Origin of the sequence: Mesorhizobium sp. M0904 (assembly GCF_040319475.1) — a bacterium.
Classification (GTDB): Bacteria; Pseudomonadota; Alphaproteobacteria; order Rhizobiales; family Rhizobiaceae; genus Mesorhizobium.
In genome coordinates, this window is the sequence record NZ_JAMYOC010000003.1 from 226,260 (window position 1) to 282,219 (window position 55,960).

Below are 55,960 nucleotides of genomic sequence, written 5' to 3' on the forward strand. Positions count from 1 at the left end.
CGGGCATCACCCAGCCGGCAGTCGCCGGCTTTGCCGTGCGCCGTCTGTTCGATCAGGCCAAGGACAAGAAACTGGCGGCCGAGCGCGCCCGTGCGCTGCTGCCGAAAATCGATGCCTGGCATCGCTGGTTCTACGAAAATCGCGACCCGAACGGCGAAGGGCTGGTCGCCATAATTCACCCATGGGAGTCCGGCCGCGACAACTCGATCGACTGGGACGAGGCGTTCGAGCGCGTGCCGACCGAAGGCGTCGAGCCCTACACCCGCCGCGACATCCTGCACGCCGACCCTGCGCATCGACCGACCAGGGCCCAGTACGATCGCTATATCTGGCTGCTGCAGCATTTCCGCGAACTTGGTTGGGACAACACCCGGCTGCACGATGCCTCGCCCTTCCAGGTCGTCGATCCCGGCTTCAACGCCATCCTCATCCGTTCCGCCGCCGACCTTGCCGATCTCGCCGATACACTTGGCGAAACCGAAATCGCAGAAGCCAATCGCGCCCGTGCCGAAAAGGGGCTTTCGACGATGGAACGGCTGTGGAGCGACACACATGGCCAGTACATTTGTTTCGACCGAGTGGCCGGAAAGCTCGTGGACAGCGCGTCGGTCGGCGGCATTCTGCCGGTGTTTTCGGCCATTCCGGAAAGCCGGGCAGCGGCCATCGCTGCAACGATCGAGCGCATCGCCGGCAAAGCGCGTTACATCGTCCCCTCGCACGATCCTGGCGATGGACGCTTCGACCCAAAGCGCTACTGGCGCGGCCCGGTCTGGCTGGTGGTCAACTACATGATCGCCGACGGCCTTGCCGCCGCCGGCCACAGCCAAATCGCACAACGGATCACGCAATCCAGTCTCGACCTGATCGCCGAGAGCGGTTTTGCCGAATATTACGGTCCCCTCAGCGGCGAGCCGCTCGGCGGCAATCGGTTCACCTGGACCGCGGCGATGGTGATCGAGTTCCTGAAGGGCAGAGCCTGAACGCCTCCGCCTGGGCCGCCGGCTACCAAAGCCCGTTCTGTCTGCCGAATAATAGTCGACCCATCTTCGTCTGAGGCATGTCCTGGCCCATCAAACAGGGCCAAGGCATGCCCAATCTTCACCATGCCAGAGCTATAATAATTCTTCACAAACCGCTATCTATACTGCGTCGGGGCGGGGAGAAGCGCGGCTTGGAATTCGATCTGAAGACCATTGAGGCGCTTGCTCCCGATCAGGCGTCGCTGAGCGCCGCCTCCAAGCTCACCAAACGAACGAACTGGCCGCGGCTCGAGCGGAATGAGCAGCAGGCGCTCATCTGGGGTGAGTGCCAGGGCTCCGGCTCCAATCCTTATCGAGTGGTGGTCGACACGGGTGATCACGGCTACAAATGCACCTGCCCTTCGCGCAAATTCCCATGCAAGCACACGCTGGCCCTGATGTGGATCGCTGCCACCGCGCCAGCCAGTTTTGCCGCTGCCGATACGACGCCTGAATGGGTGAATGACTGGCTTGGCCGGCGCCGGAAGACGGCGTCACAGCCGGTGCAGCAACCGGCACCGGGCGCGGAAGCCAAGAGCATTGGCGAAGCCGCACGGGCGGACGAGAGCGCCGCCGTTGAAGATAACGCAACGGTCGAGCGTCGCGAGGCGGCGCAGCGCAAGCGGGCGGAAAGCACACGAGAAGCAGTGTCCGCTGGGCTCGATGAGCTTGACCAGTGGATTGCCGACCAGTTACGGCTCGGTCTGTCCGGATTTGTCGACGCCAGCAGCGACCGTTGCCGGCGGATTGCTGCGCGGCTGGTTGATCTGAAGGCAGCGGCGCTCGCCGGCCGTATCGACGAGATTCCGTCGCGGCTGATGGCGCTGCGCAGCGAAGAACGACCGGATGCGGCGATCCGCGAACTCGGCAAGCTCGTGCTGCTGGCCAAGGCCTGGCGGTCGGCGCCCGACGATCCCGAGCTGAAGCGGCTTGTATCGACATCCGAAACCCGCGAACAGGTGCTGGCCAATCCCGATGCAATGCAAGTCGAAAGTCTCTGGGAGGTTGTCGGCGAGAAGATCGAGACCCGGCGCGATGGTTTGGTCAGCCATTCGACATGGCTGCTCGATCTGAAAAGCTCCACACCACAATTTGCCCTGCTGCTCGATTATTTTCCCGCATCGGCCGGACGCCGATCCAACGCCTTCTCGCCAGGCGATCGCTTCAATGCCCGGTTGGTCTTTTATCCATCACGCCGGCCACTCCGGGCGCTGGTGGCAGAACGCATGGGCGACGTGGCATCGGGCCCGTGGCCCGATTTTACCCCGGGCGTCGCCAAGGATCCGCTGGCTGCGCATGTGTGCCATCAGGATGCCGCTCCTGGCTCACAGATAGCCCTCTCATGCTGCCGCCTGGTGCGATCCTGGTCGACGATCGGGGCGCAGCCTGGTGGCAGGCCGCCGATGATCCGCAAGGTCTCGCCTTGCCGATCAGTGGCGCCGTCAATCAGACATTGCTCGGCCTCGACCTTGCCGCCACGGCAGCGCTCTGGGACGGCGCTCGGCTTGACCTTCTGGCGGCTCAAAGCGGGTTCGGGAGGCTTGACCTGTCGTGAATGAGGGCGAGCAAACAGGCCTGGCGACCATGCGCGATTGTTGGATCACCGGCGGAGCCACCTTCGATCTGGCTCCGGCCGCCTGGAAGGCAATCGCAGGCGGCGCAAGTCCCGACGAGCAGGAGCGCCGGCTCCTGGCAATTGCAGCGCAAGCGCTCGACGTCGCCTTGCGGCCGGCGGCGCCGAAGACGCTCAAGCGGCGGCCGCCGCTGCCCGGGCTTGCCTTGCCAATGCTGCCGGAGCGGTTGCGGCCGCTTTTGCGCGCCGCCCTGAAACAAGCCGCCGACGCAAGGCGCAAGACGCGCGTGGTGACGCTTGTCGCCAGCCGCGGCTTCGTGCTCCACCCAATGGACCGGATGCCCTCGCCGGACCAGAACAGCCCGGATGTCTACGCTCCATGGATCGACTGGCAAGCCAGCGTGGATGGAGAAAGACATACCCCGCAAGAGAAACTCACGGCGGAAAATCGGGATGAGTTCTACCCCGCCGCGCGCCGCATCGCGCTGGCCGATATGCGCCGGCGCGAACCGGCCGCGGCGCGAATGCTGATCGAGGCCAAGGCCTCGGGCGAACCTGCGGAGGTCAGGCTTGCGCTCATCGAACTTATGCGCTTCGGCCTCAATGCCGAGGACGCGCCGTTCCTGAAAAGCCTTGCCACCGACCGTTCCGGCAAGGTGCAGGATCTGGCTGGCCGGTTGCTGGCAAGGTTGGGCGAGCACGGCCATTCGAGCGAAGGCGGGGCGGAGGATCCAGCAGTCGAACTCGCCGTCTTCATCGGCGAAGGCAAATCCGGCTTCATCCGCCGCCGAACCACCTACACGCCGGCGAAACTCAAATCCCCGGCGCAGGAAAAGCGCCGCGCCGAATTGTTCGAGACCTGCAATCTGGTCGACCTCGCCAGACGGTTCGGCATCACGGAACCCGAATTCATCGGAGCCTGGCAGTTCGGCGCCGACAACAACGCTGATATCCTGATCGCCCGAATGGTCGCCGCTTCTGGGAGCGACGCGGCGGTGACGCATATGGCGGACACGCTTGTCACCGAAGGCGGCAAACCGGCGCTGTTCGTGTTGCACCTTGTGCCGCGTCTGGACAGCCGCAGGAAACGGGCTCTCGTCCGGCTGATCCTCAAGCAAGCAAATTACCTCAGCGCGATCAATCTGGCGGAAGGCATTGATGCTGGCTGGCTGGAATGGGACGATCTTTCGAACGGGTCAGCTCTTCCCGCTTTGCGTTCCGCCGTTGCGGGAAACGACGAAGCCGTGCGGCGGGGCGCTGACGATATACTGGAAACGATCGGCTACCTTGCCACAGCGACCACAGCGGCCAAATTGATCGACGAGGTCGTCGCTGCCGGTATGCCGCCCGCCGCCCCATCACTCAGTGTCCTGCGTCTCAACGCGGCGCTGGCCGAACATCAGTCTCGAACCGACACATGATCAATCCGGAGAATTCATATGAACGCTGCCATCCGTCTCCCGGTCGAGCAGGCCTATGCCTCTGAATTGCAGGCGCTGGCGCGCGGTGACGACAGGCAAAAACCTGCCGGCTGGAGCCTGTCGCCACAGGCTGTGCTGACCTATCTGCTCGGCGGCAAGGCTAGCGACGGCACACTGATAACCCCGAAATATGTCGGTCGCCGCCGGTTGATGGAAACCGCGGTAGCGACGCTCGCCACCGACCGTGCACTCTTGCTGCTCGGCGTTCCCGGAACCGCCAAGTCCTGGGTATCTGAACATCTTGCCGCCGCCATCATGGGCGACTCGACGCTGATCGTGCAGTGCACGGCCGGCACCGACGAGAACCAGATCCGCTATGGCTGGAACTATGCGCAGCTGCTGGCAAAAGGCCCGAGCCAGGAAGCGTTGGTGCCGACGCCGCTCTACCGAGCCATGCAGAACGGCAAGCTCTGCCGGCTGGAGGAACTGACCCGCATGGGCTCGGACGTGCAGGACACGCTGATCACCGTGCTTTCCGAAAAGATGATGCCGATCCCGGAATTGAACACCTCGATCTACGCCCAGCGCGGCTTCAACATTATCGCCACGGCAAACAACCGCGACAAAGGTGTCAACGAGCTCTCCTCGGCGCTCAAGCGTCGCTTCAATGTCGTGGTGCTGCCATTGCCGGAAGACATGGCCGAAGAGGTGGCGATCGTCGCCAAACGGGTCGATGAGATGGCTGGCGGACTCGACCTGCCGGTGCCAAAAAATGTCGGCGAGGAGATCGCCCGTGTGCTGACCATCTTTCGCGAATTGCGCTCCGGCGCGACTGCCGACGGCAAGGTGACGCTGAAGACTCCTTCCGGCTCGCTGTCGACCGCAGAAGCGATCGCCACGATGGTTGGCGGGCTCAGCCAGGCGGCGTGGTTCGACAGTGGCAAGCTCGGCGCCGAAGGTCTCGCCGCCAGCCTTGTCGGCGCGATCGTGAAGGATCCGGTGCAGGATAAGGTGGTGCTCGAGGAATATCTGGAAACGGTGCTCAAGAAGCGCCCCGACTATGCCGGCTATTACGCGGCGCTGAACGCAGCGATCTGACGCCATGAGCCACGGCGACATTGCCTATTTCGGGATACGCCATCACGGGCCGGGTTCCGCCGACAGCCTGCTGCAGGCACTGCAGGATTTGAACCCGGTCGCCGTGCTGATCGAGGGGCCGATCGACGCCTCTGAGCTTCTGCCCATGCTGGCCCGCCCCGAAATGCAGCCGCCGGTGGCGCTCCTTTGCTATCCGGAAGACGATCCGGCTTCGACAAGCTTCTGGCCTTTTGCCGAGTTCTCGCCCGAATACCAGGCGGCGCTTTGGGCTGTGGGCAATAAGGCGACGTTGCAGTTTATCGACCTGCCATCGTCGGCACGGTTCACCACTGCTGCGATCGGTGGCGCGGAGGACACCGATGCGACCGAAACTACCCAAGCCCCCGAGGATGGTGACGCGGCTCCGCTTCCGCGTGATCCGATTGCCATGCTGGCGCACGCCGCCGGTTATGAGGACGGCGAAAGCTGGTGGTCGGACATCATTGAACAGAACCCGGAACCCGGCCCGATATTTGCGGCCATCGCCGATGCGATGACGACACTGCGGAATGGTGAGGGTCCGATCGCGCAGTTCGAAGCCAAGCGCGAGGCGCATATGCGGCTCGAAATCGCCAAGGCGCGTAAGCAGTTCGAGGGGCCGATCGCCGTCGTCTGCGGAGCATGGCATGTGCCGGCGCTGCAGGCCACCCACACTCAGAAAAACGATCAGGTCCTGATCAAGGGAATTGCCCGGCGCAACAGCACAATGACATGGGCACCGTGGACCGGACCGCGCCTGGCGCTGGGATACGGCTATGGCGCGGGCGTCGTCGCGCCCGGCTGGTGCAAGCATCTTTGGCGCACGCGCGGTCGGCGCGATGCGGCAACCCTGTGGCTTGCCATGATCGCGGCGCTGCTGCGGGCGAAGGGCCATCTGGTCTCGACCGCTTCGCTGATCGAAGCGGAGCGGCTCGCCCGCGCTCTCGCCGCCATTCGCGAACGGCCGAAGCCCGGGTTCGAGGAATTGCGCGACGCCGCGATCGCGGCCCTGTTCAATGGCGAAGCGTTGCTGTGGGGGCTGGTCGAGGCCGAGTTGCTTCTGGGTGCGGACGTCGGTGAAATTCCGCCCGACACGCCGCTGGCGCCATTGATCGAGGATCTGCAGCGCAACCAGAAGGCGGCGCGGCTGAAGCCCGAGGCGCTGGAGCGCGAACTGTCCGTCGACCTGCGCAGCGAAAGCGGGCTGTTTCGCTCGACATTGCTGCATCGGCTGAGCGTGCTTGGTGTGCATTGGGGCAGACTGACCGATGCCGGTCGCAGCCGTGGCACCTTCCGTGAGCGGTGGACCCTGGCGTGGGAACCGGAATATGCCGTTCGTCTGGTCGAGAACCTGATCTACGGGCCGACCATCGAAAAGGCTGCCAATGCCCGCCTGATCCAGATGATCGAAACGGCGGCGACGCTCGATACGCTTGCGGCATTGGTGCAGAACGCGATCACGGCAAGCCTGTCGGAAGCATCGACTGCCGGCCTTGCGGCGTTGGAGGCGCGAGCGGCGCGCAGCAGCGAATGCCTGGAGATCCTGGCGTCTGTGCCGCCCCTCGCCGACATTATCCGTTACGGCGAGGCCCGCAAAACGGAGACGAACGGGCTGTCCGGTCTCATGGAGCGGCTGATCGTCGAAGGTGCGATCGCGCTTCCGTATGCTGTACGCGATCTGGATGAGCAAGCCGCCGCGACGCTGGTCGGTGCGATGCGCAAGGCCGATGAGGCGATCAGACTGGTCGAGCCCGGGCAAGACGTGCTGGACGGATGGCGTAACGGACTGGCTGCCGTGCTGGAGGGATCGCGGTCGACGGCGCTGCCGGCAGGATGCGCCGCGCACCTGCTCTACGAAGCTGGCCGGCTTTCCGCCGAGGACGCTGCCGGACTGCTCGAGCGACGCTTGTCACCGGGGACTCCTGTCATTGAAGCGGCCGGGTTCTTCGAAGGCTTCTTCAGCACTGCCGGTCAGCGGCTGATCTATGACGAAGGTCTGCGCGGTGCGGTTGATGCGTGGCTGAAGTCCCTCGACGAGGACGCTTTCATCGCGCATCTACCGCTGCTGCGCCGCGTCTTCTCCAATATGGACAGCATGGAGCGCCGGCGGTTGATTGAAGCGGTGCTCGGCCGCGCCGCTCGGCTGCCGGCCGGCCTGATACCGGCGCCCGATGGCGGCGAGGCCTGGCGTCGGCACCTGGAGCGGCTTGGACCTTTGCTCAAGAGCGGGACATAACGATGGACGACGAGGCAGAGGCGACCCAAACCGGCGCACCATCGCCCGATGGCGGAAGAGAGCGCCGCTGGCGTCTGGCGATCGGCGCCGACGATGAGACATCTGCGGCACTTTCCAGCGACGACAAACGGCTTTCGGCGGCTCTTGACGCGTTATACGGCGACGGCGCCAATGCCGCTGCCGACCCGCGCAAACGGCGCGGCGGGCTAGGCCGTTCGGCGCCGCGCGTTGCGCAATGGATGGGCGACATCCGCTCTTTCTTTCCCGCGCAGGTCGTCCAGATCGTCCAGAAAGATGCCTTCGAACGGCTGAACCTGAAGCAGATGCTGATAGAGCCGGAGTTCCTGAAGGCGATCGAGGCGGACGTCAATCTGGTCGCCGACCTGGTTTCGCTCCGCTCGGTGATGCCTGCCAAGACCAAGGACATCGCCCGCGCGATCATCGCCGATATCGTGGCCAAGCTGATGCAGAGGCTGGAGCAGAAGACAGTCGAGGCAATCCGAGGCGCGCTCGACCGGTCGAGGCGCACCAACCGCCCGCGTTCGCGCGATATCGACTGGCAGCGCACCATCTCGGCGAACCTTCGCCACTACCAACCCGAACACAAGACTATCGTGCCGGAGAAGCTGGTTGGTTTCATACGCAAGCAGCGACGGCTGGTCGATCTCGACGAGGTGGTTCTGTGCGTCGACCAGTCCGGCTCGATGGCAAGTTCGGTGATCTATGCCTCGATCTTCGCAGCGGTGATGGCCTCGCTGCCGGTTGTGCGCACCAAGCTCGTCTGTTTCGATACCGCCATCGTTGACCTTACCGAAGAACTCAGCGATCCTGTTGAAGTGCTGTTCGGCGTGCAACTCGGCGGCGGCACCGACATCAACCAGGCGGTCGCCTATTGCGCCGACCGTATCGAGCGGCCCACCAAGTCGCATCTGGTGCTGATCACCGACCTCTATGAAGGCGGCAATGGCCAGGAACTGCTGCGGCGGCTGGCGGCGCTGGTTCGATCCGGCGTCAATGCCGTCGTGCTTCTGGCGTTGACCGATCAGGGACAGCCCGGCTATGATCCAGCGATGGCAGGTTCGGTCGCGGCACTTGGCATTCCGGTCTTCGCCTGCACGCCGGATCTGTTTCCGGACATGATGGCGGCGGCACTGCGGCGGGAGGATATCGGCGCCTGGGCGGCGGGAGCCGACATCAAGCTCATTCGCGCCGGGGCTGAGGCGCCTGGGATGCATGAGTGAGCGTTTGCCTCGGTCCAGAATACTGGGCAGCCCGCAGGCAAGCGCTTGCGGTCAAAGGTTTGACAAATAGCCAGCCGCGCCTATGGTCGACCTGTTACAGGAGCGACGCATGGCGAAGACAACCGGCTGTATTCCTGGCGGGTTTTCCCCACATTTGCTGAACAGTAGAAATCAGCCACGGCCGCTTTCACAGCCCTCGCCCTTCCCTCTCCCGGCCGCGTCGATGCGCCCGGGCCGTTCATGTCCTTGAGCCACATGTCGCAGAAAATTGCCGAGCTTCTGTCGCGGCTGGAAAAGCGGCTGGACAGGTCAGCGATTGTCTCGGCTGAGGAGGCCGGACCACGCTACCGGGAAGATCCCGACGGCAAGGACGGCGCGCCGCCAGCGATCGTCTTGCGTCCACGCACGACCGGCGAGGTGTCGGACATTCTGCGCCTGTGCAACGAGGCCGGGCAGAGGCTCGTCATCCAGGGTGGCCGCACCGGTCTTGCGGGCGCGGCGCGCATCCAGCCCGGCGAGGCGGTGCTGTCGCTGGAGCGCATGACGGCGGTCGCGGCGCCCCACCGCGAGGCGGCGACGATCGTCGCCGAGGCCGGCGCGCCGCTGCAAATGGTGCAGGACGCGGCCGATGCGGCCGGCTTGCTTTTCGGCGTCGACATCGGCGCGCGCGGCACGGCCACCGTCGGCGGCAATGTCGCCACCAATGCCGGCGGCATTCGCGTGCTGCGCTACGGCATGTACCGCGCGCAGGTGCTCGGTCTGGAGGCGGTGCTTGCCGACGGCAGTGTGCTCACGTCGCTCAAGGGCTTGCCAAAGGACAATTCCGGCTATGACCTCAACCAGCTCTTCATCGGCAGCGAAGGCACGCTCGGCGTGGTCACGCGCGCCTGCCTGCGGCTGCATCCCAAACCTGCCACCGAGGTAAATGCCTTCTGCGCACTTCCATCGCTCGATGCGGCGATTGCGCTGCTTGCGCAGCTCCGGCAGAAGCTTGGGCCGTTGCTCTCGGCCTATGATGTGAATTTCGCACCGCTCTATGGCGCCATGATCGCCGGCATGGAGGCGCCGGCGCCGCTGCCGGCCGGCTCGCCCGTCTATGTGCTGGCCGAGATACGGGGCAATGAGCCGGACCGCGACGGCGACCGCTTCGCCGCGGTGCTGATGCAGGCGGTCGAGGACGACGTGATCGACGACGTCGTCGTCTCGCAATCGCCGCGCGAATTCCGGGCGCTCTGGGCGGTGCGCGAGGAGGCCAACCGTTTCCTGTTTTCGATGGCAGGACTGATCGGCGTCGATATCAGCATCCCGCTGGCGAAAATGGCGACTTTCCTGCGCGAGACGGAAGCCGCTATCAAAGCCGTCGACCCGAGCGCCGACATCTACGTCTTCGGCCATCTCGGCGACGGCAATCTGCACTACCAGGTCCGCACCGTGGATCCGGCGGCTGCATACGGGATCATCTACCGGGGTGTGGCCGCGGCTGGCGGCGGCGTCTCGGCCGAGCATGGCATCGGCCTCGACAAGAAGGAATGGCTGCATCTGGTGCGTAGCGACGCCGAGATCGCGGCCATGCGCCGCCTGAAAGCGGCCTTCGACCCGAACAACATCCTCAATGCCGGGCGCATCTTCGACCTCGTGCCGGGCTGAAAAAGGCACGTAGCGCTGGCCGGACGCTGTCTCTATCTGGTCGCGCCCTTCAATTCCGCATGCGCAACTGCGATGCGGGCAGCAAGCGCGGCGTTGTTGCGGACAAGCGCGATGTTGGCCTTCAGGCTGCGGCCTTGTGAAAGCTCGTTGATGCGGGCGAGGAGAAACGGCGTCAGTTCCTTGCGCCCGATGCCGCGCTTCTCGGCCTCAGCCACGGCCGCTACGATCGTGCCGTCGATGAACGCCGGATCGAGCGCGTCCGCTTCGGGAATCGGGTTGGCGACGAGAATGCCGGTGCCGGATTCCATCTCGTCATGCAGCAGCATGGCTCGCGCGACCTCGTCGGGGGTATCGAGGCGATGGTCTGCCTTGAGCCCGCTGGAGCGGGTGTAGAAAGCCGGAAAATCATCGCTCCCATAGGCGATCACCGGCACGCGCTGAGTTTCCAGATATTCCAGCGTCTTCGCAATATCGAGTATCGACTTAACCCCGGCGCAGACGACGGTCGTGCCGGTCTGGCCGAGTTCGGTCAGGTCAGCGGAGATATCGAAAGTGGCTTCGGCGCCGCGATGCACGCCACCGACGCCGCCGGTCGCGAAAATACCGATCCCGGCTAAAGCGGCAATCCGCATCGTCGCCGAGACGGTGGTTCCGGCCGAGCCGCCGCGCACCATGATTGCGGCGAGATCGCGCCCGGAAGCCTTGAACACGCCCTTTGCCGCTGCCAGCTCTTCCAGTTCACGGTCGTCGAGGCCAACCTTGATCTTGCCGGCGACCACTGCGATCGTGGCGGGCACGGCGCCGTTTTGACGCACGACGGTCTCGACACCACGAGCGGTTTCCAGATTGGCCGGATATGGCATGCCGTGGGTGATAATCGTCGATTCCAATGCCACCACCGCGCGGCCTTTATCAAGCGCAGCAGCGACTTCATCGTTCAAATGGACAAGGGAAGGTTTCATATCATCTCGCTTTCAGGCAGGAAGGCGGTACATGCCGGCGGCAAGGAAGCGCGGCGACAGATCGGGGTGGACGCTGGATTCGCTCTCGGTGGTCAGTGTGGCAAGCAGCGCGCCGGTGCGCACGGCATGAGCCACCGGCTCACCCGAAAGCACCTTGTACAGGGTGCCGGCGATCATCGCGTCACCGGCGCCGGTGATGTCGACGGGCTGGGCCGGGACGGAGTGCATGGTCGTCACACCGCTCTCGGTCGCAACGGCAAATCCATGCGCGCCTGCGGTCACGATCACTTCGGCAGCGCCGGCCGCGCGCAGCCCTGCTGCTGCTCCCTCCGGCGTCAGCCGCTTGTCGGCATCCGTGACGCCGAGCATCGCATTGGCTTCGTCATGATTGGTGAACAGAAGATCGATGCCGGCCAGGTCCTTCGGCAGACGCGCTGACTTCGGCGACGATACCGTGTCGACTGCGAGCTTGAAGCGCGCACCGTGCTTGCGCGAGATCAGCGCTGCGATGGTCGCGGCCGGCAGGTTGCAGTCGATGAACACCCATGTCGCCGAAGCCAGATGCGGCCAGAAACGGTCGAGATAGGACGGCAAAAACAGATCGAAGATCTCCATGTCGGCGATGCCGAGCACGAGATCGTTGTTGCGGTCGAGGATGGCCGCGTATTCGGCCGTGGGCCGCTCCGTGGTGGTGATGACCTGGCTGGCATCGGCGCCGAAGTCACGCAAATGCCGCACCAGCGCGCGGCCGGTTTCATCCTCGCCGACGATCGAGACGAAGCTTATGTCGACACCGAGACGGGCAAGGTTTTCGGCGACGTTGCGGGCAACCCCGCCGAAGCTGCGATGGCCGTCGACCGGGTTCGATGTCTCGAAGATCAGATCCTTCTTGGCGTGGTATTTGCGGTCGAGCACCGCGCCGCCGATGCAGACCATACGTTTGGACGCCGGCAAGACATAGCCGCGGCCGAGAATGTAGCCTTTGTTAATGAGTTGCACGATGTGGGCGGCGACCGTCGAGCGGGCAATGCCGAGCGCGGTTGCAATATCCTGCTGGCCGGCAAACGGATTCGCCGCAATGAGGTCGAGAACCGCTTGTTCTTGTGCTCCAAGGTCGTCCATCGTCTCACCTGGCCCGCCAAATTCGACGCTGAACTCGATGTATGAAACAACAGATGATCTTGTCAACATTGGTTTGCCATGGCGGCGTTTGACCAATCGGCGCTCCCGCGGCTCTGCCGGCCGGAGAACGTGTGAGCGCATTGAAGAAAGGTACTTCGGAGGACGAAACTTGCTCTTGTCGACGTGCAGCATCAGGGAGGAACAGAGGCCTTAACGCCACGCTGAAGACTGCTAAGCCTTCAGCACCGAGACGGCCAATTCGCTGTTGTGGACATATTCGTTGGCGTCAGGCTGCTTCTGCACAAGCAGGATGAACAGCAGGTCGGTTAGCGTCAGTTGTGCATCACGCGCGGTTATCGATGAAGAGCGCGCGCGCTCTTCATCGGCCATCGTGTGGAGGCGAATGTCGGCAACCCGGCTCAGCGGATTGTCGCGAAGCCCGGTGACGGCGATAACGGTGGTGCCGCGTTTATGTGCGAGTTCAGCTATCCGCAGGGTTTCGATGCTCGCCCCGGAATAGGAGAGCGCGAATAACGCGTCGCCTCGTCCAAGCGTCGAGACATTGGCCATTTGCACATGGCTGTCGCTGTCGTGCAGCACGTTGCGGCCGAGCTTCATCAGCTTGTATGAGAAATCGCGCGCCACCAGAGAGGATGCGCCGACGCCTGCCAAATGAATGCGGCGCGCACCGTTCAATGCTTCGAGGGCCTTGCCGATTTCATGCTCGGTGTTGGCCGCGACCGTCTGTTGCATCGACAAAAGCTTGCTGCCGATCAGCTTGCGCAGGATGACCAGATAGCTGTCGCCGACCTCGATCGAACCGTGGATCATGCCGGCCGGCACGTGCCATTCCTGCGACTTGGCCTCGCTGACGGCGAGCTTGAGCTCCTGATAGCTGGAATAGCCGAGCTTCTGGCTGAACTTGACGACGCTCGACTGGCTGCGGCCGATCTCGGCGGCAAGCGCCGCCGTCGACAGGCGCAGCATCTGGTCGGGATTATCGACGATATACCGACCGATCTCGCGGTCACCGGGCGCCATGATTTCGAGCTTGGCCTCGATTTTCTTCAGGATGGACATGCGTTCACCTGTTGCCAGTCACGGACAATGCCAAACCAAGGAATAAATTATTCCGTCTCTGATTGACAGCGAAGAATGAACCATCAAATCTCGACTGGTGCGGTTGTGCCCCAGCCTTCGGGCATGTCGACGATTCGGCCATGAAAGATCGTAGACACACCGACAGCTCGGGATTAGGTCAGAGCCATGGACAAATTGCGGATCGTCGGCGGGCACAGGCTTGAGGGCGCGGTGACGATCTCCGGCGCCAAGAACGCGGCCTTGCCGCAAATAGCGGCGGCGTTGCTCAGCCCTTATCCGCTGCAACTGACCAACCTGCCTGCGGTGACCGACGTCGAAAACATGCTTGGCGTCGTCTGGCTCCACGGCGCCCAGGTCACCAGATCGGCACACGCCGCAACGATCAACACCAGTGCTGCCGTCTCCAAGGAGACAACCTACGAAACCGTCAGGCGTATGCGCGCGACAGTGCTGGTGCTCGGCCCGCTGCTTGCCCGCTTCGGCCACGCCATGGTTTCGCTGCCCGGCGGCTGCGCGATCGGCGCACGGCCGGTCGACATGCATGTCGCCGCACTTGCCGCACTTGGCGCCGACATTGCGATCGAAAACGGGCTGATCGTCGCGTCCGCGCCGGGCGGACTAAAAGGCGCGCGTATCGTTTTGAGCTCACCATCGGTCGGCGCGACCGAAACAGCGATGATGGCAGCGACGACTGCAAAGGGCGAAACCGAGATCCTCAATGCGGCGCGCGAACCGGAGGTGGCCGACCTTGCTGCCTGCTTGATCGCCATGGGCGCGCGGATCGAGGGCGCCGGCACGCACCGTATCCTGATCGCGGGCAGCACAGGCTGGCGCGCCGCCACGCACGACATCATCCCGGACCGGATAGAGGCCGGCACCTATGCCGTCGCGGCGGCTATCACCGGCGGTCAGCTCGAGCTGACCCACGCGCGGCTCGAGCACATGGCATCCGTCATCCAGCTGCTCGAAACAGCCGGTGTGAAAATCTGGCCGGGCGACCGCGGGCTGATCGTATCGAGAGACGGGCCGCTCAAAGCCGTCGATGTGACGACGGAGCCCTATCCCGGCTTTCCGACCGATCTCCAAGCGCAGTTCATGGCGTTGATGTGCTGTGCCGAGGGCGCTTCGCTATTGCGTGAGACGATCTTCGAGAACCGCTTCATGCATGTGCCTGAACTGATGCGGCTCGGCGCCAACATCAAGCTGCAAGGCACCATGGCGCTGGTGCGCGGAGGCGAGAAGCTGAAGGGCGCGCAAGTGATGGCCACCGACCTGCGCGCCTCCGTCTCGCTGGTGCTGGCAGCGCTGGTGTCCCAGGGTGAGACGACGATCAACCGCGTCTATCATCTCGATCGCGGCTATGAGCAACTGGACCACAAGCTCCGGCTTTGCGGCGCCCAGATCGAGCGGATAAGTGGATGAGTGCCGGCGCGGCGTCTTCGCATTATTTCCTGGGCGTCGATGGCGGCGGAACCGGCTGTCGGGCGCGTATCGAAGACGAGGCGGGAACCGTGCTCGGGCAAGGTCTCTCGGGTCCGGCGACAACGCGGCTCGGTATAGAGGCGGCCTGGGCCTCCGTTGCCAAAGCCTTTGGTGCTGCGATCAGAGAGGCAGGGTTCACGGCGACGAAAATCGCCAGGATCCGTGCCGGCGTCGGTCTTGCCGGCATCGGCCGCAAGGGGTCGCTTGAGGCGTTTCGTGCGATCTCCCATCCCTTTGCAAGTCTCGACTTCGTCAGCGACGGCGTCGCGGCTTGCCTGGGCGCGCATTCGGGCCAGGACGGCGCCATCGTCATAGCCGGGACCGGTTCGATCGGGCTCGGCTTTGTCGAAGGGCGCGACCTGCGTGTCGGCGGCTATGGTTTTCCGATTTCCGACGAGGGAAGCGGTGCCGATCTAGGGTTGAAAGCGGTACAGTTCGCCTTGCGCGCCCATGACGGCCGGCACGAGCGGACCGCGCTGCTGGCCGAGGTGATGCAGCGCTTCAAGGACGACCCGTTCGAGGCGGTGGCCTGGATGGACCGCGCCAGTGCGACGGACTATGCCGCCATGGCGCCGATGGTGATCCGCCATGCCGACCAGGGCGATCCGGCCGGTCGGCGGATCGTGCAAGGCGCTGCCGAGCAGATCGACACCTTCGTGCGGGTGCTGTTCGAAAAAGGCGCGCCGCGGGTTACGTTGCTCGGAGGGTTGTCCAGCCCGCTTGAGCCATGGCTCGCTCCCGACGTCCGCCGACGGCTGAAGCCGGCCGACGGCGATGCGGTTTCGGGAGCCATAATCCTGGCCAGAAAGTCGCTTTGCGGCGAGTAACGCGCTACTCAAAGAGGAATATTTTATTCCTACAGTCCGTTGACACTGGGAATACCGAATTCTAAAAAGTTAACTAAGCAGAAACAAGACAGCCGGTCGCCTGCCCGGCACGGCATCGCGTTCCCGCTCACGGCAGATTGAAAGTAAGCAAGTGGTCGAACACGGGTTGATGTCGGAGTTGGAGCGGCTGGTTTCCGAGGACCGCAACCCGAGAACCATCGACATCGACCTGTTGCCGACCATCGAGGTGCTGCGCAAGATCAATTACGAAGATAAAGGCGTTGCGGCCGCCGTCGAGAAGGTCATTCCTGAGATTGCTGCTGCCGTGGACCGGATCGTGAGCGCGTTCCAGAAGGGTGCGCGCCTTGTCTATGTGGGCGCTGGCACCAGCGGCCGGCTCGGCGTCCTCGACGCCTCGGAATGTCCGCCGACCTTCGGCGTACCCGAGGACATGGTGGTGGGCCTGATCGCCGGCGGCGACGACGCGCTGGTGCGCTCCGCGGAAGGCGCCGAGGATGACCTGAAACAGGGTGTAAAGGCATTGCAGGACATCAAGCTGACCGCCGACGATGTGGTGGTCGGCATCGCTGTCAGCGGGCGCACGCCCTACGTCATTGGCGGCCTGACCTATGCCAAGCAGGTGGGAGCGACCACTGTGGCGCTGTCCTGCAATCCGCGATCGACCATTGCCGGCATAGCCGACATTGCCATCTCTCCGGTGGTCGGCCCGGAGGTTCTCACCGGCTCGACCCGACTGAAATCGGGAACCGCGCAAAAGCTGGTGCTCAACATGCTGTCTACCGCCAGCATGATCCGCATCGGCAAGAGCTATCAGAACCTGATGGTTGACCTCAATCCAAGCAACAAGAAGCTTGTCGCCAGGGCGGTCAGGATCGTGATGCAGACGACCGGCTGCGCCGCACAGCAGGCACGACAGGCACTCGACCAGACCGGCAATGATGTAAAATTGGCAATCCTGGTGACGATCACCGGCATGGGCGTCGAGGAAGCACGTAAGGCGCTTGCCAACGCGGGAGGTTTCCTGCGCAAGGCGATAGGCGAAAAGACGGTGTAAGACCGCATGGATACTGGGCCGATGTTCCGGGACGTGTGTCCCTTTGAAGCGGTCCGGGGAACTGCAAGGCATCAGGTTTAACAATAATGGGAGACGACAATGGTACGGCACATTGGCAAGAAACTGCTTTCCGGCATGGCCTTCGCGGCAATGGTTGGCATCGCCGCGCTACCGGCGCAGGCGAGTGCGGCGACGCTGCATATGGCGTGGTCGCAGGACGCCACCGGTCTTGATCCGCACAAGCAGACGGCATTCTCCTCACTGCGGCTGCTGGAACTGATCTATGAGCCACTGGTGCGGCTCGACGCAAACCTGCAAATCACGCCCGCGATTGCCGATTCATGGCAGTTCTCGCCGGACGGCAAGGAGCTGAGTTTCAAACTCAATCCGAAAGCAAAATTCCAGAACGGCGCCGCCGTGACCTCCGCCGACGTCAAGGCATCGTTCGAGCGCATACTCGATGAGAAGACCGGTGCGGCCGCGCGCGCCAACTTTCTCTCGATCGCCAGCATCGACACACCCGATCCAGCCACCGTCGTGTTCCACCTCTCGCAGCCGGATGTGCCGATCCTGACGGCGATGAGCGACGTCAACGCCGCGATCGTCCCGGCAAGCGAAATCACGGCCGGCTCGATCGGCACGACGACGATCGGCTCGGGTCCGTTCAAGTTGGAAAAGTGGGATCCGAATTCCAAGGAAGTGCTTGTCGCCAACAAGGATTGGGCGGGCGGCACGACCGGCGTCGACGGCATCGAGATCAGCGTGCTGCCGGACGAGACGGCGATCCTGGCGGCGATGCGCAGCAAGCAGATCGATTTTGCCCTGCTCAACGATCCGCTTGTCGCCACGCTTGTGCCCAAGGAAGCCAGCCTGCAGTTGAACCGTGTGCCGGTGCTTGCCTATCACGTGCTGCAGCTCAATCCTTCCCGCAAGCCGATGACCGAACTCAAGGTGCGTCAGGCGATTTCCTGCGCCATCGACCGGCAGGAAGTGCTGGACACCGCCTCGCTCGGTGAAGGCAAAGTCACCGGCCCGCTGACTATCCCGGCCCTTGCGACCGATCCGAGCCAGTTGTTCTGCTATAAGCGCGACGTCGAGAAAGCCAAGCAGCTGATGGCCGAAGCGGGCTACGCCGACGGCTTTTCGGCGACCGTGATCGGCGCCACCGGCGAGCCGCCGACGGCAGCGGCGGAAGCCCAGGTCATCCAGTCGCAACTCGCAGAAATCGGCGTCAAGCTCGACATCAAAATGATGGAGCTCAACGTCTATGTCGATGCCTGGCTGAAGGGCGATTTCGACATGGCCATCGCCTTGAACGGCGGCAGGGCCGATCCCTACACTATGTACAACCGTTACTGGACCAAGACGGGCAATCTGCAGAAGGTCGCGAACTATATCGACGATACGCTGGACAGTCTTATGCAGAAGGGCCGCAGCGAGACCGACCCGGCAGTGCGCAAAGCGATCTTCGCCGACTTCGAGAAGCACATCACTGAGATGTCGCCCTGGATCTGGCTCTACACGTCCTACAGCTACACGGCACAGCAGAAGAATATCGCAGGATTCGAACCGGTGCCGACAGGTTCGCTGTTCAGCCTCGCCAAGGTGACGATCCAGTAGCTGCTTTGGTGCCGGACGAGAGGGTATTCTTCGCGTGAACTATCTGATGCGGCGACTGGCAACCTTCCCTCTCGTCCTGCTTGGCGTGTCCATCGTCGTGTTCCTGGCGATCAGGATGGTTCCGGGCGATTCGATCACGGCAATGCTGGGGACCGAAGCCGGCCTGCTGACGCCGCAGCAGCGCGATGCGCTTGCAGTTTATTTCGGCATCGACCAGCCCTGGTTCATCCAGTACTGGCGCTGGCTGCTTGGTCTTTTCCAAGGTAATCTCGGCATTTCGTCCACCTATGGCAGGCCGGTGCTCGACGTCATCCTCGAGCGTTTCCCGCTAACGTTGGAGCTCGCCCTGCTTTCGATGGTCATCGCCCTGGTTGTCGGCATGCCGGCCGGGATTTTTGCCGCCACCCATAATGAAAAGCTGTCCGACCTCGGCGTGCGCGTTGTCGCAATGATCGGGCAGTCGACGCCGAACTTTGTCCTTGCCCTGCTGATCATCTACACGCTGTCGGCGGGGTTTGGCGTTTTGCCGGCGATGGGCGAGTTTTCGCCGCTGTGGCAGGATCCGCTGCGCAATCTCGGCCAGCTGTTGCTGCCTGCGGTCACGCTTGGATTTGCCTTCGCGGCTTCGGTGACCCGCATATCGCGTTCGGCGATGCTCGATGTGCTCAGCGACGACTATGTCAGGACGGCGCGCAGCAAAGGCGTTTCGGCGCGCGGCGTCATCTGGCGGCATGCTTTGCCCAACGCGCTCATCCCGGTCGTGACGCTGAGCGGCATAGAGTTCGGCTATCTGCTGGGCGGGGCAGTCATCGTCGAGCAGATATTTGCGCTGCCCGGTCTCGGCCGTATGGTGCTGGATGCCATCCTGCAGCGCGACTACGCGCTGGTGCAGGGAAGCGTGCTGTTCATCGCCTTTAACTTCATGATCGTCAATCTCCTCGTCGACCTCGCCTATGTCGCGCTCGACCCGCGTATCCGGCTAAGCGAGCACTGATGGCGACATTGCGGGCTATATTTGCGCATCCCAGCGGCCGCATTGGCGGTGCCATCGTTGCGCTTTATCTGCTGCTTGCCGTGCTTGGCATGCTGGGGCTGACGCCGCACAATCCGCTGACGCAGCACCGGGTCGAGCGACTGCATGCGCCTGACGGCACCTACTGGATGGGCACGGACCTGTTCGGCCGCGATGTCGCAAGTCGGCTGATGACCGGGATCGGCCAGTCCTTCATCGTGGCCTTCTTTTCGGTCGCCTTCGCGACACTGGCCGGCACCGTGCTCGGGCTGGCGGCAGCCTGGTTCGGGCGCCGCTGGGACGGCTTGGTGATGCGCATCATGGACGTTGTGCTGGCGTTCCCGGCGATCCTGCTGGCGCTGCTGATCGTCGCGGTTGCTGGACCGGGAAGCTCGACCAGCGTCATTGCCATCGCCATCGTCTACACGCCGATCTTCACGCGCGTCGTGCGAGGTCCGGCTCTGTCGCTCAAGGCGCGCGAGTTCGTCGACGCGGCCCGCACGTTCGGCAGCAGTGCGGGCTATATCGTAACACGGCATCTGCTGCTCAATCTGGTGGCGCCACTGACGGTTCAGGTGACGCTGGCGCTGGCCTGGGCACTGCTGACCGAAGCCGGCTTAAGCTTCCTCGGGCTTGGCACGCAGCCGCCCGCCGCGTCGCTCGGCCTGATGCTGAGCGACAGCCGCAATCTGATGGAGACAGCTCCCTGGCTGATGATCTTCCCGGGCGTGGCAATCATGATCAGCATCCTCGGTTTCAACCTGCTCGGCGATGCGTTGCGTGATGTCCTCGACCCGAAGATGCGGAGATCAATCGCATGATCCCGCTGCTGTCCGTCAGCGGATTGCGCGTCGGCTTCGGCCGCAACCCGAAAGCCAATGAGGTCGTGCGCGGCGTCAGCTTCGATCTCGCCGACGGCGAAACATTGGCCATCGTCGGCGAAAGCGGCTCGGGCAAATCGGTCACGGCGCTGTCGATCAATCGGCTTGTCGATTATGGCGGCGGTCGCATCACCGCGGGCTCGATCAAGCTGAGGCGGGCCGACAACAGCATCTTCGACCTGACCGCCGCGACCGAGCCGCAACTGACGAAGATCCGCGGCGGTGAAATCGGCATGATCTTCCAGGAGCCGATGAGCTCGCTCAATCCGGTGCTGACCATCGGCAGGCAGATCGAGGAATCGTTTCGCCTGCATCGCGGCCTGACCGGCCGGCAAGCGACGGCGGCGGCCAAGGACGCGCTCGACCGCGTGCGTATTCCCGACGCTGCACGGCGACTGAAATACACGCCCAACCAGCTTTCGGGCGGCATGTTGCAGCGGGTGATGATCGCCATGGCGCTCGCTTGCAACCCGCGCCTGCTCATTGCCGACGAACCAACGACGGCGCTGGATGTTACGGTGCAGGCGCAGATCATGGCGCTGCTCGCCGAATTGAAGCAGGAAACCGGGATGTCGATGATCTTCATCACCCACGACATCGGTCTGGTTGCAGGCATCGCTGACAAGGTCATGGTGATGCAAAGCGGAGAAGCTGTCGAGCAGGGCGCGCTGAACCAGATATTGGACAATCCGCAGCATCCCTATACGCGGCATCTGCTTCATGCGGTGCCGCATTTCGCCGGCGGCAGTGCCGCACGCAAGGACGTGCAACGCGAAACGCAAAAAGCTGCCGAGCCGGCGCTGAAGGTCACTGGCCTCGTGGTGCGGTTTCCGGTCAAGGCTGGGTTTTTCAGCCGCGCCAGCGGTGCCGTGCACGCAGTGGACGGGGTGGATTTCGAGCTAATGCCGGGCGAGACATTGGCGGTCGTCGGCGAGAGCGGTTCCGGAAAGTCCACCACCGCCCGCGCGATTCTGGGGCTGGTGCGCCCGACGCGCGGCACAATCTCGGCCAGCACGCGCAAGGCCGTCGCCGGGCAGAGCGCCCTTCCGGTGCAGATGGTGTTCCAGAATCCCTATGGCTCGCTCAATCCCAGACTCACCATCGAAAGCATCCTCACAGAGCCGATGATCGCTAGCGGCGGACGGATAACTGCTGAAACGCGGGCGAAAATGGCCGCGCTGCTGAAACGCGTCGGCCTTCCGGAAAACAGCCTGCAGCGCTATCCGCATGAATTCTCCGGCGGCCAGCGGCAACGCCTGTGCATCGCTCGCGCGCTGATGCTCAATCCTTCGGTTGTCGTCCTCGACGAAGCGGTTTCGGCGCTCGATGTGTCGGTGCAGGCCAGGGTGCTGGAGCTTTTGGTCGAGCTGCAGCGTGAATTCGGGCTGGCCTACCTGTTCATCTCGCATGACATGGCTGTCGTCGAGCGGATCGCCCATCGCATTGCGGTCATCTATGCCGGCCAGATCGTCGAGATCGGCGATGCCAGATCGGTGCTCTCGGAGCCGAAGCACTCTTATACCAAACAACTTATCGCGGCCGTTCCCACCATAGACCGGCGGCATGAACGTTTCGAGCTGGACACGCGCCAGGTTCCCTCGCTCGTGCGTCCGCTGGGATTTGAACCGGGCCCGGCCAATTGGCAGCAATTCGGGCCGGATCATAGGGCACGGGTGGAAGCGTGATGATTGTCGCTCGAAAGCATGCAGAGTCAGACGAACAGCCCCCTCGCTGCTTTTCAGACGGAGGCCGCATTTGATCGAGCATGATCTCTTCGACCGTGCATTCGCCCCGCTCGAAACGGCCGTGGCTGCGTCGCGCATTCCCGGCGGCGTGCTCGGCATGGTCGACCGGGACGGTCAACGCATCGTCCGGGCAGTCGGCTCAGCCCAAGTCGTGCCGAAGATACGGCCGATGCATATCGAAACATGGTTCGATCTGGCGTCGCTGACCAAAGTCATCTTCACCACGCCGCGTATCCTTGCACTGGCGGAAGAAGGCGTCATCGACCTCGACGCGCCGCTGATTTCGGTCCTGCCCGACCTTCGCCAATATGACGAAAAAGCCTGGGAACGGAAGGTGACGTTTCGCCAGTGTCTCGGTCATCAGACGCCGTTTCCGGCCGTTGCTCCAATCTACACCTATGGCCGCGATCCCGAGCTGTTGCGCGCCTTTGTCCTGCAGCGCGAGTGGCAGGTCGGGGAGCCGGTCTATTCCGATATCAATTTCATTCTGCTCGGCTTCGTCCTGGAGCGCCTGTCCGGCAAGACCATTCGCTACATGGATCCCGGTCCGGGCTTCGCGTTCTCCACCGAACCGGATCGCGCGGCGGCCACAGAAGACTGCACATGGCGCCATCGTGTTCTCTGCGGCGAGGTCCACGACGACAATTGCTCGGCATTGCAAGGGGCCGGTCACGCCGGGCTGTTCGGAACGGCGGCCGCGATCCTCGATTTTGCGCTAGGGCTGCTGGACGGGAGCGGCGCATCCGAGCGTTCAATAGCGCTGATGCGCACGCCCTTGTCGGCAACCCGCACCCATGGCTGGGAGCGGCCTTACGAAGGCTGGTCCGGCGGCCGGCTGTGCAGCCCCGGCACAATTGGCCATACCGGCTTCACCGGCACCGGGCTTTGGGTCGACTTCGACAAAGGCAGAGCATGGACCTTGCTCACCAACCGGATCCATCCGACACGTCATTTCAACAGCGGGATCGCAGCGCTAAGGCAATCGATCGGCGATCTCGTCAACGGAGCCTGACAAGTCATGATTGCTAAAAATGGCGCACCAATGTGGGCTGTCGGCCTGATGACCGGCACCGTGCTGGACGGTAATATCGACGTCGCGCTGATCAAGACCGACGGCGAACGGATCGCGGATTTCGGCACCTACACGCTGGCGCCTTACCCCAGGTCGATCCGCAGCCTGTTGGAGGAGACGTTGCGCCAGGCCAGGATCTGGAATTTCACCGGACCGGAACCGGCGATTTTTCGTGAGGCAGAGGAGGCACTGACGCGCGCCCAATCCGCCGCGGTCAGGGATCTTGTCGAAAGTCACGGCCTGACCATGGCCGATATCGGCGTCGTCGGCTTCCATGGCCAGACCGTGCTGCACCGTGCCCCGCAAGTGGGCCGGCTGGGCCAGACCCGCCAGCTCGGCGACGGCGAGCTGATGCATGCGATCCTTGGCACCAGGGTCGCCTATGACTTCCGCTCGGCCGACATGCGCGCCGGCGGCCAAGGTGCGCCGCTCTCTGCCGCCTATCACGCCGCGCTGCTGCGCGACGCTGATGCCAGTGGAGACACGGCAGTGCTCAATCTCGGTGGCGTCGCCAACATCACCTGGTGGGACGGCAAGGACAATGTCGTCGCCTTCGATACCGGACCGGCCAACGCGCCGCTGAACGACTTCATCAAGTCGAAGGGGCTTGGCGAAATGGACCGCGACGGCGCGTTGGCCCGCGCCGGGACGGTCGACGAGACGCGGCTGGCCAAGCTCCTGCAGCACCCTTACTTGACCAAACCCTACCCGAAATCGCTGGACCGTTTCGATTTCGGCGCCTCGATGGCGGACGGAATGAACGCCGCGGATGGGGCAGCCCTGCTGACGGCCTTCACCGCGGCCGCCGTCGCCAAAGCGCTCGATCTTCTGCCGCACCGGCCGAAGCGGCTGGTGGTCAGCGGCGGCGGTCGCCACAATCCAACGATCATGGCCATGCTTGCCAGCCGCGCCGGCGTCGAAGCGGTTCCGGCCGAGGCGCTGGGCTGGAAGGGCGATGCGGTGGAGGCGGAGTGCTTTGCCTTCCTGGCAGTGCGCGTGCTTAGGGGCTTGCCGATCAGCTTCCCCAGCACGACCGGCGTGCCGCAGCCGATGCGCGGAGGGCGGCTCGCCGGCTAATCGTGTTTCAGGTTCTTCTGTAAGAAGATGCGGCTGCGGCCAATGGGAAAGTCGGCGAGCGCACCGAACGGCCGGTAGCCGTGGCGCTCATAGGCCTTGGCCGCCTTGGGATTGAACGTGTCGATCCAGGCGCCGTGACAGTCGCGCGCGATCGCCTCCCTCTCGGCCGCCTCGAGCATCCTGCCGGCCATGCCGTGGCCGCGCAGTTTTTCATCGACCCAGAGCCATTGCACATAGAGCCAGCCCCAGGCGGTGTATCCCGAGATGCCGGCGACAATTACGCCGTGCTCATCGCGCACGAACACGGCCATTGCCTTCCTGCGGGAGGCGCCGACATCACTGTCGTTGAACGCAGCAAGCCGCTCTCCGAGAAAAGCCAGCTCGTGCGGCAAGGGATCGGCGGTTGTCTCAAGCGTTGTATTGTCCATCCACCAAGCATCTATCGATGGACGGGGCCGAGACGCAAGCCTTGCTGCGCTATAGCTTCGGCGAACGCCACGCCGCTGCCACAGCAGCGATCAGCATGAGCAGGGCTGCAACCACCGCCGACGCCGCAAAACCGAATGTGGAATAAAGCGGTCCGAACGCCGTGGTGCCGACGAACACCGCGAGATAGGTCACCGCGCTGTTCAAGCCCATGATCGTGCCGCGCCGCGCAGGATCGAGCGCGGACAGGCGCATCACCAGGACATTCAGGCCGAAATGATTGGCAAGGCCCCAGACGGCTATCATCGCTATGGTCAGATGGAAACTACTGCTCGCCGCGGCAATCGCGACATAGACGGCCGCGACGAGCAGGTAGGCAAATGGCATGACACGCCGCGCGCCCAGGCGGTCGATAACGCCGTCAAGAAGTGCCGCCGCGCCAAATCCGGCGCCATAAGCGAGCGCGGCCAGCCCGTTGGCGCTGACCGGCCGTCCCAAGCCATTGTGAAGGTGATCGCCAAGATAGCCATAGACACCGTAGAACGCGGTCATGAATGCGGCGCAGGCAACCAGAAGCGGCACTATGCCGGGGACGCTCAAAGCGCCCAGCGGCGTCGGCGCCGGGCCGCTCTTCCTGACATCGCTCAGCGACGTCAGCGTCAGGCTTGCCAATGCGAGTGCTGAGAGCACCGCGACCGCCGCGAAAACGGCGCGCCAATGCACCAGGTCGGCAAGTACGGCCGACAGCGAAACCCCGGCGATCATGCTCAGCGTCCAGCCGGTCAGCACGACGCCTATGGTGCCGCTTTCGCGGCCGGGCGGTGCAATCGCGGCGGAGCTGGCGTAGATTGCCGGCATGGCGACACCTGCAGCGATGCCGGCGAGAAGCTGGGCCGCGACCAGCGCCGTCACCGTCGGCGCAGCAGCGCTGGCGACGAGCGCTATCGCCAGCAGCAGCAACGCTCCTTGCAGCATGCGGCGGGCACCAAGCCGGTCGATATAGCGCGCCAGGAACAAAGCGCTCGCCGACGTACCGAGCCCGAACGCGGCGGACGCGATCATAACCGCCGGCACGCTTGTGCCGAAGGACGCGGCAACCGCCGGTGCGATCGGACCGAGCACCAGCGAGTTCGAGCCGATCACGGCAATGCATCCGGTGAGGAGGTAAGCGAGCGCCGGGATAGGCGGCCTTGCCGTAAATGTTGCGACTTGATCATTGTTCGACATATGGCGATATTGGCCGTACTAAATTCTGCATCAATAGGGAATTTCATTATGGATGAAGAAACAGATGGCATTCCGCAGAACAGGCCTGCCGCCCGCGATATCGATGCAATCGACCGAAAAATATTAAGCGTTCTGGTCGACGACGCCACGATCAGCTATGCCGAGCTCGGCGACCGCGTCGGCCTTTCACCGCCGGCAGCCCATGAACGCGTCAAGCGCCTGCGGCGCAGCGGTGCCATCCGCAACACCGCGATCATCATCGATCCAAAAGCGGTGCACAAGCCGCTGCTTGCCTTCGTCCATATCGACACCAAGGGGTGGGGCAAGACGCCGGAGCTGATGGCAATCTCCGAACACCCCGAAGTCGAGGAGATTCATTCGGTGGCCGGCGACACATGCATGCTGATCAAGGTCCGCACCGAGGACACGCGGGCACTCGAAGGCCTGTTGTCGCGCCTCTACGAAACGCCTGGTGTCACCTCGACCCGAAGCTACGTCGTGCTGTCGACCTATCTCGAGCGGCCGGTGCAGCCGGGGATAACGACGGAATGGCCGACCCCCCGGCACATGGCCAAGCCGCTTTATTAGCTCATACGATCCTCACGCGTATCCAACGTCGAACCGGAAACGTCTTAGGCACTGCATCCTGTGGTCATCCGTCGGGCCGGTTCGTTTGCGCCGGTTTTTGGATCCGACGGAATGCCTGTTGCGCAACCGGAGACACGCGATGAGAAAATTAATCGTAGGCAGCTTCATTTCGCTGGACGGCGTCATCGAAGCACCAATGGAATGGGCCTCGCCCTTCTTCGACGAGGAGATGAAGGAACACTCATATGAAAAGGCCGGCGAGGCGGATTTTTTCCTGCTCGGCCGCATCACCTATGAAATGTTTTCGGCGCGTTGGCCGCAGGTCAAAGGCAGCAAGTACATGGACCGCATGAACGGGCTGAACAAGCTCGTCGCTTCGCGCAGCCTCAAGGCAGTGAGCTGGAACGCGTCGCTGATCGAAGGCGACGTCGCTGCCGAAATCGCCAGGATCAAGCAGCAAACCGGCGGCAACATATTGAAGTATGGAGTGAGCAATCTCGACCAGACGCTGCTCGCCAACAGGCTTGTCGACGAGTATCAACTCTCGATCGTGCCGACCCGCGTCGGGCATGGCAAACGCGCTTTCCAGGATGTCGACCCGTCCCTGGTCAAGCTGGAGCTTATAGATACGCACCGTTTCAAGAACGGGGTCATTACGCTGACCTATGTCCCGCTGTGATCCGCCGCCGAATTGAATGCCGATGAAGATGCAGCCAAGACTTGACCCGACCGGGCTTTTCGACGTCCGCTACGCCGGCTTCCTGGAGACAGTCGCGCATTTGCGTGGACGGCTGCACCGCTACTGTGCACGTATGACCGGTTCGACGCTCGACGCCGAAGACGTGATGCAAGAGGCGCTGTTCGAGGCCTATCGGAAGATCGAGAAGCTGGACGATGCGACTGCTCTTCGCCCCTGGCTGTTTCGCATTGCACATAATCGCTGCATCGATTTCCTGCGAAGCCGGCAGGTGCGTCAGCATGCGGAGGCCAATTTCGTCGAAGACGAGATCATCCTGCCGGTCGAGCCGGCGGGCAAGGGCGCGGATCGCGCGATGGAACGGCTGGTGATCCACCTGCCGCCCAAGGAACGCGCCTGCGTCCTGCTCAAGGACGTCTTCGACTATTCGCTGGAAGAGATCGCCGATCTCGTCGGCTCGACCGTGGGTGGCGTCAAGGCCGCGTTGGGCCGTGGCCGCTCCAAATTGGGCGCCTTGTCAGGCGAGCCAATCGTGCGTTCGGAGCCCCAACGCGATCCGGAACTTCTGGAATTGCTCAGCCGCTATGTCGAACTGTTCAACCGCCGCGACTGGGACGGGGTTCGGGCGTTGACCAGCGCCGACGCACAATTGCGGGTCGCGGATTGCTTCAAGGGCAGGCTGTCGGAATCACCTTACTTCGTCGAATATGAAAGAGCCTCGACGGCCTGGAAAATGGCGATTGGCATGATCGATGGCGAGGCGGTGCTGCTCGTGCTCCACCATGGCGAAGACGGTTGGAAGCCGGCCCATCCGGTTCGGATCGAAGCCGCTGGCGGGACCATAAATCGCATCACCGATTATTATGCCTGCCGCTGGATCATGCCGACGGCTGGTGCGGTGGTCGTTTCCAGGCCGGCCTAACCAACAGGACATGCAAGTGTCCGGCATCAACCTCAATGAAATGGGATCAATGCCGGACAAGACATAGGGGGCTTACTGAAGCTTCGCCTGCAAGGCGTTGACGTCATCCGTCGTCATTTCGCCATCGGTCGTCACCTTGCCGTCGACGATCTTCCAGAGCCGGAACGGGCCGGTGATGTCGCCGTACTTATCGAAGGCTACAGGGCCGATGACGCCTTCGTAGCGGATCGGCTTGCCGTCCTTGATCAGGCCGAGCGCCTTGGCGAACTCGTCCTTGCCGGCATAGATCGGCGTGCCGGCCGGATCGACCGCCTTGTACATCGCGTCCTTGATCTTGGCCGGATCCTCGGAGCCGGCAATCGCGATAGCCAAGCCGACAATGGCGCCGGCATCATAGGACCGGTCGGCCGCCGGGTTCGACGGCTCAATGCCCGAAAATTCCTTGTAGTTCTTGGTGAAATATTCGGTCGATGCGGTCGGGCTGGTGCCCGAGGAAGTGCCATAGGCATCCTTCAAATAGTCGGCGCCGACGGATTCGATGAAATCCGGGCTGTTCATGCCGTCATTGAGCAGGAATTTCTGGACACCGCCCTGCGAAATCCAGGTACGGGCGATGGTTGCGCCATCGACAGGCGTGCTGACGAGGTAAAGCCCGTCCGGTTCGCCGGCCATGGCCGCGGTTACCTCCGAGGCATAGCTCGACTGCTTTTCATTGTAAGGCGTGTCGGAGACGATGGTGCCACCGAGCGCCTTATAGGCACGCGAGAATTCCGCCACCATGTTGACGCCGAAGTCGTTGTTGACGTGGATGACCGACAGCTTCTTGAAGCCCTTGTCGATGGCATATTTGGCGGCGGCGACGCCCTGCAGAGGGTCCGAGGTGATGGTGCGGAAAAAGATGCCGTTGGTCTTGCCGTCGCGCCCGAGCGCCGTCAGCGTCGGCGACGACGAAGCCGGCGACACCTGGACGATCTTGGCCGGCGCGGTGACCGAGGTCAGGATCGGGATCGACACAGAGGAGATGATGCCGCCTATGATCACCGGCACCTTCTTGACCTGCACGAGCTGGGTTGCGGCGTCGACCGCAATGTTGCCCTGGCTCTGGCTGTCGCGCGTGTCGGTCGCGAGATCGCAGCCGCGCACGCCGCCGGCATCGTTGATGTCGCGGAAGGCCATTTCGACCGACTTGGCGCCGGCCTGGCCGTATTCGCCGGCCGGGCCGGTCAGTTCCATGACGAGGCCGACGGTGATCTTGCAGTCGGCGGCCTGCGCTGCGCCGGCCGCTGTCAGCAAGGCGAGCGCGGTGGTGATCTGAAGTACCGTCTTTGTCATTGTTGTTCCCCTTTCGTTACACGACTCTCATTCACGTCTTGAGCCTGTTCAGCCTTCCGGCACCTGCAGCCAGGTTTCATGCAGATGTCGCCATTCGACGCCGTTAGGCGCCGATGAACTGGTGGTGAAAACGGCACTCGAGCGACGGCGGCTGTGCCTGCCGGCGCGTTGCTGTGCCTCGACGTAGCAGACGACGATCGTGTCCCCGGCCTGCCAGTCGGCCCGGATGTCCTCGATCGAGATACTGAAATCGCCGTCGCAGCTGGCGCGGCTTGCCCTGACATGGTCGAGCACCGCGTCACGATCGAGGACCTGGCCATCCGGTGCAACCATCTGGAAGCCTTTGCCCATGACGCTTTCGAAGCGCCTGAAATCTGCATTGTCCGCACTTGCTGCATTGAACCAGTCGACGAAGAAGCGGTGGAGATCGACCACCTCGACGCTGGCGCGGGAAAGCAAGGAGGGGTTTTCGTCCATGGCCGCGTTCATTTCCTGCCTGCATTCAAATTGTAATGCATGATCGAGCCGTGGCGGCCGTGACGGTCGCGTTCCAATGTGTAGACGTCGCCCAGCGGCCCCCGGCTTTGCGCGATTACGGCAGCGATCCTCGCCCGTTCGTCTGCATCGAGCGCGACGTCCATGATTCTGGCATTGGCAAGGGCGTGCGCCTGGTTGCGGGCGCCGACGATGACGGCCGCCACTTGCGGCTGCTGCAGCACCCAGGCGCTGGCGATGGTGGCGATGTCGACACCGCGGTGGTCGGCGATGGCCTTCAGTGTGCGAAGCAACTCCTGGAAAAGCTCCCAGCCGCCGAAATCATCGATGATCAGCTTGTATTTGACCAGCGACCGGTTTTCGAGCGGCGTCTGCGGCTCGGTAACGCCAAGCCATTTTTCGCTAAGGAAGCCGCCAGCCACCGAACCGTAGCAGAGGAAACTGACGCCATGCCGGCTGGCGAGTGCTGCAAGGCTGTTCGCCGGCCGCTGGTCGAGCACCGAGTATTGCAATTGCTGGCTGACCAGCGGCACACCCGCGGCCAGGATCTCGGCCAGCCGCAGCGTGTCGAAGTTCGTGGTGCCGATATTGCGCACCTTGCCTTCCCTGCGGATTTCGTCGAGCCAGCCCATCGCGTCGACATAGCGGGGCACCGAATAGTCCCACCAATGGAACTGCACAAGATCGAGGCGCTCAGTCTTCAACCGCCGCAGCGACTGGTCGACGATGCTGCTGATGTAGTCGCGGCCGATCGTGGAGAGCCGTTCGAGGTCAGGCACCAGCTTGGTGTGCACCTTCATCTTGGCGGCAGCGTCGAGGCCACGCTCATTGGCAAGGCGCAGGCGCGCCGCACCAATCAGTTCCTCGACACCGGTATAGATATCGGCGCAATCATAGGTCCAGATGCCGGCGTCGAACGTGGCGATCAGGTCGCTCACCGCCTGTTGGCGATCGACCGCGCCGTGCCCGCCGGCAAGCTGCCAGCCGCCGCGAATGACGCGCGAGATCGTGTAGCCGGGACTCAGTTCGAATGCCTTGGCGGTCATCTCTGGTCACTCTCCTTCGGCAGCGGAACCGCCGTGGTCTCGGCATGGCTGAACCGCCGCTTGCCCGTCCTGACGATCCGCAGCCGGCTGGCGCAATTCGGATCCGGACAAGCGATCTCGGCGTCCGACGTCATCCAGTCGTTCCTGTGGGTCGGGCGCTGCTTTGCGGCCAGAAGCGGCAACACTGCCGCAATGGAATAGATCGAGAAACCTTGCCCCGCCGGCATCGACAGCATCTCGCCCTTCAACTCGAAATAGTCGCCGGGCTTGGCGCCGCAATAGATCGGCTTGCCCTTGGGGATAACCGCCTCGACGCGAAGGTCGAAGAGTTCGAAACTGTCGTCGGTCTCAGCCATTCAGATCTCCACCCGGGTGAAGGTGATGTCGCAGGCACCGTTGCGGCGGATCACGCCACAAGCGGCTGCGAATTTATCGCGATCCTCAGGCACCACCTGCGCGACGACGCTTCCGGCAAGCCAGCCGATCGGGAATAGCAGGCGTGCACCCGCTCCGTAGAACAGGCCGACGTCAAAGATGGCATTCGGGTTGCCGCCCCACATGCGCGGCGGCACGTAGGACAACACGATGTCCCCCGGCTGCGGCGTCAGCGTTGCGTTCTCCGCCGGCAAGGGCCTGGCATACGTTTGGCCCTCAAGTTCGGCTGATGGAACCGGGCAGGAGATTTCCGGCCCCGTCCACATAGCATGGATGCCGGCAACGACGCGCGGCTGCTCGAGATAGGCCAGCAGGAAGGCAGCGTTGTCGGGCGCCTTTTCAGGCAACATCAGCGCGGTCACGGAAAGCATCGAGTGTGGCTCGGTGATGCTGATGCCAGGCGCCCTCATGCCCTCAATCCTTCCTTGCTTGTGGATTGGAGCTTGTCGCGCAGAAAGGCGAAGGGCCGGCTGATGTCGGCCACCAGAGCCTCGCGCGCCGCTTGCGCATCCTGCCTTGAAAGCGCTGCGACGATGCTGCGGTGGTAGTGGGCCGTATCGACCTCGCCGGCGTCGGAAAAGGCGTAGATGGCTACGCGGATGCACGGTCCGGATTGCAGCCAGAGGCTCTCGATCATCGGGATCAGCACGGCGGAACCGCAGCATCGGTAGATCTCGAAGTGGAAGCTCTGATTGAGCGTCGCCTCCCGGTCGATGTCCTTCTTGTGCTTCAGCGCCCGCATCTCGTCCCACTCGCCGAGCATGGCCTCGACCGAAGCGATCTGGCGCGGGTTCATGCGCGTCGCGGCCAGCGCGATCGCTTCGCCCTCGATCAGAGAGCGGGCGCGCAAGAGGTCGTCGATGCGCTCCAGCGTGATCGGCGGCACGCGCACTGAACGGTTGGGAAGCGCCTCCAGTGCCTTCTCGGTGATCAGCCGTCCGAGCGCCTCGCGCACCGGCATGGTGCTGGTGACCAGCGCGTCGGCGAGGCCGCGGATGGTCAGCACCTGGCTCGGCTCGAAAAGGCCGCCGATCAAGGCGCGGCGCAGCTCCGAATAGACGCGATCCTGCACGGTCTCGCGGCCGACCGGCGTAAGCTGGGCTGCGATCATCTCATTGTTCTTTTCGATGGCGGCCTTCTGCATAGGCAATCCCGGTCTTGGCCGTTTTCAGCTTGCGGAAGAAATTAAAGCCGAATAGCGTGATCAAAGCAAGCGTGATCACAAATCAGATCATAGGCGACGAAGATCGCTTTTCGGCCAGAGGAATTGATGAGCGACACGACGGAACGGCAGGAGGAGATCCGTACGCCGGTCCTCACGGCCAGGAACGTCCTCAGACGCTTCGGCGGCCTGGTCGCGGTCAACAATGTCTCGTTCGACGTCCGGCCGGGCGAAATACTTGGCCTTATCGGCCCGAACGGCGCCGGCAAGACCACGATGTTCGACCTGCTCGCCGGCAGCATTCTGCCGACCAGCGGCGAAATCCTCCTCAACGGCGTATCGGTGTCGGGGGAAGCTGCCCATCGCCGCATCCGCCGCGGCCTCGGCCGCACGTTCCAGATCCCCCGGCCCTTGCCTAACCTGACGCTGATCGAAAACGTCATGCTGGCTGCTCAAGGGCAGGCCGGAGAAAAACTGCTCGCCAATTTCCTGACGCCCCGGCGGGTCGCTGCCGAAGAAAGGGCTGCCGAGATAAGAGCCGTCGAACTACTCGAGCTCGTCACGATCGCTCACCTTGCGCACGAGCCGGCGCGCGTGCTTTCAGGCGGCCAGCGCAAGCTGCTCGAGCTGGCCCGCGTGATGATGGCCGACCCGGCGATCATCCTGCTCGACGAGCCGGCGGCCGGGGTCAACGCAACCCTGCTCGAGATCATCATCGACCGCATCCGCGACATCAATGCGCGCGGCATCACCTTCCTGCTGATCGAGCACAATATCGACATGGTGACGCGACTCTGCCACCGCGTGCTGGTCATGGCGAGCGGCCAGCTTCTGCGCGAAGGCACTCCGGACGAGGTGGCGCGTGACCCACGCGTCATCCAGGCCTACCTCGGAGGCACGGCATGAGCCAAAGGGTACTCGATGTCCGCGATCTCGAAGCCGGCTATGAGCCCGGCGTTCCGATCGTGCGCGGCGCCTCGATCACCGTCGACAAGGGCGAGATCGTCGTCGTCCTCGGTCCCAACGGCGCCGGCAAGTCGAGCCTTATCAAGGCCATCGCCGGCCTTGTCCCGATCACCGGCGGCACGGTGCTGCTGGACGGCAAGGATATCACGGCGTCGCCCGCCCACACCATGGTCCGCCTTGGCCTTGCCTTCGTGCCACAGACGGAGAACATCTTCCCGCTGATGTCGGTCGAGGACAATCTCAAGGTCGCCTGCGGCATTCTGAGGCCGCGCGAGGTCCCCGCCCGCATTGAGGAAATGTATGCGGTCTTTCCCGATCTCGCCCTTCAGCGCAGAACAGCCGCGGGCAATCTCTCAGGCGGACAGCGGCAGATGCTGGCCGTCGCGCGGGCATTGATCGTCCATCCCAAGGCGCTGGTGCTCGATGAGCCGTCGGCCGGCCTGTCGCCGAAATTCGTGTCGATGGTGTTCGAGATGCTGGCCGGCATCCGCAAATCCGGCGTCACCATCCTGCTGGTCGAGCAGAACGCGAAGGCAGCGCTTGCCATTGGAGACCGCGCCTACGTGCTGGTCGAGGGCAAGGAGCGGCACCAGGGCATCGCCTCCGAGCTCTGGAACGATCCGGTCGTCGCCGAACTCTACCTTGGCCAGCGCCGCCCCGACTTCGGGAAAGGAGGCGCGGCATGAACCTGCAATTTGTCGTCGACGGACTGCTGGCAGGCTCGATGATCGGCCTCGGCGCCATCGGCGTGACGCTCACCTATTCGATCCTGCGCTTCTCGAACTTCGCCCATGGCGACTTCATGGCCTGGGGCGCCTATGCGACGCTGGCCGTGGTTGGCGCCATTGGCGCGATGTTCGGCAAGATCGCGCCGATCGCGCCCCTCTCCTTCGGTTGGCCGCTGATCGCCGCGCTCATCATCGGCATGGCGGTTACCGGCCTGCTGGCACTGGCGCTCGATCTGGTGCTGTTCGCGCGGCTGCGGGCCAAGGGCCAGGCGATCATCGTGGTGATGGCCAGCTTCGGCGCCTCGATGGCGCTGAGAAGCCTGCTCGAATTCATCTTCACCTCGCGTCCGACCTATTTCAGCCGGGCCATCCAGATCGCCATGCCCGTCGGCTTCGGCATTCGCATCACCCCCGACCAGATCGCGCTGCTGCTGCTGACCGCCGTGCTGGTGCTCGGTGTGCACCTCCTGATGACCCGCACCCAGACCGGCCGTTCGATGCAGGCATTGAGCCAGAACGCGGCACTGGCGCGCATCGTTGGCATCGACGTCGCCAAGGTGGTGCGCGTCACCTGGCTCATCGGCGCGGCGCTGGCCTGCGTCGCCGGCGTCATGATCGGCATTCTCATTCAGATCCGGCCATTCATGGGTTTCGAGATGCTGTTGCCGATGTTCGCGGCCGCCATCCTCGGCGGCATCGGCAGCGTGCCCGGCGCCGTTCTCGGCGGTTTGATCATCGGCATGGCCGAAGCGGGTGCCGTGCAATTGATCGGCGCCGAATGGCGGGCGGCCGTCTCCTTCATCATCCTGATGGCGGTGCTGTTCGTGCGCCCCATCGGCCTTTTCGGAGTGAGGGAACGCTGATGGATCTGCTCGGCTACGGCGCTTTCTTCCTGACCACCGCGCTGATTTTTTCGCTCGTCACGCTCGGGCTCAACCTGCAATGGGGGCTGACCGGGCTTTTCAATGTCGGGGTCGCCGGCTTCGTTGCCATCGGCGCCTACACCTCGGCACTGCTGACCACGCCCGACGATGCCGCGCGGCTCGGCGGCTTCGATCTGCCGATCCTTGTCGGCTGGCTCGGCGCCATGCTGGTGGGCGGCGTCGCGGCCGCCATCACCGGCATCGCGACGCTGCGCCTGAGATCGGACTATCTGGCGATCACTACTTTCGGCGTCGCCGTCGTCGTGCAACTGGTAGCGCTCAATGCCCAGAAGCTGACCGGCGGCCCATTCGGCATCGGCTTCATTCCGCGTCCGCTCGGCGGTCTTGCCGAAACGCCGTTGCTGTTCAACCTTTCGAACCTTGCGATCGTCTCGGTGGTGACGCTGATCGTCTATCTCGCGCTGGAGCATCTGTCGCGCAGCCCGTGGGGGCGCGTGTTGAAGGCGCTTCGCGAGGACGAGCGGGCCGCGATATCCCTAGGTAAAAGCGCACGGTTCTACCGCGTCCAGGCCTTTGCCGTGGGCGGTGCCATCATGGCACTGGCCGGCGCGTTGCAGGCGCATTTCACCGGCTTCATCGCTCCGGACAATTATCTGCCGGCGCTGACCTTCCAGGTCTGGGTGATGCTGATCGTCGGCGGCTCGGGCAGCAACATCGGCGCCGTCATCGGCAGCATCCTGGTCTGGGCGATATGGGCCGGATCGGGAGCCTTGACCAGTGTGTTGTTCTCGCCGGAACAGCAGGCACGCGCCGCTTCGCTGCAGATCGTGGCGATCGGCGTGATGTTGTGCGTCATCCTTCTGGTCAGGCCGAACGGCCTGTTCGGCGACAGGCCGCGGCGCGCAAGGTTCGGCAAGGGCGCGAAAGCGGCTCCGGACGAGAGCGCTGCAAGGTCATGAGCAGCGTTGCCGTGCCACGCGGCCTTTCGCTATGGCACGCCGTCGGCCGTAACCGCCGCGACCGGCCTTCGCTCGAAGGTGCACTCGAGGTCGATCTGGCGATTGTCGGCGGCGGATTTTCTGGCCTTTCCGCCGCGCTGCACACCGCCGAGAAAGGCATCTCGGTCGCCGTCCTCGAAGCCGAAATCATCGCCTGGGGGGCGACCGGCAGGAACGCCGGTTTTGTCGTGCCGAATTTCGCAAAAAGAGACCCCGACGATATCATTGCCCAGCTCGGACCCGAACGCGGCGAACGCCTTGTCGGGTTCGCCGCCGGCAGCGCCGACCTCGTCTTCGACCTGATCAAGCGGCATGCCATCGAATGCGATGCCATCCAGAGCGGCTGGATACAACCAGCCCATTCACCGGCCGCTTTGGAAAAGACCAGATCGCGGGCCGAACAATGGGCAAGGCGCGGAAGGCCGACTGTTGCGCTGGACAGGCAAGCGATCGAGGATCTGACCGGCGTTCACGGCTATGTCGGCGGCTGGATGGATCGGTCGGGTGGCGTCCTCAATCCGGTCGAATATGCGCGCGGCCTCGCCGATGCGGCGGAAAAGGCCGGCGCGCGCATTTTCGAACATACGCGTGTCGCGTTGATCGATCACATAGGCGATGGTTGGGCTTTGAAGACGGCCTCCGGCTCGGTACGCGCAGGAAAGGTGCTGGTCGCCACCAACGCCTATGGCGGGCCGCTGGATCGCGCGCTGCAGCGAACCTATTTCCCGCTGAAAATCTTCCAGATCGCGACAGCGCCGCTGCCGCGCGAGATACGCACTCGCCTGCTTCCTGGCGGGCAAGGCGTCGGCGACACAAGACGCAATCTCTTCACCTTCCGCTTCGACGGCGAAAACAGGCTGATCACTGGCGGCATGCATGTTTTTGGCCCCGGTGCCGACACGCGGGTGCCGCGGGCGATCTGGCGGCGCCTGGCAAAACACCTTGACCTCCCGGAGATCCCGCCGCTTGAATATAGCTGGTCGGGGATGGCTGCCGTCGAGCCCGACTTCCTGCCGCGCCTTGTCGATCTCGGCCCCGGCCTGATCGCGGGCTTTGCCTGCAACGGACGCGGCATCGCCATGACGACGAGCATGGGCAAGGTGCTCGCGGATTGGACTGACGGAACAAAGCCTCAGGATTTGCCGCTGCCGTTTGCGCCGCCGTCGCCGATCCCGTTCCACGGCCTGACGCGGCACGCGCCAAACATGCTGCTTCCCCTAAGCATGCTGCGCGATCGGCTGGATGGCTGATCGACGTGCGCGTCCGTCCGCCGTCCTGATACCGAACCGCTAGACTCGCTCAAATCATGTTGTTAACGACAGCGGATGAAGCAGAACTATCTTTATCTCATCATCGGCGCTTTGGTCGTCGCCGTCATTGCCTTGGGCATTTACGTCTATCGCGAGGAGACCAAGCCGAAAGGCGTGGAACTTCGTATCGACGATTCCGGCATTTCAGTTCAGGAAAAGTAGACATTTCTGCTCCCCGACTTGCGCGCTGAAGCCGACTTGCACCGTCTCAACCAAGCTCCAAGGTCGTTATCGCATAGACACCGGACTGCGTGAGCTGCGGCGCCCTTCCCTTGTACATTCGAGCCGTTTCGAAGCCCGGTTGAAGGCTGGCGGACGACAGCAAATCTGCAAATTGCCCGCTGGTTTCGGGGACGTCGAGATGGACGTTTCCGGGGCCGCACATCTGCGCGAGCGCGGCGAAGAGACGGCTTGCCGTGTCCAGATTGTCGGCAAAGAGCGGGCCGACCTTGCAGCCGTCGCGGCATCGGCGCGCGACGCCGTATCCCGCAATTGCGCCGTCCTTGACCATGGCAAGCGCCATATGCGGCGGGCGCAGCCAGTGTTCCAGGAAGGACTGTCTCGGGCCGGGAAAGAAGCGGCGGTCATAGGCCAGTATGTCCGGCACGAGATCCGGCCCTATTGCGCAAATGTCACTGCCGACGGCTGCCGGAACATCCGGCAATCCGACGAACCGGATCGTCCGGTAGGCCGGTGCAAAACCCATGCTGCGGTAGTTGGCCTGCTGTTCGACGACGCCGTCGAGTCCGATCGTGCGGTTGCCGAGCCGCGCCATGCCGGCATCCCAGACCGCCTTGCCATGGCCCGCACCGCGCCTGTCCGGCCGGCAGATATAGAGGCCGATGAAGCCGAAATCGTCGCCATACGCCACAGCCGAAATGCCGGCCACCATCTCGCCTTCGACAAAGGCGCCGATGAAGCCCTGCGGGTCCGCTGCCTGGAACAGAGCGGCGTCGCCGAGGCCGGCATTCCAGCCTTCCTGCGCCGCCCAGTCGACAAGGGTTTCCACCTCTTCAAGTGCGAGTGTTCGGATCGTTCTGAGCATTTTCGATCACTCGGCGGCGCCAGGCGCGAAGGATTTCAACGCGCCATGATAAGACTTTGCCAACGGGCTTGCATAGGCGCCGCGCTTGGATGTCGTCAGGCCAAGGGCGATCAATGCCTCGGCCTGTTTCACGGCAGCGCCCACGCCGTCGATGACCGGAAGCCCGAATTCCCGCTGCAGCGCCGCCGCCAGATCGGCCATGCCGGCGCAGCCGAGCACGATCGCCTCGGCGCGATCCTCGTCGATGGCGCGCGCAATCTCGTTGCGCAGCCTGAGCAGTGCGTCGGACGCCGGATCTTCGAGGGCAAGAACCGGGATGTCGGCGGCGCGCACACGCGCGCGCCCTGCCATGCCATAGCGCTGCACCAACCCTTCGACCGGCACGCGCGAACGTCCGGTGGTGGTGACGACGGTGAAGCGCTGGGCGATGAACGAGGCCGTGCTGAGCGATGCCTCGCAGATGCCGATGACCGGAATGTTGGCCATGGCGCGCGCGGCATCGAGGCCGGTGTCGTCGAAGCAGGCGATGATCGCGGCCCCCGCGCCCGAGCGTTCACCGGCGGCGATCTCGACCAGCAGGCCGGGCACGGCAAGCGCTTCATCGTAATAGCCTTCGATCGACACCGGGCCCATCGTAGAGGTAACGGCAACAATCTTCGTCGATTGAGCAGCGACCGATCGGGCGGCGACCGCGATAGTCTCGGTCATGCTGGCGGTGGTGTTCGGATTGACGACGAGGATCTGCACGGTTAGGCGCGCTCGCGGCGGCGGCCGAGATAGACGATTGCGCCGAGCGTCAGCAAGATCACCAGGAAGGAAAACACGGTCGTCACGGTGCCCAGCGCATAGAGCACCGGCGTCGTGACATTCGTCGTCATGCCGTAGATTTCGAGCGGCAGCGTGTTGAAGGTGCCCGACGTCATCAGCGTGCGAGCAAACTCGTCATAGGAGAGGGTAAAACCAAACAGGCCGACGCCGATCAGGCTGGGTGCGATCATCGGCAGGACGACATGCGCGAAGGTTTGCCACGACGATGCTCCGAGATCGCGCGCGGCTTCCTCGTAGGCCGGCGAGAACCGATTGAAGACAGCAAACATAATCAGCACGCCGAAAGGCAAGGTCCAGGTCAGATGGGCGCCGAAAGCGGATGTGTACCAGGCGGGGCGGAAGCCGATCTGCTGGAAGACGACGCCAATGCCGAGACTGATGATGATCGAGGGCACGACCAAGCTGGCGACGGCCAGATAGAACAGTGCGGTTGCGCCGCGAAATTTCTGCCGGAAGGCAAGGCCGGCAAGGAGCGACACGGCGACAGTGACGACCATCACCATCAGGCCAAGGACGAGCGAGCGTTTGAAGCTGCCGCCGAAGTCGCCGACCGCCTGGCGCTCGAACAAATTGGCGAACCAGTGCAGCGACACGCCGTTCAGCGGAAATGTCAGACCGCCGTTCTCGCCCTGGAAAGAGAGGATCAGGATCGCCGAAAGCGGGCCGTAGAGGAACAACACGAAAAGACCGAAGAACGCCGCCAACACATAGAATTCGAGGGTGCGCTTGTCCTGGCTCATCGCCTCACAGCTCCTTGCGGATGTCGACGATGCGCAGGATGCCCGCGACCATCAGCAGCACCAGCACCAAGAGCACGACGGCGTTGGCGGCAGCTGCCGGATATTGCAGCAGCGACATCTGGTTCTTCATCATCAGCGCGACGGAGGCGCTCTGCCCGCCGGACATCACCTGCACCGTCGAGAAGTCGGCCATCACCAGGGTGACGACGAAAATGGTGCCGATCGCCATGCCGGGCTTGGCGAGCGGAATGACGACGTTCCACAGAACCTGCCAGCCGGAAGCACCGGCGTCGCGCGCGGCTTCTATCAACGACTTGTCGATGCGCATCAGCGTGTTGAAGATCGGCGTCACCATGAACAGCGTATAGAGATGCACCATGGCCAGCACCACGGCGAATTCGGAATAGAGCAGCCATTCGATCGGCTTCGGGATCAGCCCCATTTGCACCAGCGTCGAGTTGACCAGGCCATTGCGGCCAAGCACCGGAATCCACGAGATCATGCGGATGATGTTAGAGGTCAGGAACGGCACCGTGCAGACAAGGAACAGCACCATCTGCATGGCCGTGGTCCTGATATGGAAGGCAAGGAAATAGGCGACCCAGAAACCGATGAACAGCGTCAGCGCCCAGACGATGGCGGCGTATTTCAGCGTATTCAGGTAGGTTTTCCAGGTGACCCAGGAGCCGAGCGTGTCGGAATAATTGGTGGTCAGGAAATCCGGATACATCGCCGCGAAATCGTAATCCCAGAATGAGACCACGGCGATCATCAGAATTGGCAGCAGGAGGAACGCGCCGAGGATCAGCGCCAGCGGTGCCGCCTGGAGATAGGGTGCGACTCCGGCAAAGGAGCGCCTACGTCTGGCAGGCCTTGCAGACGTAACGTGCGTGGATTGTTCGAGCGCTACTGCCATCTATATCTCGGTCGAAGTCGGCGATGCGACTGAGGGGTGTGCCCTTCTCCCCCTGTGGGAGAAGGTGGCCGAGCGAAGCTCGATCGGATGAGGGGTGTTCCAGCTTGGCACCAACAGTGCTCCGTCCAGCACCCCTCAACCGTCTTGGCGCTGCGCGCCAATCTGCCTTCTCCCACAAGGGGAGAAGGCAGAGGGCATCAAGCAGCGATGAACTCGTTCCAGCGCTTCACCATGTAGCGGTCCTCGTCCATGACCGAGTTCCAGCAGGCGACCTTGCCCATGCGCTCTTCGAACGAGCCGCCGTCACGCACGGCGCCAGCCTTTTCCATGACCTTGCCGTCCGGCGACAGGATATCGCCCTTTGCCGGCTTGCCTTCGATCCAGTAGCCCCACTCGTCCTCGGACATGAACTTCTTGGCCGACACCATGTTGGCCGAGTAATAGCCCTGACGGTTGAGATAGCCGCCAACCCAGCCGGACGTGTACCAGTTGATGTATTCATAGGCGGCATCGAGTTCGGCGCCGGAGAGATGGGCTGCCAGGCCAAGCCCGCCACCCCAGGACCGGTAGCCTTCCTTGAGCGGCTGGAACCGGCACGCGATGCCCTTGGAGCGGACCGCGGCCACGGCCGGCGACCACATCGACTGGATTACGACTTCGCCTGAAGCCATCAGGTTGACGCTCTCGTCGAAGGATTTCCAGAAGGCGCGGAACTGGCCGGCTTGCTTGGCCTTGATCAGGAAGTCGATCGTCTTGTCGATCTCCTCCTTGGTCATGTTGCCCTTGTCGGCGTATTTGATGTTGCCCGTTGCCTCCATGATCATCGCCGCATCCATGATGCCGATCGACGGGATGTTGAGGATGGCGGTCTTGCCCTTGAAGGCCGGATCCATGATGTCGGCCCAGGTGGTGATATCGCGGCCGACGAGGTCGGGGCGGATGCCGAGCGTATCGGCATTGTAGATCGTCGGCACCATGGTGAACCAGTTGGTCGGCGCCTTGGCGAAGACCTTGCTGTCCTGCGCCTCGACGTAACCGACGGTATGCGGCGCGGTGCCCTGGGCAATGACGCTGTCCGGCGTCAGCTTGCCGGTTTTGAACAGCGGCACCAGCTCGTCGTAATATTTCAGCTTGCTGACATCCATCGGCTGCAGGACGCCTGTCGGGAACACCTTCTTGCAGATCCAGTATTCGATGTCGGCGATGTCGTAGCTGTCGGGCTGCGTCACAGCGCGCTGCGCGGCGGCGTCGGAATCGGTTGCTGTCATCTCCAGCGTGATGCCGAGGTCGGCCTTGCACTTGTCGGCGATGGCATTGAGGTTGGATACGCCGGTGCCGAACTGGCGCAGCGTGATGTTCGATTGCGCCCAGATGGTCGGAAAGCCTGATATGGCGCCGGAACCGGCGGCGAAACCGACGGCGGCGGCACCTGTCTTGAGCAGCGAACGTCGCGATATTCCAGTCTTCTTGTCGGTGGTGTTGGTCATGTTCAGTTCCCCTGTTTTGGTTGGTTATGCTGGATTTCAGGAATCGAGACGGCCAAGGACGATCGCGTCCTCGGCGTCCCAGGCGATCGGCACTGCGTCGCCGACGGCAACCGGCCTGGCGAAGAAGCTGGTGTCGTCGACGATCACCGTGAAATCCTCGATGCCGGCGCCGTTGACTGAGAGCTTCACGGTCGAACCGCGGTACTCGACGTTTGCAATAATGCCGGTGAAGCCGAGCCCGGCTGCCGGCGGCTCGCCGATGCGCACGTGGTCGGTGCGAATGGCGATGTCGATGGGTTCCCCGGTCTCCCTGCCCTGCCCGCTGGCGGCGAGCGTGACGCCGCCGGGCACATCGAAAACGACCATGCCGTCGCGACTGCCGGCGACGCGCCCGGAGATGACATTGTGGTCGCCCATGAAACGAGCGACGAAGGCCGTGGCCGGCCGCTCGAACACCGTGCGAGGGTGCGCCGCCTGCTCGATACGGCCGTCGTTCATCACCACGATCAGGTCGGCCAGCGCCATCGCCTCTTCCTGGCTGTGGGTGACGTGGACGAAAGTGATGCCGAGCGACGTCTGCAGCTTCTTCAGTTCGGCTCGCATGCGGATCTTCAGGAAAGGATCGAGCGCCGAAAGCGGTTCGTCGAGCAACAGCGCCTCGGGATCGGTGATCAAGGCGCGCGCAAGGGCAACGCGCTGCTGCTGCCCGCCGGAAAGCTGCGCCGGGCGGCGGCTGGCATAGGCCTCCATCTGCATCAGCTTCAGCATGTCGAGCGCCTTGGCGCGGCGCTCCTCCTTGCCGACGCCTTTCATCTTCAGGCTGAAGGCGACGTTGTCGATCAGGTCGAGATGCGGAAACAGTGCGTAGGACTGGAACATCATGGCAGTGCCGCGCCTGGCCGGCGGCAGGTCGGTGACCACTGTGTTGCCGAGACGCACGTCGCCACTCGATATGCTCTCGTGCCCGGCGATCATGCGCAGCGTCGAGGTCTTGCCACAGCCGGACGGACCGAGCAGGCAGCAATAGGTTCCGGCAGGGATTTTCAGGCTGATGCCTTCGACGGCAGTCGTCGCGCCATAGACTTTCGAAACGGACACAATGTCGATTTCGGCGGCTTTGGACATCCAGCTTCCCCTTTGGTCGGATTAGCCAAAGCATCATGCGTGCCAGTTGCGCACCGCCGCACCAACTGACTGAATCCTCGAAGAAATCAGGGCCGCCTCTATGTAGCTGCCGATACGTCGGCCTTGTGCAATGCACAAATTATAGGCGATTGCCGCCGATCTCCGCAAAGATCGTATGCAATCTTTTTCATCTCTGTATTCACTTTGTCTCTCGTCCAAGCGATGCGATTCAGGGTAGAAGAAGGCAGGACCACTGCCATGAACATTGCCGACCAGACCTTCCCTGCTATCGAGGCCGCCAACGAGGATCGCGCGCAGGCGATCCGCGACCAGTTGCGCGACGCGATCGTCGATCGCCGGCTGGCGCCGGGAACAAAGCTTTCCGAAGGCGAAGTCGGCACGCTGTTCGATGTCAGCCGCACCGTGGCGCGTGCCGCACTGCAGATGCTTTCCTTCGAGGGATTGGTGCGCACCGAGCGCAATCGCGGCGCCTTCGTCGCCAATCCGTCGCCGGAGGAAGCGCGGCAGGTTTTTGCTTCGCGCCGGCTCATCGAACCAGGCATCGCGATCGCCGCCGCCGGACGGATGACGCCGGCGCATGTCGCCGCGTTCAAGGCCCAGCTCGACGAAGAAGGCCGTTTCATCGCCGAACGCGGACCGAACGCAAGGCGATCGGAGATCAAGGCGTCGGGGGATTTTCACCTGCTTCTGGCGTCGGTCGCGGGAAACGTCATCCTGCAGCGCTTCATGGAGGAATTGGTCGCTCGTTCATCGCTGGTGATCGCACTCTATGGCCGCTCGGGCATCTCGAGCTGCGGCCACAACGAACACACGCAGATCCTCGAGGCGCTGGAAAATGGCAATGCCGAACGCGCCAGCGCGCTGATGCTGCACCACATCGACCATATCGAGGCCGACCTCGATTTGCGCGTCAGGAGCGGCCCGGCACTCAGGCAGGCGCTCGAGTTCTGAGGTCACTTCAACGCACGATCCTCACGCACATCGGCGTGCCGATGTCGATGGATCGGCCGGTATCGGTCAGCCGGCCGGTTGCGGCATCACGGGCGAAAATCGAGATGCGGTCGGCATTCTGGTTGGCCGAGAACAGATGGCCGCCCGAAGGCGTCAGGGCCAGGTTGCGCGGCGTGGCGCCCCCGCAAGGCGTATAGCCCACAAGGGCAAGTCTGCCGTTTTGCTGGTCGACCGAAAACACGGCGATGCTGTCATGGCCGCGGTTGGAGCCATAGAGGAAGCGGCCGTCGGGCGAGATCTGGATGTCGGCGCAGTGATTGCCGTCGCGCGCCTCGGGCGGCACCGCCGGCTTACTGTCGATCACCGTAAGCTTGCCTGATGCTTCGTCCAGCGCCAGCGAGACAACCGTCGAATCCAGCTCGTTCATGACGAACACGAAGCGACCGCCCGGATGCAGTGCGAGATGGCGCGGACCCGCGCCTGGCGCAAGCGCCGACTCGGCGAGCTTCGTCAGGCTGCCGTCTGAGCCGATGCGATAGGACACCAGCCGGTCGATGCCGAGGTCGGCGACGATCGCCATGCCGCCGGCAACCGTCTCGGTTACGCTATGGGCATGCGGCCGCTCCTGGCGGGCAGGATCTGGTCCGGTCCCGCTATGGGCAATGCTCGACAACGGCGCTGTCAGGCCGCCATCCTCGCGCAGCCCCAAGACCACGACCGAGCGATCGGGGCCGCCCTCGCCCATGCCGTAATTGGCGACCAGCAGCTTGGTCCCGTCGCGCGTGATGGTGTTATGCGCCGTGATGCTGCCCAGCGTCGGCTGCTTGTTGATGTAGGACAGCGTGGCGGTCTGCCTGTCGAAACGGTAGGCCGAGACAACCCCTTCGCGCCAGGTGAACACTTCGGAGTTGGCGTAGACGTGGGAGCCGTCCGGCGTCACCGACAGGAAGGTCGGATTGTCGATGTCTTCCGTCTCGGCCAGTTTCTTTGTCTCCAGCGTCCCCTCGTCGAAACTGTAGACGCCCAGCCCGACGCCGCGCGCGCCCTGAAAATAGGGGGCGTCGCGATTGAGGCTGCCGACGAAAACCAGACAGGCATTCTGCATCACTTCCTCCCACGTTCCGCCGGCATTGGCCGCGACGGAGCCGCCAAAATTTCACCGAGACTCGCTTGCATCACAACCCCATATGTGAAAATACTATTCACAAAAGAAGATTGACGGGAGGATCGATCATGCATTTCGCTGGTCTGCGGCGCGCCCTGATGGACGATTCCCGCTCCCAGAGGAAGTCGTCATGAGCGGTTTCGCGCCAACCGTGGGCGTGGCATCGACACACCCCGCCAACATGCCTAGGGATCACGCCGATCTTCCGGTCTGGAACGCGGAGAACTGGTTCTACGAAGACTGGCCGGTCGGCCAAAAGATCCGCTCGCTGCGCAGGACCATTGCCGAGGGCGACAGCCATCTTTTCAACGCGCTGGTGCTCGATATCCATCCTTACGTGCAGGACCAGATGTTCGCCGAAACAGAAGGCATCTTCGGCAAGCGCCTGGTCGCCGGCGCCTTCGTGTTCTCGGCCGGGCTCGGCCTCGTTGCCACCAACTGCATCAACGCTTTTTCCTATGGCTACGACAAATTGCGCTTCATCAAGCCGGTGTTCATCGGCGACACGATCTATTCGATCCGCTCCAATCTCGACAAGAAACCCAAATACAAGGAGATGGGGCTGATCCGCGCCAGCTATGAAGTCTTCAAAGGTGAAGGAGAGCTTGTGCTTTATTGCGAGCACCTGCAGACGGTGAAGTACCGCAATCCGGCCGATTTCGCCGGCAAGACGGAGAAATAGGCAATGGCTGCCATTGCCGAACTGCCGCTGACCGGGCTCATCGTTGTGGATATGAGCCAGTTCTTGTCCGGCCCCTACTGCTCGCTCAGACTGCTCGACCTCGGCGCTCGCGTCATCAAGATCGAACGGCCGGATGGCGGCGACCTGTCGCGCCGTCTCTATCTCAGCGACACCGAGATCGGCGGCGATTCCACTATCTTCCACGCGATCAACCGCGCCAAGGAAAGCTTTGCCATCGACTTGAAGGACGAGGCCGACCTTGCGGCACTGCGCGGCCTGCTGGCCAGGGCCGACGTGCTGATCCAGAATTTTCGGCCCGGCGTCATCGAACGACTGGGCCTCGACTTTGAGGCGGTGCGCAAGATCAATCCGCGCCTGGTCTATGCCTCGATCAGCGGCTACGGCGAGGAAGGCCCATGGGTCAAGCGGCCCGGGCAGGATCTGCTGGCGCAGGCCCGCTCCGGCGTCATGTGGCTGAACGGCGACGAGGACCAGGGGCCGGTGCCCTTCGGCCTGGCGATCGCCGACATGCTGGCGGGTTCGGCCGCCGCGCAAGGCATCCTCGCCGCACTGGTGCGGCGCGGTGTGACCGGCAAGGGCAGCCATGTCGAGACCAGCCTGCTCGAAGCGCTGGTCGACTTCCAGTTCGAGGTGCTGACCACGCATCTCAATGACGGGCGCCGGCTGCCGCGGCGGTCGAGCTTCCGCAGCGCACACGCCTATCTGTCGGCGCCCTATGGCGTCTATCCGGCCAAGGACGGCTATCTGGCGATCGCCATGACGCCGATCTCGAAACTCGCCGATCTCCTCGGGCTCGAGGAGCTTGCGCCCTACCGCGATCAGCCGTCGACCTGGTTCACTGCCCGCGACGAGATCAAAGCGATCATCGCGCAAAAAATCGCGACGAAAACGGTCGACGAGTGGCTTGCCATCCTCGAGCCTGCCGACATCTGGTGCGCCAAGGTTTTGACCTGGCCGGAAATGATGGCCAGCGAAGGCTTCCAGGTTCTCGACATGCTGCAGACGGTGACGCGCGAGGATGACGTTTCGATCCTTACCACGCGCTCGCCGCTCACGGTCGACGGCATCCGCGCCAAGGTCGAGCGGGCCGCGCCACGCATCGGCGAGCACAGCGCAAAAATCCGCGCGGAGTTCGGGCTGTGAGCGACGTCATGCTCAAAGGCATGACCTGGAGCCATCCGCGCGGCTATGACCCGATGGTCGCCTGTTCGGCGCTGTGGAAGGAACGGACCGGCGTCACTATCGAATGGGACAAGCGCTCGCTGCAGGATTTCGAATCCTTCCCGGTCGAGGAACTGGCGCGTACCTATGATCTGATCGTCATCGACCATCCGCATGTCGGCCAGATCACCGCCGAGAACTGTCTGACGCCGCTCGATGTCGCCGGCCGGGAAGCCGAACGTAAAGCACTTGCGGCGGGCAGCGTCGGCCGATCCTATGCCAGCTACAACTGGCAGGGCCGGCAGTGGGCGTTTCCGATCGACGCGGCCAGCCAGGTGCAGGCGTGGCGGCCCGACATGCTCTCGGCTGCGCCGGCGAGATGGGCCGATGCGCTCGATCTGGCGCGGCAGGGCCGCGTGTTGTTGCCGCTCAGGCCGCCGCATTCGCTGATGGTGTTCTACACGCTCGCCGGTAATCTCGGCCGGCCCGCCGGTGAAGGCCCGGGCGACCATGTGGATCCTGCAATCGGCAAGCAGGTTTTCGAGATGATGCGCGAGATCGCGGCGCTCGTCGACCCGGCCTGTCTTGGCACGGACCCGATCGCGGTTCTGGAGCAAATGGCCGGATCGGGATCGCGGATCGCCTGTGCGCCGCTGATCTATGGCTATGTCTCCTACGCCATCGCCGGATTCCGGCCCAGCCGCGTTATTTTCGCCGATATCCCTGCTGCGGGCAATGTCGGTCCGATCGGCTCGGCGCTCGGCGGGACCGGCATCGCCGTGTCGGCCTTTTCGAAGGCCAGGCGGGCGGCCATCGACTTCGCTTACTGGATCGCCAGCGGTGACGTGCAGCGCGGCCCTTATGCCTCGGCCGGCGGCCAGCCCGGCCATGCGGCAGCCTGGGCGAATGCCGCCGTCAACGCCGCCAGCGGCAATTTCTACAAGGACACCCGAGCCACGCTCGAAGGTGCCTGGGTCAGGCCGCGGCACGACGGCTACATGGCCTTCCAGCAGGCGGCGTCAGATCGCATCAATCTTGGCCTGAGCGAAAGGCACAATGCCGCTCGCGTCGTTGCCGATCTCAATCGCCTGTTTCGGGAGAGCCTTTCGACGCAGGTGTCCGGCGTTTCCGGCGGAGGAGCCTGAAACAACCGAACGGAGGAGAACATGAACAGGCTGATCCGCGGCCTTATGGCCGCAACCGCACTTGCATCGCTCACGACCATAGCCTGCGCTCAAGACGTTTCGGGCGTGATCGCTGGATTGCCGACCGAACTGAAGGCGCGATATGACGGCGCGCCGCAGAAGGTGCTGCCGTCGGCCTGGGCGGCACCTGGCCTGGTCATCGTGCTCCTGGTTTCGCTCTACGGTCGCGAGCGGCGCGTGTCGGCGACCATCTGAGGCCGTCTATTCGTTTTAGCCGCATTTGTGCGACGCCAAGTGATTCCGCTTGGCTGCAAAATGCTCTACCAACTCCACAGCCGCTTGGCGTTGCCTGACAGCAGTTTTTGCCGCTCATCGTCGCTGGCACCACTGAGCAGCGCATGCGTCGCCGCCACCCAGGTCGCAAGCCCGCCGCCGAGCGTGCAGACCGGCCAGTCGCTGCCCCAGACGACGCGATCCCAGCCGAAGCATTCGATGCTGTGCTCGACATAGGAACGCAGCGTTTCGACAGTCCAGGATCCAGCATCCGCATAGGCGACCACACCGGAAATTTTGCCGGCGACGTTCGGGCGCCGCGCGATCTCCGCCATGTGCTCGCGCCAGGGGTGCTCGGCACCGCCCTTGATGTCGGGCACGCCGCAATGGTCGAGCACGAACTGCACATCCGGCGCGAGGTCGGCGAGTACGATCGCCTTGGGGATCTGGTGCGGCAGGACGACGAGGTCGAAGGTCAGGCCGCTGCCGGCAAGCCGCTTGATGTTTTCACGAAACAGCGCGCCTTCCGACAGTTCATCCGGCATGACGTGCAGCACACGCCGAAAGCCCTTGACGAAAGAATCTTCACGCTGGCGCTCGAGATAGCCGGCAAAGCCCGGCTCTTCCGGACGGCAGGAGGCGATTGCACCGCGTAGCAGGCTGCCCTTCTGCTGCGACAGCGTTTTCACATGGCTGGTCTCGGCCTCGATGTCGGCAGGATCGACATCGACCTCCATGTGCAATGCGCCCTCGATGCCGGCGCGGCGGGCCTGGACTGCATATTCGTCGTAGGAGAAATCGCGGTTGAGCGCCGGCACGCCGGCCAGCCAGGGATAGCGCAGCGCGGACTGGTCGATCAGGTGCAGATGAGTGTCGAAGATCATGGTGGCGCGCTCCTCCTTGGCGACTTCGCGATCATCTCACGGAGAAATTCTTCATTCAAATAAGAATTCATCGCGATTGCTTGACGGTCGATCCCGCCAGTTGGGACAGCTTTTCGGTCGCTGCCAGCAGCAGCTCAATCGTCCTCGTAATGTCGGGCGCCTTGGGTGCGTTGACCAGGGTTATGTAGGGGATCGACAGCGCGGCGATCGCCCTGCCGTCCGAGCCAAGAACCGGTGTCGACAGGTTGAAGACACCGGCGGTCTGCATCGATGCCATCATCTCGTAGCCGCGTTCCCGGATCTGGTCGAGGCGGGCAAAGAACTCCGGCGATTGCGGCGGCTTGTCGGTGCTGCGCAGATGTTCTGAGATCATCATCTGCCGCTCTTCCGGCGGGCGGAACGCCAGCAGCACATGGCCGGAGCCGGTGTCGAACAGGCTGATATGCGAACCGACGCGGATCGAGATGCCCCAGTAATCCGGCGCTTCCTGCTGGGCAATCACCACGGCGGAGCCGCGATCGAAGACGACCAGCTGATTTGCCTGCTGTGTGGTCTCGGCCAGCTCGCGCATCAGCGGCGTCGCATAGGAAACCAGCCGTCGCACCGGCGCGTGCAGCTGCGCCAGACCAAACAGCTTGAGCGTCAGCGAGTAACGGTCACCATCCGGCCGCGTGACATAGCCGCGCCGCACCAGCCGGTCCAGCATGCGATAGAACTCGTTCGGGCTGCGGTCGAGCTTCTTGGCGATTTCCGCCTGCGTCAGGCCGCCATCGACACCGGCCAGCAGCTCGAGGATGTCGAGCCCCTTGTCCAGCGCTGGGGCTCGATAGCGGTCGTCTTCCTCGTCCTCTGCCATTCCGCCTCTCCAGTGAATTGCATTTTTCATATACGCATAACGGTATTGCTTCCGAAAGAACTTTCGGCTTGACGATCGCATGAATGTTTTGTTTGTATATGAATGAAGCTGCCGATCGACCTCACTACGCGATCGATGCAGGCTCTTGGGAGGATACCAATGACGAAACTGTTCTGCGGCCTGTCGGCCGGCGTAACGCTGCTCGCACTTGGTGCGAGTGCTGCCCTTGCTGCCGACCTGCCAGGCAAATTCGACGGCGTCACCATCGACGCCAAGCTGATCGGCGGCCAGCAATATGAAGGGCTCTACGCGCGCATCGGCGAATGGGAAAAACTGACCGGCGCCAAGGTCAACGTGATCTCGAAGAAAAACCACTTCGAGCTCGACAAGGAAATCAAGTCGGACATCGCCTCCGGCAGCATCAACTGGTGCGTTGGGTCGAACCACTCGTCCTTCGCGCCGCAGTATCCTGATATCTACACCGACCTCAACAAGCTGCTGCCGAAGGAGGAGATCGACGCCTTCGTGCCGTCGACGATCAAGGCCTCGACGCTCGACGGCAAGCTGGTGATGCTGCCGCGCGCGCAGTTCGACGTGTCGGCGCTCTATTACCAGAAGAGCCTCTACCAGGACGAAGCCAAGAAGGCCGCCTACAAGGCCAAGTACGGCAAGGAGCTGACACCGCCCGACACCTGGGACGAGGTCGCCCAGCAGGCGGAATTCTTCGCCAGCCCGCCCGATTTCTACGGCACCCAGTTCGCCGGCAAGGAAGAGGCGATCAACGGCCGGTTTTACGAGATGCTCATCGCCGACGGCGGCGAATACCTCGATAAGGATGGCAAGCCGGCCTTCAACTCGGAAGCCGGCGTGCACGCACTCGACTGGTTCGTCAATCTCTACAAGGCCAAGGCGGTGCCGGCCGGCACCACCAACTATCTGTGGGACGATCTCGGCCAGGGCTTTGCCTCAGGCACCGTCGCCATCAACCTCGACTGGCCGGGCTGGGCAGGCTTCTTCAACGATCCGAAGTCGTCCAAGGTCGCCGGCAATGTCGGGGTGAAGGTGGCGCCGAAGGGATCGGCCGGCATTCGCACCGGCTGGTCGGGGCACCACGGATTTTCGGTCACTGAAAGCTGCGCCAGCAAGGAGGCTGCGGCGTCGCTGGTCTGGTTCCTGACCAATGAGGACAGCCAGAAGCTGGAGGCGGCAAGCGGCCCACTGCCGACCCGCACGGCGGTGTGGGACTGGGACATCCAGCAGGCGGCAAGCGATCCCTATAAGAAGGAAGTGCTGGCGGCTTTCCAGGAAGAGGCAAAGCACGCTTTTGCCGTGCCGCAGACACCTGAATGGATCGAAATCTCCAACGCCGTCTATCCCGAATTGCAGGCCGCCATCCTTGGCGACAAGACCTCCAAGCAGGCGCTGGACGACGCTGCCGCCAAGGCCACCCAGATCCTCGAGGACGCAGGCAAGCTTTGATCATTCAACCAAGGGGGGCGCCGCGCTCATTGAAGAGCGGCGCCCCGAACTTTTTTCGAACCATGCGCAACACGCTTTGTCTTGATCCCAGCTCGCCAATGGCGGCCTTCGGTGTCCGGGCACCAACCAGAACCGGATCGCCATGAAAGGCTGGAGACCTTCGCCGCCATTGCTGCTCCTGCTGCCGGCGGTGATCGTGCTGGCGGCGGTGGTGATGGTGCCGCTGCTGCTGTCGCTCTATTCCAGCTTCACGCCGTTCCGGCTGACCAAGCCGGAAACGTTCTGGGTCTTCATCGGCGCGCGCAATTACGTCGCCATCCTGACCAGCCGCGCTTTCTGGGTCGCCTTTGCCCGCACCGTGGTGCTGCTGACGGTGGCGCTCAACCTGGAAATGCTGATCGGGCTCGGGCTGGCGCTGCTGGTGGAAAAGGCATCGCGCGGCCAGCGGGTTCTGCGCACCATCATGATGTTTCCGATGATGTTTTCGCCGATCCTGGTCGGCTTCCAGTTCAAATTCATGTTCAACGACAATATCGGCCTGGTGAACAACGCCCTGCAGGGGCTCGGCCTGACCGACCGCGCCATCCCGTGGCTGATCGACGGCAATCTCGCCTTCATCGCCATCCTAACCGCCGAGATCTGGTCGTCGACCTCGGTGTTCGCGATCCTGATCCTTGCCGGGCTGCTGGCGATGCCGCGCGAACCGGTCGAGGCGGCGCGCGTCGACGGCTGCACACCGTGGCAGACATTCCGCTATGTCACCTGGCCGTTCATCATGCCGTTTGCCTTCATCGCCATGACCATCCGCTCGCTCGACGTCGCGCGCGCCTATGACATCGTCAAGATCATGACCGACGGCGGTCCTGCCGGCCGCACCGAACTCGTCTGGACGCTCGTCGCCCGCATTGCCTATGGCGATGCCCGGATGGGAATGGCCAATGCCATGGCCTATTTCTCCATCCTGCTGTCGATCCTGTTCACCGTCTATTTCTACCGCAAGCTCGCCGCGGCGCGCACGCAGATCGCGGCGGAGTGGTGAGGATGGACCAGAACAGCCTGCATCGCGTCGGCAACAAAGCGCTCGGCATCGTTCACGGCATCGGACTGTTCCTGGCCATGCTGGTCATCTGCCTGCCCGGCATCTGGATCGTGCTGTCGTCGCTGCGGCCGACCGTCGAGATCATGGCCAAGCCGCCGGTGTGGATCCCGCAGCAACTCTCGCTCGATGCCTACACAGCCATGTTCAGCGGCGTCGGCCAGGGCGGCATTCCGGTGCTCGACTACTTCCGCAATTCGCTGATCATCTCGGTGACCTCGACGGTGATCGCCATCGTTATCGGCATGGCCGGCGGCTATGCCTTTGCGCGCTACCGCTTTCGCGCCAAATCGGCGATGTTCCTTGGCCTGATGCTGACGCGCACGGTGCCTGGCATTGCGCTGTCGCTGCCGCTGTTCTTCGTCTTTGCGCGGCTCGGCATCATCGACACGCATTTCGGGCTGATCCTGGTCTATGTCGCGCTCAACGTGCCCTTCACCGTTTGGCTGATCGACGGCTTTTTCCGCCAGGTGCCGAAAGACCTCGCCGAGGCGGCGCAGATCGACGGCTGCACGCGCTGGCAGGCCTTCTGGCAGGTCGAGTTTCCGTTGGCCGGGCCGGGCATCGCCTCGGCCGGCATCTTTGCCTTCCTCACCTCCTGGAACGAGTTCGCGCTCGCCTCGCAGCTGACGCGCTCGATCAACTCCAAGACCCTGCCGGTCGGCCTGCTCGACTATACGGCCGAATTCACCATCGACTGGCGCGGCATGTGCGCGCTGGCCGTGGTTATGATCATACCGGCGCTCACGCTTACCTTCATCGTCCAGAAACATCTCGTCGGCGGCCTCACTTCCGGCGCGGTGAAAGGCTGACATGGCAACTGTATCGCTCAAGAAACTCACCAAGAGCTATGGTCCGGTGGCGGTCGTGCACGGCATCGACCTAGAGGTCGCCGACCGCGAGTTCATCGCGCTGGTCGGGCCGTCCGGCTGCGGCAAGTCGACGACCCTGCGCATGATCGCCGGCCTCGAGGCGATCAGCGACGGGATCATCGAGATCGGCGGCCGCATGGTCAACGACCTGCCGCCGCGCTCGCGCAACATCTCGATGGTGTTCCAGTCCTACGCGCTCTATCCCCATATGACGGTGCGCGAAAACCTCGGCTTCTCGCTGAAGATAGCCGGCGCCGCGAAGGAAGAAATGGACCGTCGCGTAGCCGAAGCGTCCGGCATTCTCGGCCTCGACCAGTTGCTCGACCGCCGGCCGTCGCAGCTGTCGGGCGGACAGCGCCAGCGCGTCGCCATGGGTCGCGCCATCGTGCGCGATCCCGACGTCTTCCTGTTCGACGAGCCGCTTTCCAATCTCGATGCCAAGCTTCGGACGCAGATGCGCACCGAGATCAAGAAACTGCATGCCAAGGTCCGGTCGACGGTGATCTACGTCACCCACGACCAGGTCGAAGCGATGACATTGGCCGACCGCATCGTCATCATGCGTGACGGGTTCATCGAGCAGGTCGGCTCACCCGACGAGGTCTTCCGCCGGCCGCAGACACGCTTCGTGGCCGGCTTCATCGGCTCGCCGCCGATGAATTTGCACGAGGCTGACGTCGACGACGGACAGCTGCTGTTCGCCAGCGGCGAGAGACTGCCTCTGCCCAGCCAGTTCAAGGCCAATGTCGGTACCGGCGACAAGGTCGTCTTCGGCCTCAGGCCCGACGACATCTATCCGACGGGACACGGCATCAGCTCCGGCGAAGAGGTCGACGTCCACCAGGTGGAACTGCCGGTGACCGTCACCGAACCGCTTGGCAACGAGACGCTGGTGTTTGCCGAATTCAACGGCAGCGACTGGGTATCCCGCATGCTCAATCCAAAGCCGCTCAGGGCCGGAGACCGGGTCAGGATGAGCCTGGACCTGTCGCAGGCCCATCTGTTTTCTGCCGAAACGGGCAAAACATTGCGAGGTTAAAATCATGGCAAAGATCGAGAAAGTCGAACTGCGCATGGTCGACTTGGTGCCGAAGGTCAAGCGCACCGATGCCATCCAGAGTTTTGTCAGCCAGGAAACACCGATCGTCACCATCACCGACGCCGACGGCGCCGTCGGCACCGGCTACAGCTACACGATCGGCACCGGCGGCTCGTCGGTGATGCGGCTCCTGGCCGACCACCTTGCACCGCGGCTGATCGGCCGCGACGCCGACATGATCGAGGCGATCTGGCACGAGCTGGAGTTCGCCACCCATGCCACGACGATCGGCGCGATCACGGCAATCGCGCTGGCGGCCATCGACACTGCGCTTTGGGATCTGCGGGCGAGGAAGCAAAACCTGCCGCTGTGGAAGGTTGCCGGCGGCGCCAAGGACCGCTGCCCGCTCTACACCACCGAAGGCGGCTGGCTGCATATCGAAACCGAGGCACTGGTCGAGGATGCGCTGGCCGCCAAGGCCAAGGGGTTTCGCGGCTCGAAGGTCAAGATCGGCAAGCCGCACGGTTCCGAGGATCTTGCCCGGCTGACGGCGGTGCGCCGGGCGGTTGGAGACTCCTACGAGATCATGACCGACTGCAACCAGGGCCTTTCTGTCGACGAGGCGATCCGCCGGGCCGAGCGCTTGCGTGAACTCGACCTCGCCTGGATCGAGGAACCGCTGCCGGCCGACGACATTGACGGCCATGTGCGGCTGTCGAGTGCCACATC

Annotated in this window: 55 protein-coding genes (2 of these 55 only partly in view); 35 read left to right on the forward strand and 20 right to left on the reverse strand. The window is 63.3% G+C overall.

Annotation, left to right across the window (positions count from 1 at the left end; genetic code table 11):
- The 7 genes from NKH80_RS05365 to NKH80_RS05395 form a co-directional block, all read left to right on the forward strand.
- On the forward strand, positions 1–980 hold the 3' portion of the coding sequence (locus NKH80_RS05365; protein WP_352990084.1) for an amylo-alpha-1,6-glucosidase. Its footprint begins 301 nt before the window's first position; only the last 980 of its 1,281 coding nucleotides appear in the window; its start codon lies beyond the left edge, outside the window; the stop codon is at positions 978–980.
- Positions 981–1,171: 191 nt separating this feature from the next.
- The gene (locus tag NKH80_RS05370) at positions 1,172–2,578 is read left to right on the forward strand and encodes an SWIM zinc finger family protein (RefSeq protein ID WP_352990087.1); all 1,407 of its coding nucleotides are present in this window, start codon (positions 1,172–1,174) and stop codon (positions 2,576–2,578) included.
- Positions 2,579–2,603: 25 nt separating this feature from the next.
- Positions 2,604–4,013 carry a DUF5691 domain-containing protein gene (locus NKH80_RS05375; protein WP_352990090.1) on the forward strand — a complete coding sequence of 470 codons (1,410 nt, stop codon included), beginning with the start codon at positions 2,604–2,606 and terminating at the stop codon, positions 4,011–4,013.
- Between the two features lie 18 nt (positions 4,014–4,031).
- A complete protein-coding gene (locus NKH80_RS05380; protein ID WP_352990093.1) occupies positions 4,032–5,111 on the forward strand; it encodes an ATP-binding protein in 1,080 nt (359 codons plus the stop codon).
- A gap of 4 nt (positions 5,112–5,115) precedes the next feature.
- Entirely contained in the window at positions 5,116–7,365 is a 2,250-nt protein-coding gene (locus NKH80_RS05385) for a DUF5682 family protein (RefSeq protein WP_352990095.1), read from the forward strand.
- 2 nt (positions 7,366–7,367) lie between these two features.
- Complete coding sequence (locus tag NKH80_RS05390; RefSeq protein WP_352505351.1) at positions 7,368–8,606, forward strand: VWA domain-containing protein; 1,239 nt, start codon at positions 7,368–7,370, stop codon at positions 8,604–8,606.
- A gap of 255 nt (positions 8,607–8,861) precedes the next feature.
- Positions 8,862–10,253: an FAD-binding oxidoreductase gene (locus NKH80_RS05395; protein WP_352990098.1), complete on the forward strand. Its 1,392-nt coding sequence runs from the start codon at positions 8,862–8,864 to the stop codon at positions 10,251–10,253.
- A gap of 32 nt (positions 10,254–10,285) precedes the next feature.
- Here NKH80_RS05395 and NKH80_RS05400 read toward each other — a convergent pair whose 3' ends face one another.
- The 3 genes from NKH80_RS05400 to NKH80_RS05410 all read right to left on the reverse strand — a co-directional run bounded on the left by NKH80_RS05400 (position 10,286) and on the right by NKH80_RS05410 (position 13,417).
- Positions 10,286–11,215: a pseudouridine-5'-phosphate glycosidase gene (locus NKH80_RS05400; RefSeq protein WP_352990100.1), complete on the reverse strand. Its 930-nt coding sequence runs from the start codon at positions 11,213–11,215 to the stop codon at positions 10,286–10,288.
- Positions 11,216–11,227: 12 nt separating this feature from the next.
- Positions 11,228–12,337, reverse strand: coding sequence for a carbohydrate kinase (locus NKH80_RS05405; protein WP_352990103.1), 1,110 nt, complete (start codon positions 12,335–12,337; stop codon positions 11,228–11,230).
- 231 nt (positions 12,338–12,568) lie between these two features.
- Positions 12,569–13,417 (reverse strand): MurR/RpiR family transcriptional regulator, encoded by an 849-nt coding sequence (locus NKH80_RS05410; RefSeq protein ID WP_352990106.1) that lies wholly within the window; start codon positions 13,415–13,417, stop codon positions 12,569–12,571.
- A gap of 186 nt (positions 13,418–13,603) precedes the next feature.
- On the opposite strand from NKH80_RS05410, the gene murA reads away from it, so the two are divergent.
- The 9 genes from murA (at position 13,604) to NKH80_RS05455 (ending at position 24,229) form a co-directional block, all read left to right on the forward strand.
- Complete coding sequence (gene murA, locus NKH80_RS05415) at positions 13,604–14,860, forward strand: UDP-N-acetylglucosamine 1-carboxyvinyltransferase (protein WP_352990109.1); 1,257 nt, start codon at positions 13,604–13,606, stop codon at positions 14,858–14,860.
- Positions 14,857–15,747: a glucosamine kinase nucleotide-binding domain-containing protein gene (locus NKH80_RS05420; RefSeq protein WP_352990112.1), complete on the forward strand. Its 891-nt coding sequence runs from the start codon at positions 14,857–14,859 to the stop codon at positions 15,745–15,747. Before murA ends, NKH80_RS05420 begins: the two co-directional genes overlap by 4 nt.
- A gap of 169 nt (positions 15,748–15,916) precedes the next feature.
- Positions 15,917–16,822: an N-acetylmuramic acid 6-phosphate etherase gene (gene murQ, locus NKH80_RS05425; protein WP_502900906.1), complete on the forward strand. Its 906-nt coding sequence runs from the start codon at positions 15,917–15,919 to the stop codon at positions 16,820–16,822.
- Between the two features lie 99 nt (positions 16,823–16,921).
- Positions 16,922–18,442, forward strand: coding sequence for an ABC transporter substrate-binding protein (locus NKH80_RS05430; RefSeq protein ID WP_352990118.1), 1,521 nt, complete (start codon positions 16,922–16,924; stop codon positions 18,440–18,442).
- Positions 18,443–18,476: 34 nt separating this feature from the next.
- Complete coding sequence (locus tag NKH80_RS05435) at positions 18,477–19,436, forward strand: ABC transporter permease (protein WP_352990120.1); 960 nt, start codon at positions 18,477–18,479, stop codon at positions 19,434–19,436.
- A complete protein-coding gene (locus tag NKH80_RS05440; protein WP_352990123.1) occupies positions 19,436–20,275 on the forward strand; it encodes an ABC transporter permease in 840 nt (279 codons plus the stop codon). The genes NKH80_RS05435 and NKH80_RS05440 overlap by 1 nt, the downstream gene beginning before the upstream one ends.
- Positions 20,272–22,020 (forward strand): ABC transporter ATP-binding protein, encoded by a 1,749-nt coding sequence (locus tag NKH80_RS05445; protein ID WP_352645316.1) that lies wholly within the window; start codon positions 20,272–20,274, stop codon positions 22,018–22,020. Before NKH80_RS05440 ends, NKH80_RS05445 begins: the two co-directional genes overlap by 4 nt.
- A gap of 70 nt (positions 22,021–22,090) precedes the next feature.
- Positions 22,091–23,092: a serine hydrolase domain-containing protein gene (locus tag NKH80_RS05450; RefSeq protein ID WP_352990126.1), complete on the forward strand. Its 1,002-nt coding sequence runs from the start codon at positions 22,091–22,093 to the stop codon at positions 23,090–23,092.
- Between the two features lie 6 nt (positions 23,093–23,098).
- Positions 23,099–24,229, forward strand: a complete 1,131-nt coding sequence (locus NKH80_RS05455) for an anhydro-N-acetylmuramic acid kinase (RefSeq protein WP_352505363.1) — start codon at positions 23,099–23,101, stop codon at positions 24,227–24,229.
- Here the strand turns inward: NKH80_RS05455 and NKH80_RS05460 are convergent.
- Together NKH80_RS05460 and NKH80_RS05465 are read right to left on the reverse strand one after the other, a co-directional pair.
- Complete coding sequence (locus tag NKH80_RS05460; RefSeq protein WP_352505364.1) at positions 24,226–24,657, reverse strand: GNAT family N-acetyltransferase; 432 nt, start codon at positions 24,655–24,657, stop codon at positions 24,226–24,228. The genes NKH80_RS05455 and NKH80_RS05460 overlap by 4 nt on opposite strands.
- Before the next feature lie 49 nt (positions 24,658–24,706).
- Positions 24,707–25,882 (reverse strand): MFS transporter, encoded by a 1,176-nt coding sequence (locus NKH80_RS05465; protein ID WP_352688658.1) that lies wholly within the window; start codon positions 25,880–25,882, stop codon positions 24,707–24,709.
- A 48-nt stretch (positions 25,883–25,930) separates the two neighbouring features.
- Here NKH80_RS05465 and NKH80_RS05470 point away from each other — a divergent pair, with 48 nt between their 5' ends.
- From NKH80_RS05470 to NKH80_RS05480, 3 genes are all read left to right on the forward strand, one after another.
- The gene (locus tag NKH80_RS05470) at positions 25,931–26,470 is read left to right on the forward strand and encodes an Lrp/AsnC family transcriptional regulator (protein WP_352476516.1); all 540 of its coding nucleotides are present in this window, start codon (positions 25,931–25,933) and stop codon (positions 26,468–26,470) included.
- A 139-nt stretch (positions 26,471–26,609) separates the two neighbouring features.
- The gene (locus NKH80_RS05475) at positions 26,610–27,149 is read left to right on the forward strand and encodes a dihydrofolate reductase family protein (RefSeq protein WP_352505366.1); all 540 of its coding nucleotides are present in this window, start codon (positions 26,610–26,612) and stop codon (positions 27,147–27,149) included.
- Positions 27,150–27,171: 22 nt separating this feature from the next.
- Positions 27,172–28,089, forward strand: coding sequence for a sigma-70 family RNA polymerase sigma factor (locus NKH80_RS05480; RefSeq protein ID WP_352505367.1), 918 nt, complete (start codon positions 27,172–27,174; stop codon positions 28,087–28,089).
- A 72-nt stretch (positions 28,090–28,161) separates the two neighbouring features.
- On the opposite strand, the gene NKH80_RS05485 is transcribed toward NKH80_RS05480, so the two are convergent.
- From NKH80_RS05485 to NKH80_RS05510, 6 genes are read right to left on the reverse strand one after another with little or no spacing between them, the layout of a single operon-like run.
- On the reverse strand, positions 28,162–29,421 hold the full coding sequence (locus tag NKH80_RS05485) for an ABC transporter substrate-binding protein (RefSeq protein WP_352990129.1): 1,260 nt from the start codon (positions 29,419–29,421) through the stop codon (positions 28,162–28,164).
- 48 nt (positions 29,422–29,469) lie between these two features.
- A complete protein-coding gene (locus NKH80_RS05490) occupies positions 29,470–29,898 on the reverse strand; it encodes a DUF4440 domain-containing protein (RefSeq protein ID WP_352505370.1) in 429 nt (142 codons plus the stop codon).
- Positions 29,899–29,906: 8 nt separating this feature from the next.
- Positions 29,907–30,962, reverse strand: coding sequence for an aldo/keto reductase (locus NKH80_RS05495; RefSeq protein ID WP_352505371.1), 1,056 nt, complete (start codon positions 30,960–30,962; stop codon positions 29,907–29,909).
- The gene (locus NKH80_RS05500) at positions 30,959–31,318 is read right to left on the reverse strand and encodes a TIGR04076 family protein (RefSeq protein ID WP_352505372.1); all 360 of its coding nucleotides are present in this window, start codon (positions 31,316–31,318) and stop codon (positions 30,959–30,961) included. The genes NKH80_RS05495 and NKH80_RS05500 overlap by 4 nt, the downstream gene beginning before the upstream one ends.
- Positions 31,319–31,807: a DUF3830 family protein gene (locus tag NKH80_RS05505; RefSeq protein WP_352688652.1), complete on the reverse strand. Its 489-nt coding sequence runs from the start codon at positions 31,805–31,807 to the stop codon at positions 31,319–31,321.
- Positions 31,804–32,541, reverse strand: a complete 738-nt coding sequence (locus NKH80_RS05510; protein WP_352505374.1) for a GntR family transcriptional regulator — start codon at positions 32,539–32,541, stop codon at positions 31,804–31,806. The genes NKH80_RS05505 and NKH80_RS05510 overlap by 4 nt, the downstream gene beginning before the upstream one ends.
- Positions 32,542–32,667: 126 nt before the next feature.
- Between NKH80_RS05510 and NKH80_RS05515 the strand changes: the two genes are divergently transcribed.
- The 6 genes from NKH80_RS05515 to NKH80_RS05540 all read left to right on the forward strand — a co-directional run bounded on the left by NKH80_RS05515 (position 32,668) and on the right by NKH80_RS05540 (position 37,607).
- The gene (locus tag NKH80_RS05515; protein ID WP_352505375.1) at positions 32,668–33,465 is read left to right on the forward strand and encodes an ABC transporter ATP-binding protein; all 798 of its coding nucleotides are present in this window, start codon (positions 32,668–32,670) and stop codon (positions 33,463–33,465) included.
- Positions 33,462–34,211, forward strand: a complete 750-nt coding sequence (locus NKH80_RS05520; protein ID WP_352505376.1) for an ABC transporter ATP-binding protein — start codon at positions 33,462–33,464, stop codon at positions 34,209–34,211. Before NKH80_RS05515 ends, NKH80_RS05520 begins: the two co-directional genes overlap by 4 nt.
- Complete coding sequence (locus NKH80_RS05525) at positions 34,208–35,116, forward strand: branched-chain amino acid ABC transporter permease (RefSeq protein ID WP_352505377.1); 909 nt, start codon at positions 34,208–34,210, stop codon at positions 35,114–35,116. Before NKH80_RS05520 ends, NKH80_RS05525 begins: the two co-directional genes overlap by 4 nt.
- Positions 35,113–36,096: a branched-chain amino acid ABC transporter permease gene (locus NKH80_RS05530; protein WP_352688736.1), complete on the forward strand. Its 984-nt coding sequence runs from the start codon at positions 35,113–35,115 to the stop codon at positions 36,094–36,096. The genes NKH80_RS05525 and NKH80_RS05530 overlap by 4 nt, the downstream gene beginning before the upstream one ends.
- Positions 36,093–37,385: an NAD(P)/FAD-dependent oxidoreductase gene (locus tag NKH80_RS05535; RefSeq protein WP_352505378.1), complete on the forward strand. Its 1,293-nt coding sequence runs from the start codon at positions 36,093–36,095 to the stop codon at positions 37,383–37,385. Before NKH80_RS05530 ends, NKH80_RS05535 begins: the two co-directional genes overlap by 4 nt.
- Before the next feature lie 75 nt (positions 37,386–37,460).
- Positions 37,461–37,607 carry a hypothetical protein gene (locus NKH80_RS05540; RefSeq protein ID WP_023716676.1) on the forward strand — a complete coding sequence of 49 codons (147 nt, stop codon included), beginning with the start codon at positions 37,461–37,463 and terminating at the stop codon, positions 37,605–37,607.
- A 46-nt stretch (positions 37,608–37,653) separates the two neighbouring features.
- On the opposite strand, the gene NKH80_RS05545 is transcribed toward NKH80_RS05540, so the two are convergent.
- The 6 genes from NKH80_RS05545 to NKH80_RS05570 form a co-directional block, all read right to left on the reverse strand.
- Positions 37,654–38,490, reverse strand: coding sequence for a GNAT family N-acetyltransferase (locus NKH80_RS05545; RefSeq protein WP_352505379.1), 837 nt, complete (start codon positions 38,488–38,490; stop codon positions 37,654–37,656).
- 6 nt (positions 38,491–38,496) lie between these two features.
- Positions 38,497–39,237, reverse strand: a complete 741-nt coding sequence (locus NKH80_RS05550) for an aspartate/glutamate racemase family protein (RefSeq protein WP_352505380.1) — start codon at positions 39,235–39,237, stop codon at positions 38,497–38,499.
- A 2-nt stretch (positions 39,238–39,239) separates the two neighbouring features.
- Positions 39,240–40,058 (reverse strand): ABC transporter permease, encoded by an 819-nt coding sequence (locus NKH80_RS05555; RefSeq protein WP_352990133.1) that lies wholly within the window; start codon positions 40,056–40,058, stop codon positions 39,240–39,242.
- A gap of 4 nt (positions 40,059–40,062) precedes the next feature.
- A complete protein-coding gene (locus NKH80_RS05560) occupies positions 40,063–40,974 on the reverse strand; it encodes an ABC transporter permease (RefSeq protein ID WP_352472210.1) in 912 nt (303 codons plus the stop codon).
- Between the two features lie 197 nt (positions 40,975–41,171).
- Entirely contained in the window at positions 41,172–42,461 is a 1,290-nt protein-coding gene (locus NKH80_RS05565) for an ABC transporter substrate-binding protein (RefSeq protein ID WP_352472208.1), read from the reverse strand.
- A 36-nt stretch (positions 42,462–42,497) separates the two neighbouring features.
- Positions 42,498–43,586 (reverse strand): ABC transporter ATP-binding protein, encoded by a 1,089-nt coding sequence (locus NKH80_RS05570; protein WP_352472207.1) that lies wholly within the window; start codon positions 43,584–43,586, stop codon positions 42,498–42,500.
- A 258-nt stretch (positions 43,587–43,844) separates the two neighbouring features.
- On the opposite strand from NKH80_RS05570, the gene NKH80_RS05575 reads away from it, so the two are divergent.
- Positions 43,845–44,558, forward strand: coding sequence for a GntR family transcriptional regulator (locus NKH80_RS05575; RefSeq protein WP_023676076.1), 714 nt, complete (start codon positions 43,845–43,847; stop codon positions 44,556–44,558).
- 7 nt (positions 44,559–44,565) lie between these two features.
- Here NKH80_RS05575 and NKH80_RS05580 read toward each other — a convergent pair whose 3' ends face one another.
- Complete coding sequence (locus NKH80_RS05580; RefSeq protein ID WP_352990137.1) at positions 44,566–45,663, reverse strand: lactonase family protein; 1,098 nt, start codon at positions 45,661–45,663, stop codon at positions 44,566–44,568.
- 190 nt (positions 45,664–45,853) lie between these two features.
- Here NKH80_RS05580 and NKH80_RS05585 point away from each other — a divergent pair, with 190 nt between their 5' ends.
- Genes NKH80_RS05585 through NKH80_RS05600 form a run of 4 tightly spaced genes read left to right on the forward strand, consistent with a single transcriptional unit; the run spans position 45,854 to position 48,987 of the window.
- Complete coding sequence (locus NKH80_RS05585; protein ID WP_352505387.1) at positions 45,854–46,405, forward strand: MaoC family dehydratase; 552 nt, start codon at positions 45,854–45,856, stop codon at positions 46,403–46,405.
- A gap of 3 nt (positions 46,406–46,408) precedes the next feature.
- On the forward strand, positions 46,409–47,569 hold the full coding sequence (locus NKH80_RS05590; RefSeq protein WP_352688633.1) for a CaiB/BaiF CoA transferase family protein: 1,161 nt from the start codon (positions 46,409–46,411) through the stop codon (positions 47,567–47,569).
- A 20-nt stretch (positions 47,570–47,589) separates the two neighbouring features.
- A complete protein-coding gene (locus NKH80_RS05595; protein ID WP_352737304.1) occupies positions 47,590–48,732 on the forward strand; it encodes an extracellular solute-binding protein in 1,143 nt (380 codons plus the stop codon).
- Positions 48,733–48,753: 21 nt separating this feature from the next.
- Entirely contained in the window at positions 48,754–48,987 is a 234-nt protein-coding gene (locus NKH80_RS05600; RefSeq protein WP_352737229.1) for a hypothetical protein, read from the forward strand.
- 65 nt (positions 48,988–49,052) lie between these two features.
- Here NKH80_RS05600 and NKH80_RS05605 read toward each other — a convergent pair whose 3' ends face one another.
- Together NKH80_RS05605 and NKH80_RS05610 are read right to left on the reverse strand one after the other, a co-directional pair.
- On the reverse strand, positions 49,053–49,889 hold the full coding sequence (locus NKH80_RS05605; protein ID WP_352737230.1) for an amidohydrolase family protein: 837 nt from the start codon (positions 49,887–49,889) through the stop codon (positions 49,053–49,055).
- A gap of 67 nt (positions 49,890–49,956) precedes the next feature.
- A complete protein-coding gene (locus NKH80_RS05610) occupies positions 49,957–50,745 on the reverse strand; it encodes an IclR family transcriptional regulator (RefSeq protein ID WP_352451570.1) in 789 nt (262 codons plus the stop codon).
- 159 nt (positions 50,746–50,904) lie between these two features.
- Between NKH80_RS05610 and NKH80_RS05615 the strand changes: the two genes are divergently transcribed.
- The 5 genes from NKH80_RS05615 to NKH80_RS05635 form a co-directional block, all read left to right on the forward strand.
- Positions 50,905–52,224: an ABC transporter substrate-binding protein gene (locus tag NKH80_RS05615; protein ID WP_352737232.1), complete on the forward strand. Its 1,320-nt coding sequence runs from the start codon at positions 50,905–50,907 to the stop codon at positions 52,222–52,224.
- Positions 52,225–52,366: 142 nt separating this feature from the next.
- Positions 52,367–53,263, forward strand: coding sequence for a carbohydrate ABC transporter permease (locus NKH80_RS05620; protein WP_352737233.1), 897 nt, complete (start codon positions 52,367–52,369; stop codon positions 53,261–53,263).
- A gap of 2 nt (positions 53,264–53,265) precedes the next feature.
- A complete protein-coding gene (locus tag NKH80_RS05625) occupies positions 53,266–54,132 on the forward strand; it encodes a carbohydrate ABC transporter permease (RefSeq protein WP_352737234.1) in 867 nt (288 codons plus the stop codon).
- A 1-nt stretch (position 54,133) separates the two neighbouring features.
- Complete coding sequence (locus NKH80_RS05630; protein ID WP_352823024.1) at positions 54,134–55,231, forward strand: ABC transporter ATP-binding protein; 1,098 nt, start codon at positions 54,134–54,136, stop codon at positions 55,229–55,231.
- Between the two features lie 4 nt (positions 55,232–55,235).
- Positions 55,236–55,960: the 5' portion of a mandelate racemase/muconate lactonizing enzyme family protein gene (locus NKH80_RS05635; protein WP_352823022.1), read on the forward strand. The gene runs 388 nt beyond the window's last position; the window shows 725 of its 1,113 coding nt (coding positions 1–725); the start codon lies at positions 55,236–55,238; its stop codon lies beyond the right edge, outside the window.

Excerpts from the sequence above, each read along its gene's own strand:
- NKH80_RS05470 (WP_352476516.1), top strand. The coding sequence starts at position 25,931 with ATGGATGAAGAAACAGATGGCATTCCGCAGAACAGGCCTGCCGCCCGC.
- murQ (WP_502900906.1), top strand. The coding sequence starts at position 15,917 with ATGTCGGAGTTGGAGCGGCTGGTTTCCGAGGACCGCAACCCGAGAACC.
- NKH80_RS05595 (WP_352737304.1), top strand. The coding sequence starts at position 47,590 with ATGACCTGGAGCCATCCGCGCGGCTATGACCCGATGGTCGCCTGTTCG.
- NKH80_RS05490 (WP_352505370.1), bottom strand. The coding sequence starts at position 29,898 with ATGGACGAAAACCCCTCCTTGCTTTCCCGCGCCAGCGTCGAGGTGGTC.
- NKH80_RS05460 (WP_352505364.1), bottom strand. The coding sequence starts at position 24,657 with ATGGACAATACAACGCTTGAGACAACCGCCGATCCCTTGCCGCACGAG.
- NKH80_RS05610 (WP_352451570.1), bottom strand. The coding sequence starts at position 50,745 with ATGGCAGAGGACGAGGAAGACGACCGCTATCGAGCCCCAGCGCTGGAC.
- NKH80_RS05455 (WP_352505363.1), top strand. The coding sequence starts at position 23,099 with ATGATTGCTAAAAATGGCGCACCAATGTGGGCTGTCGGCCTGATGACC.
- NKH80_RS05430 (WP_352990118.1), top strand. The coding sequence starts at position 16,922 with ATGGTACGGCACATTGGCAAGAAACTGCTTTCCGGCATGGCCTTCGCG.
- NKH80_RS05605 (WP_352737230.1), bottom strand. The coding sequence starts at position 49,889 with ATGATCTTCGACACTCATCTGCACCTGATCGACCAGTCCGCGCTGCGC.
- NKH80_RS05395 (WP_352990098.1), top strand. The coding sequence starts at position 8,862 with ATGTCGCAGAAAATTGCCGAGCTTCTGTCGCGGCTGGAAAAGCGGCTG.
- NKH80_RS05495 (WP_352505371.1), bottom strand. The coding sequence starts at position 30,962 with ATGACCGCCAAGGCATTCGAACTGAGTCCCGGCTACACGATCTCGCGC.
- NKH80_RS05625 (WP_352737234.1), top strand. The coding sequence starts at position 53,266 with ATGGACCAGAACAGCCTGCATCGCGTCGGCAACAAAGCGCTCGGCATC.
- NKH80_RS05400 (WP_352990100.1), bottom strand. The coding sequence starts at position 11,215 with ATGAAACCTTCCCTTGTCCATTTGAACGATGAAGTCGCTGCTGCGCTT.
- NKH80_RS05545 (WP_352505379.1), bottom strand. The coding sequence starts at position 38,490 with ATGCTCAGAACGATCCGAACACTCGCACTTGAAGAGGTGGAAACCCTT.
- NKH80_RS05580 (WP_352990137.1), bottom strand. The coding sequence starts at position 45,663 with ATGCAGAATGCCTGTCTGGTTTTCGTCGGCAGCCTCAATCGCGACGCC.
- NKH80_RS05500 (WP_352505372.1), bottom strand. The coding sequence starts at position 31,318 with ATGGCTGAGACCGACGACAGTTTCGAACTCTTCGACCTTCGCGTCGAG.
- NKH80_RS05385 (WP_352990095.1), top strand. The coding sequence starts at position 5,116 with ATGAGCCACGGCGACATTGCCTATTTCGGGATACGCCATCACGGGCCG.
- NKH80_RS05445 (WP_352645316.1), top strand. The coding sequence starts at position 20,272 with ATGATCCCGCTGCTGTCCGTCAGCGGATTGCGCGTCGGCTTCGGCCGC.
- NKH80_RS05575 (WP_023676076.1), top strand. The coding sequence starts at position 43,845 with ATGAACATTGCCGACCAGACCTTCCCTGCTATCGAGGCCGCCAACGAG.
- NKH80_RS05380 (WP_352990093.1), top strand. The coding sequence starts at position 4,032 with ATGAACGCTGCCATCCGTCTCCCGGTCGAGCAGGCCTATGCCTCTGAA.
- NKH80_RS05615 (WP_352737232.1), top strand. The coding sequence starts at position 50,905 with ATGACGAAACTGTTCTGCGGCCTGTCGGCCGGCGTAACGCTGCTCGCA.
- NKH80_RS05405 (WP_352990103.1), bottom strand. The coding sequence starts at position 12,337 with ATGGACGACCTTGGAGCACAAGAACAAGCGGTTCTCGACCTCATTGCG.
- NKH80_RS05510 (WP_352505374.1), bottom strand. The coding sequence starts at position 32,541 with ATGCAGAAGGCCGCCATCGAAAAGAACAATGAGATGATCGCAGCCCAG.
- NKH80_RS05480 (WP_352505367.1), top strand. The coding sequence starts at position 27,172 with ATGAAGATGCAGCCAAGACTTGACCCGACCGGGCTTTTCGACGTCCGC.
- NKH80_RS05465 (WP_352688658.1), bottom strand. The coding sequence starts at position 25,882 with ATGTCGAACAATGATCAAGTCGCAACATTTACGGCAAGGCCGCCTATC.
- murA (WP_352990109.1), top strand. The coding sequence starts at position 13,604 with ATGGACAAATTGCGGATCGTCGGCGGGCACAGGCTTGAGGGCGCGGTG.
- NKH80_RS05410 (WP_352990106.1), bottom strand. The coding sequence starts at position 13,417 with ATGTCCATCCTGAAGAAAATCGAGGCCAAGCTCGAAATCATGGCGCCC.
- NKH80_RS05560 (WP_352472210.1), bottom strand. The coding sequence starts at position 40,974 with ATGGCAGTAGCGCTCGAACAATCCACGCACGTTACGTCTGCAAGGCCT.
- NKH80_RS05570 (WP_352472207.1), bottom strand. The coding sequence starts at position 43,586 with ATGTCCAAAGCCGCCGAAATCGACATTGTGTCCGTTTCGAAAGTCTAT.
- NKH80_RS05390 (WP_352505351.1), top strand. The coding sequence starts at position 7,368 with ATGGACGACGAGGCAGAGGCGACCCAAACCGGCGCACCATCGCCCGAT.
- NKH80_RS05620 (WP_352737233.1), top strand. The coding sequence starts at position 52,367 with ATGAAAGGCTGGAGACCTTCGCCGCCATTGCTGCTCCTGCTGCCGGCG.
- NKH80_RS05535 (WP_352505378.1), top strand. The coding sequence starts at position 36,093 with ATGAGCAGCGTTGCCGTGCCACGCGGCCTTTCGCTATGGCACGCCGTC.
- NKH80_RS05555 (WP_352990133.1), bottom strand. The coding sequence starts at position 40,058 with ATGAGCCAGGACAAGCGCACCCTCGAATTCTATGTGTTGGCGGCGTTC.
- NKH80_RS05540 (WP_023716676.1), top strand. The coding sequence starts at position 37,461 with ATGAAGCAGAACTATCTTTATCTCATCATCGGCGCTTTGGTCGTCGCC.
- NKH80_RS05600 (WP_352737229.1), top strand. The coding sequence starts at position 48,754 with ATGAACAGGCTGATCCGCGGCCTTATGGCCGCAACCGCACTTGCATCG.
- NKH80_RS05475 (WP_352505366.1), top strand. The coding sequence starts at position 26,610 with ATGAGAAAATTAATCGTAGGCAGCTTCATTTCGCTGGACGGCGTCATC.
- NKH80_RS05485 (WP_352990129.1), bottom strand. The coding sequence starts at position 29,421 with ATGACAAAGACGGTACTTCAGATCACCACCGCGCTCGCCTTGCTGACA.
- NKH80_RS05420 (WP_352990112.1), top strand. The coding sequence starts at position 14,857 with ATGAGTGCCGGCGCGGCGTCTTCGCATTATTTCCTGGGCGTCGATGGC.
- NKH80_RS05515 (WP_352505375.1), top strand. The coding sequence starts at position 32,668 with ATGAGCGACACGACGGAACGGCAGGAGGAGATCCGTACGCCGGTCCTC.
- NKH80_RS05375 (WP_352990090.1), top strand. The coding sequence starts at position 2,604 with ATGCGCGATTGTTGGATCACCGGCGGAGCCACCTTCGATCTGGCTCCG.
- NKH80_RS05520 (WP_352505376.1), top strand. The coding sequence starts at position 33,462 with ATGAGCCAAAGGGTACTCGATGTCCGCGATCTCGAAGCCGGCTATGAG.
- NKH80_RS05525 (WP_352505377.1), top strand. The coding sequence starts at position 34,208 with ATGAACCTGCAATTTGTCGTCGACGGACTGCTGGCAGGCTCGATGATC.
- NKH80_RS05565 (WP_352472208.1), bottom strand. The coding sequence starts at position 42,461 with ATGACCAACACCACCGACAAGAAGACTGGAATATCGCGACGTTCGCTG.
- NKH80_RS05505 (WP_352688652.1), bottom strand. The coding sequence starts at position 31,807 with ATGAGGGCGCCTGGCATCAGCATCACCGAGCCACACTCGATGCTTTCC.
- NKH80_RS05585 (WP_352505387.1), top strand. The coding sequence starts at position 45,854 with ATGAGCGGTTTCGCGCCAACCGTGGGCGTGGCATCGACACACCCCGCC.
- NKH80_RS05440 (WP_352990123.1), top strand. The coding sequence starts at position 19,436 with ATGGCGACATTGCGGGCTATATTTGCGCATCCCAGCGGCCGCATTGGC.
- NKH80_RS05590 (WP_352688633.1), top strand. The coding sequence starts at position 46,409 with ATGGCTGCCATTGCCGAACTGCCGCTGACCGGGCTCATCGTTGTGGAT.
- NKH80_RS05630 (WP_352823024.1), top strand. The coding sequence starts at position 54,134 with ATGGCAACTGTATCGCTCAAGAAACTCACCAAGAGCTATGGTCCGGTG.